Source organism: Parasaccharibacter sp. TMW2.1890 (genome assembly GCF_023337645.1).
GTDB classification, from domain to species: domain Bacteria; phylum Pseudomonadota; class Alphaproteobacteria; order Acetobacterales; family Acetobacteraceae; genus Bombella; species Bombella apis.
In genome coordinates this window covers 920,633-976,642 of the sequence record NZ_NWUV01000001.1, presented here as the reverse complement: position 1 = coordinate 976,642, position 56,010 = coordinate 920,633, and the positions used below count along the sequence as shown (strand labels likewise).

At 58.5% G+C, this 56,010-nt stretch carries 53 protein-coding genes and 5 tRNA genes (1 of these 58 running past the window's edge); 32 read left to right on the top strand and 26 right to left on the bottom strand.

Annotated features, from left to right (window positions below; genetic code table 11):
* Positions 1–93: 93 nt before the first annotated feature.
* The 4 genes from CPA54_RS04365 (at position 94) to CPA54_RS09250 (ending at position 2,737) form a co-directional block, all read left to right on the top strand.
* Positions 94–987 carry a PD-(D/E)XK nuclease-like domain-containing protein gene (locus CPA54_RS04365; RefSeq protein WP_249085579.1) on the top strand — a complete coding sequence of 298 codons (894 nt, stop codon included), beginning with the start codon at positions 94–96 and terminating at the stop codon, positions 985–987.
* Positions 984–2,015, top strand: coding sequence for an AAA family ATPase (locus CPA54_RS04360; RefSeq protein WP_249085578.1), 1,032 nt, complete (start codon positions 984–986; stop codon positions 2,013–2,015). Before CPA54_RS04365 ends, CPA54_RS04360 begins: the two co-directional genes overlap by 4 nt.
* Entirely contained in the window at positions 2,012–2,200 is a 189-nt protein-coding gene (locus tag CPA54_RS04355; protein ID WP_249085577.1) for a hypothetical protein, read from the top strand. Before CPA54_RS04360 ends, CPA54_RS04355 begins: the two co-directional genes overlap by 4 nt.
* Before the next feature lie 312 nt (positions 2,201–2,512).
* Positions 2,513–2,737, top strand: a complete 225-nt coding sequence (locus tag CPA54_RS09250) for a helix-turn-helix transcriptional regulator (RefSeq protein WP_408902140.1) — start codon at positions 2,513–2,515, stop codon at positions 2,735–2,737.
* Here the strand turns inward: CPA54_RS09250 and CPA54_RS04350 are convergent.
* The 3 genes from CPA54_RS04350 to CPA54_RS04340 all read right to left on the bottom strand — a co-directional run bounded on the left by CPA54_RS04350 (position 2,655) and on the right by CPA54_RS04340 (position 5,585).
* Positions 2,655–3,920, bottom strand: a complete 1,266-nt coding sequence (locus tag CPA54_RS04350) for a phage integrase central domain-containing protein (protein WP_283163725.1) — start codon at positions 3,918–3,920, stop codon at positions 2,655–2,657. The two genes, CPA54_RS09250 and CPA54_RS04350, sit on opposite strands and share 83 nt — an antisense overlap.
* 153 nt (positions 3,921–4,073) lie before the next feature.
* Positions 4,074–4,163, bottom strand: a tRNA-Ser gene (locus CPA54_RS04345).
* 105 nt (positions 4,164–4,268) lie between these two features.
* A complete protein-coding gene (locus tag CPA54_RS04340; RefSeq protein WP_249085575.1) occupies positions 4,269–5,585 on the bottom strand; it encodes a DUF2130 domain-containing protein in 1,317 nt (438 codons plus the stop codon).
* A gap of 448 nt (positions 5,586–6,033) precedes the next feature.
* Between CPA54_RS04340 and ffh the strand changes: the two genes are divergently transcribed.
* The 10 genes from ffh to CPA54_RS04290 all read left to right on the top strand — a co-directional run bounded on the left by ffh (position 6,034) and on the right by CPA54_RS04290 (position 15,269).
* Positions 6,034–7,455, top strand: coding sequence for a signal recognition particle protein (gene ffh, locus CPA54_RS04335; RefSeq protein ID WP_043559765.1), 1,422 nt, complete (start codon positions 6,034–6,036; stop codon positions 7,453–7,455).
* Between the two features lie 54 nt (positions 7,456–7,509).
* Positions 7,510–7,863: a 30S ribosomal protein S16 gene (gene rpsP / locus CPA54_RS04330; protein WP_043559767.1), complete on the top strand. Its 354-nt coding sequence runs from the start codon at positions 7,510–7,512 to the stop codon at positions 7,861–7,863.
* A gap of 25 nt (positions 7,864–7,888) precedes the next feature.
* Positions 7,889–8,431 (top strand): ribosome maturation factor RimM, encoded by a 543-nt coding sequence (rimM, locus tag CPA54_RS04325; RefSeq protein WP_043559769.1) that lies wholly within the window; start codon positions 7,889–7,891, stop codon positions 8,429–8,431.
* Positions 8,428–9,132, top strand: coding sequence for a tRNA (guanosine(37)-N1)-methyltransferase TrmD (gene trmD / locus CPA54_RS04320; RefSeq protein WP_043559772.1), 705 nt, complete (start codon positions 8,428–8,430; stop codon positions 9,130–9,132). Before rimM ends, trmD begins: the two co-directional genes overlap by 4 nt.
* Positions 9,133–9,155: 23 nt before the next feature.
* The gene (rplS, locus tag CPA54_RS04315) at positions 9,156–9,533 is read left to right on the top strand and encodes a 50S ribosomal protein L19 (RefSeq protein WP_043559775.1); all 378 of its coding nucleotides are present in this window, start codon (positions 9,156–9,158) and stop codon (positions 9,531–9,533) included.
* A gap of 30 nt (positions 9,534–9,563) precedes the next feature.
* Positions 9,564–11,006, top strand: a complete 1,443-nt coding sequence (leuC, locus tag CPA54_RS04310; protein ID WP_043559777.1) for a 3-isopropylmalate dehydratase large subunit — start codon at positions 9,564–9,566, stop codon at positions 11,004–11,006.
* 2 nt (positions 11,007–11,008) lie between these two features.
* A complete protein-coding gene (gene leuD / locus CPA54_RS04305) occupies positions 11,009–11,671 on the top strand; it encodes a 3-isopropylmalate dehydratase small subunit (protein ID WP_043559780.1) in 663 nt (220 codons plus the stop codon).
* Positions 11,668–12,777, top strand: a complete 1,110-nt coding sequence (gene leuB / locus CPA54_RS04300; RefSeq protein WP_043559783.1) for a 3-isopropylmalate dehydrogenase — start codon at positions 11,668–11,670, stop codon at positions 12,775–12,777. Before leuD ends, leuB begins: the two co-directional genes overlap by 4 nt.
* A gap of 84 nt (positions 12,778–12,861) precedes the next feature.
* Complete coding sequence (locus tag CPA54_RS04295) at positions 12,862–14,064, top strand: pyridoxal phosphate-dependent aminotransferase (RefSeq protein WP_103765162.1); 1,203 nt, start codon at positions 12,862–12,864, stop codon at positions 14,062–14,064.
* Positions 14,064–15,269 (top strand): pyridoxal phosphate-dependent aminotransferase, encoded by a 1,206-nt coding sequence (locus CPA54_RS04290; protein WP_248630550.1) that lies wholly within the window; start codon positions 14,064–14,066, stop codon positions 15,267–15,269. Before CPA54_RS04295 ends, CPA54_RS04290 begins: the two co-directional genes overlap by 1 nt.
* A gap of 51 nt (positions 15,270–15,320) precedes the next feature.
* Here CPA54_RS04290 and CPA54_RS04285 read toward each other — a convergent pair whose 3' ends face one another.
* Complete coding sequence (locus CPA54_RS04285; protein ID WP_043559792.1) at positions 15,321–15,854, bottom strand: thioredoxin family protein; 534 nt, start codon at positions 15,852–15,854, stop codon at positions 15,321–15,323.
* 167 nt (positions 15,855–16,021) lie between these two features.
* On the opposite strand from CPA54_RS04285, the gene CPA54_RS04280 reads away from it, so the two are divergent.
* Entirely contained in the window at positions 16,022–16,342 is a 321-nt protein-coding gene (locus CPA54_RS04280; protein WP_249085574.1) for a hypothetical protein, read from the top strand.
* Here CPA54_RS04280 and CPA54_RS04275 read toward each other — a convergent pair.
* Positions 16,339–16,767 (bottom strand): DUF423 domain-containing protein, encoded by a 429-nt coding sequence (locus CPA54_RS04275; protein ID WP_154980854.1) that lies wholly within the window; start codon positions 16,765–16,767, stop codon positions 16,339–16,341. The two genes, CPA54_RS04280 and CPA54_RS04275, sit on opposite strands and share 4 nt — an antisense overlap.
* A 77-nt stretch (positions 16,768–16,844) precedes the next feature.
* On the opposite strand from CPA54_RS04275, the gene CPA54_RS04270 reads away from it, so the two are divergent.
* From CPA54_RS04270 to CPA54_RS04260, 3 genes are all read left to right on the top strand, one after another.
* Positions 16,845–17,396, top strand: a complete 552-nt coding sequence (locus CPA54_RS04270; RefSeq protein WP_043559799.1) for a DUF4142 domain-containing protein — start codon at positions 16,845–16,847, stop codon at positions 17,394–17,396.
* Positions 17,397–17,661: 265 nt separating this feature from the next.
* Complete coding sequence (locus CPA54_RS04265; protein WP_249085573.1) at positions 17,662–18,225, top strand: Atg14 domain-containing protein; 564 nt, start codon at positions 17,662–17,664, stop codon at positions 18,223–18,225.
* Between the two features lie 11 nt (positions 18,226–18,236).
* The gene (locus tag CPA54_RS04260; protein WP_166651600.1) at positions 18,237–19,400 is read left to right on the top strand and encodes a glycosyltransferase; all 1,164 of its coding nucleotides are present in this window, start codon (positions 18,237–18,239) and stop codon (positions 19,398–19,400) included.
* A gap of 17 nt (positions 19,401–19,417) precedes the next feature.
* Here the strand turns inward: CPA54_RS04260 and CPA54_RS04255 are convergent, their stop codons facing one another.
* Entirely contained in the window at positions 19,418–20,854 is a 1,437-nt protein-coding gene (locus CPA54_RS04255) for a glycosyltransferase family 2 protein (RefSeq protein ID WP_249085572.1), read from the bottom strand.
* A gap of 68 nt (positions 20,855–20,922) precedes the next feature.
* A complete protein-coding gene (locus CPA54_RS04250; RefSeq protein WP_043559804.1) occupies positions 20,923–21,819 on the bottom strand; it encodes a glycosyltransferase in 897 nt (298 codons plus the stop codon).
* 63 nt (positions 21,820–21,882) lie between these two features.
* Between CPA54_RS04250 and CPA54_RS04245 the strand changes: the two genes are divergently transcribed.
* Positions 21,883–23,817: a glycosyltransferase family 2 protein gene (locus CPA54_RS04245; protein WP_249085571.1), complete on the top strand. Its 1,935-nt coding sequence runs from the start codon at positions 21,883–21,885 to the stop codon at positions 23,815–23,817.
* 74 nt (positions 23,818–23,891) lie between these two features.
* Here the strand turns inward: CPA54_RS04245 and CPA54_RS04240 are convergent, their stop codons facing one another.
* Positions 23,892–24,494 (bottom strand): hypothetical protein, encoded by a 603-nt coding sequence (locus CPA54_RS04240; protein ID WP_043559806.1) that lies wholly within the window; start codon positions 24,492–24,494, stop codon positions 23,892–23,894.
* Between the two features lie 165 nt (positions 24,495–24,659).
* Between CPA54_RS04240 and ispH the strand changes: the two genes are divergently transcribed.
* The 12 genes from ispH (at position 24,660) to CPA54_RS04180 (ending at position 32,727) form a co-directional block, all read left to right on the top strand.
* Positions 24,660–25,682 (top strand): 4-hydroxy-3-methylbut-2-enyl diphosphate reductase, encoded by a 1,023-nt coding sequence (ispH, locus tag CPA54_RS04235; protein WP_043559807.1) that lies wholly within the window; start codon positions 24,660–24,662, stop codon positions 25,680–25,682.
* Positions 25,683–25,688: 6 nt separating this feature from the next.
* Positions 25,689–26,639: a homoserine kinase gene (locus CPA54_RS04230; RefSeq protein WP_249085570.1), complete on the top strand. Its 951-nt coding sequence runs from the start codon at positions 25,689–25,691 to the stop codon at positions 26,637–26,639.
* A complete protein-coding gene (rnhA, locus tag CPA54_RS04225; protein WP_081563262.1) occupies positions 26,632–27,123 on the top strand; it encodes a ribonuclease HI in 492 nt (163 codons plus the stop codon). Before CPA54_RS04230 ends, rnhA begins: the two co-directional genes overlap by 8 nt.
* An 82-nt stretch (positions 27,124–27,205) precedes the next feature.
* Positions 27,206–27,281: transfer RNA gene (locus CPA54_RS04220), tRNA-Asn, on the top strand.
* Positions 27,282–27,419: 138 nt separating this feature from the next.
* Positions 27,420–27,495: transfer RNA gene (locus CPA54_RS04215), tRNA-Asn, on the top strand.
* Between the two features lie 147 nt (positions 27,496–27,642).
* A complete protein-coding gene (gpt, locus tag CPA54_RS04210; RefSeq protein ID WP_043561051.1) occupies positions 27,643–28,158 on the top strand; it encodes a xanthine phosphoribosyltransferase in 516 nt (171 codons plus the stop codon).
* Between the two features lie 80 nt (positions 28,159–28,238).
* Positions 28,239–28,315 (top strand) — tRNA-Pro (locus CPA54_RS04205).
* 20 nt (positions 28,316–28,335) lie between these two features.
* Positions 28,336–28,412 (top strand) — tRNA-Arg (locus CPA54_RS04200).
* Positions 28,413–28,802: 390 nt separating this feature from the next.
* Positions 28,803–29,432, top strand: a complete 630-nt coding sequence (locus CPA54_RS04195; RefSeq protein WP_043559812.1) for a hypothetical protein — start codon at positions 28,803–28,805, stop codon at positions 29,430–29,432.
* 129 nt (positions 29,433–29,561) lie between these two features.
* Positions 29,562–30,209: a hypothetical protein gene (locus tag CPA54_RS04190; protein ID WP_103765155.1), complete on the top strand. Its 648-nt coding sequence runs from the start codon at positions 29,562–29,564 to the stop codon at positions 30,207–30,209.
* 8 nt (positions 30,210–30,217) lie between these two features.
* Positions 30,218–31,267, top strand: coding sequence for a glycosyltransferase family 32 protein (locus CPA54_RS04185; RefSeq protein WP_052349026.1), 1,050 nt, complete (start codon positions 30,218–30,220; stop codon positions 31,265–31,267).
* 44 nt (positions 31,268–31,311) lie between these two features.
* A complete protein-coding gene (locus CPA54_RS04180) occupies positions 31,312–32,727 on the top strand; it encodes a glucoamylase family protein (protein WP_232086365.1) in 1,416 nt (471 codons plus the stop codon).
* A 9-nt stretch (positions 32,728–32,736) separates the two neighbouring features.
* Here CPA54_RS04180 and CPA54_RS04175 read toward each other — a convergent pair whose 3' ends face one another.
* Together CPA54_RS04175 and CPA54_RS04170 are read right to left on the bottom strand one after the other, a co-directional pair.
* On the bottom strand, positions 32,737–33,306 hold the full coding sequence (locus tag CPA54_RS04175; protein WP_249085569.1) for an isochorismatase family protein: 570 nt from the start codon (positions 33,304–33,306) through the stop codon (positions 32,737–32,739).
* Positions 33,303–34,667 (bottom strand): hemolysin family protein, encoded by a 1,365-nt coding sequence (locus tag CPA54_RS04170; RefSeq protein WP_043559816.1) that lies wholly within the window; start codon positions 34,665–34,667, stop codon positions 33,303–33,305. The genes CPA54_RS04175 and CPA54_RS04170 overlap by 4 nt, the downstream gene beginning before the upstream one ends.
* A gap of 241 nt (positions 34,668–34,908) precedes the next feature.
* Between CPA54_RS04170 and CPA54_RS04165 the strand changes: the two genes are divergently transcribed.
* Complete coding sequence (locus CPA54_RS04165) at positions 34,909–35,817, top strand: glycosyltransferase (protein ID WP_249085568.1); 909 nt, start codon at positions 34,909–34,911, stop codon at positions 35,815–35,817.
* Positions 35,818–35,920: 103 nt separating this feature from the next.
* On the opposite strand, the gene CPA54_RS04160 is transcribed toward CPA54_RS04165, so the two are convergent.
* The 16 genes from CPA54_RS04160 to murF all read right to left on the bottom strand — a co-directional run.
* A complete protein-coding gene (locus CPA54_RS04160) occupies positions 35,921–37,252 on the bottom strand; it encodes a hypothetical protein (RefSeq protein ID WP_043559820.1) in 1,332 nt (443 codons plus the stop codon).
* Positions 37,253–37,563: 311 nt separating this feature from the next.
* Positions 37,564–39,642, bottom strand: coding sequence for an NAD-dependent DNA ligase LigA (gene ligA, locus CPA54_RS04155; RefSeq protein ID WP_249085567.1), 2,079 nt, complete (start codon positions 39,640–39,642; stop codon positions 37,564–37,566).
* A complete protein-coding gene (gene recN / locus CPA54_RS04150; protein ID WP_043559825.1) occupies positions 39,639–41,375 on the bottom strand; it encodes a DNA repair protein RecN in 1,737 nt (578 codons plus the stop codon). The genes ligA and recN overlap by 4 nt, the downstream gene beginning before the upstream one ends.
* 215 nt (positions 41,376–41,590) lie before the next feature.
* Positions 41,591–42,613 carry an outer membrane protein assembly factor BamD gene (locus tag CPA54_RS04145; protein WP_227656569.1) on the bottom strand — a complete coding sequence of 341 codons (1,023 nt, stop codon included), beginning with the start codon at positions 42,611–42,613 and terminating at the stop codon, positions 41,591–41,593.
* 90 nt (positions 42,614–42,703) lie between these two features.
* Positions 42,704–43,666, bottom strand: coding sequence for a UDP-3-O-acyl-N-acetylglucosamine deacetylase (lpxC, locus tag CPA54_RS04140; protein ID WP_249085566.1), 963 nt, complete (start codon positions 43,664–43,666; stop codon positions 42,704–42,706).
* A 118-nt stretch (positions 43,667–43,784) separates the two neighbouring features.
* Positions 43,785–45,242, bottom strand: coding sequence for a cell division protein FtsZ (gene ftsZ, locus CPA54_RS04135; RefSeq protein WP_249085565.1), 1,458 nt, complete (start codon positions 45,240–45,242; stop codon positions 43,785–43,787).
* A 117-nt stretch (positions 45,243–45,359) separates the two neighbouring features.
* Complete coding sequence (gene ftsA / locus CPA54_RS04130) at positions 45,360–46,691, bottom strand: cell division protein FtsA (protein WP_052349029.1); 1,332 nt, start codon at positions 46,689–46,691, stop codon at positions 45,360–45,362.
* Positions 46,692–46,696: 5 nt separating this feature from the next.
* On the bottom strand, positions 46,697–47,584 hold the full coding sequence (locus CPA54_RS04125) for a cell division protein FtsQ/DivIB (RefSeq protein ID WP_052349030.1): 888 nt from the start codon (positions 47,582–47,584) through the stop codon (positions 46,697–46,699).
* Positions 47,581–48,585, bottom strand: a complete 1,005-nt coding sequence (locus tag CPA54_RS04120) for a D-alanine--D-alanine ligase (protein WP_249085564.1) — start codon at positions 48,583–48,585, stop codon at positions 47,581–47,583. The genes CPA54_RS04125 and CPA54_RS04120 overlap by 4 nt, the downstream gene beginning before the upstream one ends.
* 17 nt (positions 48,586–48,602) lie before the next feature.
* Positions 48,603–49,520 (bottom strand): UDP-N-acetylmuramate dehydrogenase, encoded by a 918-nt coding sequence (gene murB, locus CPA54_RS04115; protein WP_249085563.1) that lies wholly within the window; start codon positions 49,518–49,520, stop codon positions 48,603–48,605.
* The gene (murC, locus tag CPA54_RS04110; protein ID WP_043559835.1) at positions 49,517–50,935 is read right to left on the bottom strand and encodes a UDP-N-acetylmuramate--L-alanine ligase; all 1,419 of its coding nucleotides are present in this window, start codon (positions 50,933–50,935) and stop codon (positions 49,517–49,519) included. The genes murB and murC overlap by 4 nt, the downstream gene beginning before the upstream one ends.
* Positions 50,936–50,978: 43 nt before the next feature.
* The gene (gene murG / locus CPA54_RS04105) at positions 50,979–52,088 is read right to left on the bottom strand and encodes an undecaprenyldiphospho-muramoylpentapeptide beta-N-acetylglucosaminyltransferase (RefSeq protein WP_043559836.1); all 1,110 of its coding nucleotides are present in this window, start codon (positions 52,086–52,088) and stop codon (positions 50,979–50,981) included.
* Positions 52,088–53,290, bottom strand: coding sequence for an FtsW/RodA/SpoVE family cell cycle protein (locus CPA54_RS04100; protein ID WP_249085562.1), 1,203 nt, complete (start codon positions 53,288–53,290; stop codon positions 52,088–52,090). The genes murG and CPA54_RS04100 overlap by 1 nt, the downstream gene beginning before the upstream one ends.
* Positions 53,291–53,296: 6 nt before the next feature.
* On the bottom strand, positions 53,297–54,646 hold the full coding sequence (gene murD, locus CPA54_RS04095) for a UDP-N-acetylmuramoyl-L-alanine--D-glutamate ligase (RefSeq protein ID WP_249085561.1): 1,350 nt from the start codon (positions 54,644–54,646) through the stop codon (positions 53,297–53,299).
* Positions 54,646–55,737: a phospho-N-acetylmuramoyl-pentapeptide-transferase gene (gene mraY / locus CPA54_RS04090; RefSeq protein WP_043559842.1), complete on the bottom strand. Its 1,092-nt coding sequence runs from the start codon at positions 55,735–55,737 to the stop codon at positions 54,646–54,648. Before mraY ends, murD begins: the two co-directional genes overlap by 1 nt.
* Positions 55,737–56,010, bottom strand: the 3' portion of a protein-coding gene (gene murF / locus CPA54_RS04085) for a UDP-N-acetylmuramoyl-tripeptide--D-alanyl-D-alanine ligase (protein ID WP_248630536.1). The gene runs 1,142 nt beyond the window's last position; the window shows 274 of its 1,416 coding nt (coding positions 1,143–1,416); its start codon lies beyond the right edge, outside the window; its stop codon occupies positions 55,737–55,739. The genes mraY and murF overlap by 1 nt, the downstream gene beginning before the upstream one ends.

Sequence of the window (56,010 nt, the reverse complement as noted above, 5' to 3'; positions counted from 1 at the left end):
GTTCATTTTGACAGGGCGCCCAGACCTTGCAGAGGGGTGCAACAAGAGGGCTATGCGGGCTCTGGATGAATTGATCGAGATGGGGGCGTTGTGATGGAAACGATCACCCAGCCTGGAATCTACGATCTGACCAATGAGCAGTATCATGCGGATCCGTGCCCAGAACCCAGTCTGTCTAATTCTGTTGCCAAGGTACTGCTAAACCAGAGCCCACTTCATGCCCGGTTCAACCACCCACGGTTGAACAAGGAGCGCCCGACATTCGAGCCTACCCTAGCCATGCAGAAAGGGTCCGCCCTGCATCGTATGATACTGGGTAAAGGCGCAGATATTGCGGCACTGCCTTTCAATGATTATCGCAGCAATGCGGCCCGGGAGGCTCGGGATGAGGCTCAGCAGGCGGGGAAGATCGTGCTGTTGGAGGCTGATTATGTGGCAATCCGTGAATGCGCTGATGCGGCACGGAAACAGCTGAGGCAGCGTGAGGATTGTGCCGCTTTTTTTGGCCCAGGGCGGTCGGAGGCGGCAATCGTATGGCGGGAGCAGGATATCTGGTGCCGGGGGATGGTTGATTTCCTTCCAGATGATCGAAGGGCGCCATTGTTCGACCTGAAAGGCACCACGAAAAGCGCATCACCTCAGGAATGGAGCCGTTCCCTCGCAAGGGATTATCGGACACAGGATAGGTTTTATGCTCGTGGCGTAAAGGCAATTAGGGGCATTACTCCAGAGCCAATGAGGTTCATCGTAGTGGAAATGAATGCCCCTTACGCCGTGTCTGTTCTGACGCCGGCTCCAAGCCTTCGTCATGTCGCTGATGAAAATGTCACCCGTGCAATCCGTATCTGGGGGGAGTGCATGAAGAGTGGCGAATGGCCCGGATATCCTCACATGGCACACGTCGAGGCCCCAGCGTGGCTCATCAATGAGCAAGAAGAGCAAGAAATCAGGGATGACATTCTTGCAGAGTTTGGAGATCCAACATGAGTTTCACGATTAAACCAGCCGTTCGGGAAAAGATTGGCCTTCTCTTCGGCATTGCAGGGGCTTCTGGATCGGGAAAGACATTTTCAGCCCTGACGCTGGCTGAGGGGATCAAGGGCAAGGATGGGAAGATCGCCGTTATTGATACGGAAGCGGGTCGTGCCCTTCATTATGCGCCACGTCCTGGAGAGAGGGCTGATCCGACCAAAGGGACGTTTGATTTTCTTCATCTGGACTTTCAGCCCCCATTTGAACCCATGCGCTACATTGCGGCAATACGTGCGGCTGAGGAAGCCGGGGCAACGGTTATTGTGATCGACAGCATGAGCCATGAGTGGGATGGCGAAGGCGGTTGTTCTGATATGGCCGAGGCGGCCGCTCTAGCGGCGGCTACTGACCGCAATGGCCATATCCAGCAGTGGAAAGTAGAAGCCATGACGGCCCCAAGCTGGAAAAAGCCCAAACAACAGCACAAACGCATGATGGCACGGCTGATCCAGACCAGAACCCACCTTATTTTCTGCCTGCGGGCGCAAGAGAAAATCAAGTTTGAGAAGGTGATGAACCCTCAGACGGGTCGGGAACGTAATGAGATAAGGCAGATGGGATTCCAGCCTATCTGTGAAAAGTCTTTCATGTTCGAACTTTCTGGCTCCATGACCATGCACCCTGAAACTCCAGGGCAGCCCCGATATGACCTGCCTCGCAAGCTAAACCATGAGTTGCAGACCATATTCCCTGAGGGCAAGCGAATTATAGCAGAGCAGGGCGCTCGCCTGAAAAATTGGGCCGAAACAGGGGCTGATAGGCCTCCAGAAGACAAAAACATGATGACAGCCCGTGAGATGATCGAGGCCGTGCAGGACGCTACCACGGTAGAAGACCTCAAAAAACTTACCAGTGAGGATGAGTTCAAGAAAAGGCGTGAGTGGCTGAAAGCAAACCGCCAGCATGTATCCGAGAAAATAGAACGTGCTGTCTCCGAGGCTCTGGCTCGCTTCGAGGCAATGGATGAGGAGATGTCGGTGTGACGGCCCTCATCATCATCCTGCTAACCCTGTCTCACCTAGGTGTGGGCATCCTCTGGCGGATCAGCCTTCTGAGAACGAGCAACGGATACCGCCCCGGCCTGACCAGTGCCGTGGTGTGCTTGATACTCTGGCCTCTGATCGGGGCCGCTGAACTGAATGAATGGGTGAAGGAGAAAATAGCGTGAGCGAGACAGTCATAAACATAACCGAAGAGCTGATGCAGCGCTGCTCCCTATGGAGCATGGGCAGTAATCGCACCGTTTTATTTTATCCGTACAAGATGTCGGTCGTGTTCTGGAAGAAGTGGAGGCGGGGATGAGTATTTGGCCAGAAGGCTACGACGATATTATCGATGAATTGTCAGAGGAACCACCTAAAGAGTGCCCGTTTTGCGCAGGGGTCCCCCTCCCTAATTTCCAGAGTGACGAAATGTTTATGGAATGTTCATGTAAAGCGCAGGGACCGAGCAAACATTCCTTCAAAGAGGCGTTAGAGGCATGGAACACCAGAGCGGGGGAGAAGGAATGAGCAAAATGGCCCCTCTGATGACGAAAGAGGAAGTGGCTGAGTACCTTGGTATCAGCAAATCTACGCTGGAAAGGCATGTCCGTCAGGGGAAATTCCCTGACGGCTTCCGTCTCAAGAATGGCCATCTCCGCTGGACGCAGGAGGCAGTTCTGACGGAGGTGGAGAAAATGCGGGCCGGGACGGAATCTGTGTGAGTGCAGAGGCAGGAGCGCATTTTTCGAGAAGGAGGTCAGCCCATTCCTGGGCGATTTCCTTTCTTTTCTCCAGATGCAGGGACCGATTGTACGCCGCTTCGACTTTGTCTTTTGAGACATGGGCTAACATCAGGTCGATTACATAGCGATCTTCTGGCCGCCTTTCATTCATAATCGAAGAGAAAGACGAACGGAACCCGTGCGGGACGTGACGCCCGGCGTATCCGTTCCTCTTTAAGATCATCGACAGGGCCATGTCGCTCATCGGCTTTTTAGGTGAGCGGACAGCAGCGAACACATAAGGAGCATGGCCCGTGAATGGTCTCACGGCATCTAGAACATCCAAAGCCTGCCTACTGAGCGGCACGATGTGGGACCTCTTCATCTTCATTCGTTCGGCTGGTATCTCCCACACATCGCAATTCAGCTCTGACCAGAGCATGCCCCTGATTTCCCCCGAACGGGTCGCCGTGAGGGCCAGAAAGCGCAGGGCCAGCAGAGAGACGGGATATGCGGCCACGCCGTCAAGGTGAGCCATCATCTCCTGTAGTTCAGGCAGATTCGTGATGGCACTCTGGCGCCCTTTCGGTACCTTCTTGAGGATGGCCCTCAGTGGGGCCGCAGGGTCGGTCTGGGCCAGCCCGCAGGCAATCCCGTACAGAAACACGGCACTGATACGCTGGCAGACCCGATGCGCCGTTTCGATGGCCCGCTGAGCCTCCACTCGTTTCAGGAGAGCCAAAACCATCGGAGACGTAATCTCATTGAGAGGCACGTTGCCGATTGCCGGATAGACGTACCGTTCCAGGCTACTCACCACGTCAGAGTGGTGCTTGACGGATCTCCATGTCGGAGCCGTATGCTCGATCCATCGCTCTGCTACCCGGCGGAATGCGCCTTCATCGTTCGCAGCGGAGGCCTTCTTCTGTTTCTGTGTCAGGCCGGGGTCGATACCGGCTCGCAGCTCTGTACGGGCGGCCTCCTTTGCCTGCCGAGCCTCGGACAAGCTGACTTCCGGGTATGCTCCGAATGAGAGCTTGCGCTCTTTTCCCCCGATCCTGTATTTCAAGTGCCAGTGTTTCGAGCCGTTGGGCCGGACCAGAAGATAAAGCCCTTGGCTGTCCGCCATTTTGTAAGGTTTTTCCTTACCCTTGGCGTTTCTGATTTCCGTATTTGTCAGCATGGTGTCTCGCCGGAAAATGAGGCCCCCATATAGGCCCCCAAATTGATGCGCTGCGGTGCGTTATGATGCGCCGTAGTGAATAGGTATATCAGAAAGAAATGGCAGATTTCTGCGGGTTTTGGCAATGCTTGAATAGGTTTGAAATATGTCTTGTGGCGGATGGGGTGGGATTCGAACCCACGGTACGCTTCCACGCACGCTGGTTTTCAAGACCAGTTCCTTAAACCGCTCGGACACCCATCCGTTCTGCCTTCCCATGGAGAAGGCAGGCACGGCCCCTGATACTGATTCACCCGTTGGGCGTCAAGCTGTGAAGCTGCGCCCGTTTCAAAAGGATGGGGCCAGACATTACTCTCCATCTTCTCTCAGTGTTGCGAATTTCGCCTTCATGGTCGCATTCCCCCGTGTGAGCCGCTTGATCGTGACGTCCTGCGCCTTGTCGTTGGCCAGACGCAGGTTGTTGTCTGACTTCAGGAGATTGTCCTTGATCTTCTGAAGATGGGAGATGGATTTGTCTATCTCTTCAACGGCTGTGTTGAACTGTTTGTGTGCGAGGTCATAGTTGCGGGCGAAGCCGGTCTTGAACGTCTCCAGCTTCTCCTCAAAGTTGGTCACGTCGATATTCTGCTGGCGTGTCAGTTCCAGCTCCCGCTTGTAGGTCAGCGCATTGGTGGAGGCATTGCGGAGCAGGGAGATGATCTGAAGGAAGAACTGCGGGCGGATGACGTACATCTTCGGGTAGCGGTGGGACACGTCCACGATGCCCGTATTGTACAGTTCGCTCTCGGGTTCCAGCAGGGAGACAAGCACGGCATATTCGCATTTCTTCTCCGTGCGGTCCTTGTCCAGTTCTTTCAGGAAGTCTTCATTCTTCTTTTTGGTGGCGGTGCTGTCAGCCTCGTTCTTCATCTCGAACATGATGGAGATGATTTCCGTTCCGCCTTCATCCGCATCCCGGAAGATGTAGTCCCCCTTGCTGCCGGAGCGGGCGTCATTGTCCTTCTCGAAATAGGCCCGTGGGAAAGCCATCGCCCGTGCCCGGTTGAACTCCACCTCGCAATGCTGCTCCAGCGTCTCACCGACCATCTTGGTAGAGAGGCGGGCCTTCATGTCTTTCAGCCGTTCGATGTGGTCATCACGGTCCTTCAGCTGAAGTTCGTAATGCTCCTTCAGCTGGGAGGCGGCGAGAGTATTTTTCAGCTCCATCTCTTTCAGTGTGTTTTGCAGGGTGTCCCGCTCCTTCTGGACAGCCTCAACCGCTTTCGTGACGGCCAGTTCCTTTTCCGCCGTACCGGCAGCCAGTCGGGCCTGAAGCTGATGGATCTCCGTCTCCCTGGCCTGCACGGCTTCCTGCAGCTGGGCTTTCCTTTCAGCTTCAGCAAGACGGGTGGCCGTCTGCTGGTCCGTTTCGTGTCGTTCAATCTGACTTTTCAGGGCCTGTATTTCAGCATCACGGGCATGGAGGGCCTGGTGCATTTCCTGCTCATGGGCAAATTTTGCCCGTTCTGCGGCAAGCTGCTCTTCCCGTGCTGCCGCTTCCAGTTTTTCCTGTACCTGCCGGGCAAACTCCTTGTCCCGCACCTGTTTGACGATGTCGGCATAGCCTGCATTGTCGAGTGAAAATGATTTATGGCAGTGGGGGCAGGTGATGTCGTGTGTGGTCATGATGGAAACTCTTTCAGGATTGTGGAAGGTAGTTGGGAGACAGTTTTCTGATAGTTGGAGAGAAGGGAAGCAGGCCGGCTCATTACGGAGTGGCCTTGCTTGATCCCCGCAAGGGCGGGGAACACATTTTTAATGGAACCAATAAGGTGATCAGCTATCGGTTCATCCCCGCAAGGGCGAGGATTGGATTGTTTGTAATCTAATTTTGCTGGATGACAAGAGATTCCTTATAAACTGATCAGCTATCTTGTTATTTTATGGATAAAAGGAGGCAGATAGAAACGGTAGGGTAAAAAAGTGAGCTGAGGGCAGTTATCCTGCCTTCTGCCGAGACGGGAAAAGCTTGACGGAACTCCAGAGAGGCCGTAAAGGCGTAGGAAGTTTACGGACACGTCACTCCGCGAGGGTTCGCGCAGTGGCGCGTTTGTCATGGAATTAAGGATAGCCCGTGTTCGAGCAGCTCTCTGGCAGAATGTCGAAAGTTTTCGAAGGTCTTTCCCGCGGGGAGAGGCTTTCGGAGGGTGACGTCACCGAGGCCATGCGCGAGGTCCGTCTGGCCATGCTGGAGGCCGACGTGGCCCTGCCGGTGGTGCGTAGCTTCGTCAGCAAGGTGAAGGAACGTGCTGTCGGCGGTGAGGTGCTGGATGGCGTCTCGCCCGGTCAGGCCGTGGCGAAGATCGTCAATGATGCGCTGATCGAGGCTCTGGGTGGTGCTGGTGCGGTGCCGCTGAACCTGTCGGCTCCGGCTCCAATTCCTTATCTTCTGGTCGGCCTTCAGGGGGCGGGCAAGACCACGACTGCCGGCAAGCTGGCCCTCCGTCTCGCCAGCCGTGAGCGGAAGAAGGTGCTGCTCGCCAGTCTGGACGTGCAGCGTCCGGCGGCCCAGCTCCAGCTTCAGCAGATCGCCGAGCAGGTGGGCGGACGCACGAACGGGCTGGTCACCTCCCTGCCGATCGAACAGGGGCAGGGGCCTGTCGAGATCGCCCGCCGTGCGCTGGATGCAGGGCGCCGTGAAGGCTTCGACATCGTCATTCTCGACACCGCAGGGCGTCTGGCCATTGACGAGGCCCTGATGGATGAGGTCCGTCAGGTCCGTGACGTGGCGAAGCCTGTGGAGACGCTGCTGGTCGTCGATGCCATGACCGGGCAGGACGCCGTCAATACCGCACAGTCCTTCAAGGACCAGATCGGCCTGACCGGCGTCATCATGAGCCGCATGGATGGTGATGCCCGTGGTGGTGCCGCCCTCTCCATGAAGGCCGTGACAGGAGAGCCCATCAAGTTCACCGGGTCCGGTGAGAAGATGGAGGCTCTCGAAGAGTTTCATCCCGAGCGTGTTGCCGGGCGCATTCTGGGGCTGGGCGATGTCGCCGGGCTGGTGGAAAAGGCGTCCGAGCAGCTCGATCAGGAAGAAGGTGAGCGTGTTGCCAAGCGGATGCTCGCCGGCAAGTTTGATCTGAATGACTATGTCTCGCAGATCAATCAGATCAATCGCCTTGGCTCCATTTCCGGCATTCTTGGCATGCTGCCGGGCATGGGCAAGCTGAAGGATAAGCTGGCGGGGAAGGATCTGGACACGTCCATCTTCAACCGTCACAAGGCGATCATTTCCTCCATGACAGCGCAGGAGCGCAGCGCACCGGAGATCATCAAGGCGTCACGCAAGAAGCGTATCGCCCTTGGGTCCGGCACGAGCGTTCCGGAGGTCAACCGGCTGCTCAAGCAGTTCAGTGAGATGTCCACCATGATGAAGCGGCTCAACAAGATGGGCGGCCTGTCTGGTCTGATGCGTGGCATGGGGGGTGCCGGTGGTCTGGGCGATATGTTCAAGGGGATGGGAGGTCCGGGAGGCCGTCCACCTTTTGGCTGAGTGTCCTCTTGGCTGTCTGTCTTTTTGTAATGTTCTGATGATGCAGGAGTTGTTATGAGCCTGAAGATCCGTCTGTCCCGCGCAGGTGCGAAGAAGCGTCCGTACTACCACATCGTGGTTGCCGACAGCCGCAGCCCGCGTGATGGCCGCTTTGTTGAGAAGGTGGGTGCCTACAACCCGATGCTGCCGTCCGACCACGCCGACCGCGTGCGCCTGAATGACGAGCGCATCAAGCACTGGCTGGAGCAGGGTGCCCAGGCAACCGACCGTGTGGCCCGTTTCCTCGGCCATGCCGGTCTGGCACCGAAGCCGGCCTTCCGTGAGCAGCCCAAGAAGTCTGCTCCGAAGAAGAAGGCCCAGGAGCGTGCTGCCAAGGCTGCTGAAGCCGCCAAGGCAGCCGAGGCCTGATCAGGCCTGAGCGGGAGATTTCTTCTTGTCACACCGTCCTTCACATCAGGATGTTCTGGTCGCCACGATAGGGCGTCCGCATGGCGTGCGGGGGCTCGTGCGCCTGCACCCGGCAACGGAGCATCCCGAGACGCTCGAGGAACTCGGGCCTCTTCATGATGAGACGGGCAGCGTGTGGCAGATACGCTGGAAGGCACCGGGCATTGCTGCCGTCCTGGGACAGGACGGACAGCCCCTGCCGGACCGGACGGCGGCAGAAAAGCTGGTGAACCGTAAGCTCTATGTTGCCCGTGAGGCTCTGCCGGAGGTGGAAGAGGACGAGTTCTATCATATCGACCTGATCGGTATGGAAGCCGTCCTTGCTTCCGGGGAGACTGTGGGGCGTGTTGTCAGTGTCCATGACTATGGGGCTGGCACCAGTCTGGAGCTGGAAGCGGGGCAGCTGATTCCTTTCACCATGGCCTGCGTGCCGGAGGTGGACATGAAGGCGAAACGCCTCGTGGTCGTCCCGCCGGAAGCTGTGGAAGTGGAAGGGGATCTGGCTGGTGAGGTGGAAGTCCGCTCATGACATGGCAGGCTGACATCCTGACCCTCTTCCCGGAGATGTTCCCCGGTCCGCTGGGCTGCTCCCTTGCAGGGCGTGCCCTGGAGCGGAACCTGTGGGCCTGTAGAACGCATGACCTCCGTCCGTTCGGACGGGGGGTGCACAAGGCCCTGGATGATGCGCCATTTGGCGGGGGCGCAGGGATGGTCATGCGGCCGGACGTGCTGGATGACGCCCTGACCAGCGTGAGGCAGACAGATGATGGCCGCCCGGTGATCTATCCGACACCACGGGGCCATCGTCTGGAGCAGAAGGACATTGCACGGTACGTTCAGGGAGAGGGCGTCGTCATTCTCTGTGGACGGTTTGAAGGGGTTGATGAGCGGGTGCTGGAGAAACATGCGGTCGAACAGGTCTGCATGGGGGATTTTGTCCTCTCCGGGGGAGAAATACCGGCACTGGCACTCCTTGATGGCTGTGTGAGACTTCTGCCGGGTGTGATGGGGTCAGCCCTGAGCGGGGAGGAGGAAAGCTTCTCTGCCGGACTGCTGGAATACCCCCAGTACACGCGGCCTGCCACATGGGAGGGGAGGGATGTCCCGCCCGTCCTGCTTTCTGGCAATCATGGGGAGATCGCCCGCTGGCGAGATGAGAAATCCATCGCTGTGACCCGTACACGTCGCCCGGACCTCTGGGCCATGTATGAACAGCAGCAACAGAGTTGAGTTTTTTTTCGGGAGTTTGAAGCATGAACATCATTCAGCAGTACGAGGCGCGCGAAATGGAGCGTCTTTCCGCCATTCGCAGCGTTCCTGAATTCGCCGCCGGTGATACCGTGCGTGTTGGCGTGCGCGTTGTTGAAGGTACACGCGAACGTGTACAGGTCTTCGAGGGTGTGGTGATTGCCCGCTCAAACCGTGGCCTGGGCAGCAGCTTCACGGTGCGCAAGGTCTCCAACGGTGAGGGTGTGGAGCGTGTTTTCCCGCTTTTCTCCCCGACGATTGCTGATATTACGGTTGTTCGCCGTGGTAAGGTCCGTCGTGCGAAGCTATACTACCTCCGTGGCCGCTCCGGTAAGTCCGCCCGTATTGCCGAGCGTCCGCGTGATGTCAAAAAGGAGGGCTGATTTTCAGCTCTCATAAGGAGATGAGAGAGAATGCAGAATCCGGTTACCCCTAGAACTTTGTATGACAAGATCTGGGACGATCATGTGGTGAAAGCCCTTGAGGACGGAACGAGCCTTCTCTACATCGACCGCCACCTCCTCCATGAGGTGACCAGCCCGCAGGCCTTCGAGAGTCTGCGGGCCGCAGGGCGCCCGGTGCGGCGTCCTGATGCCACGATGGCCGTGGCAGACCACAACGTCCCGACCTCCGACCGCTCCCAGCCGGTGGAAGATCCGCAGAGCCGCCTCCAGATCGAAACGCTGGAAGCGAACGTCAAGGAGTTCGGCGTTCCCTATTTCCCATTGCGGTCCCGCCAGCAGGGCATCGTGCATGTTGTCGGACCGGAGCAGGGCGTCTCCCTGCCGGGCATGACGATCGTCTGTGGAGACAGTCATACTTCCACGCATGGGGCCTTTGGCTCGCTGGCGTTCGGCATTGGCACGTCCGAGGTGGAACATGTCCTGGCCACCCAGACCCTGCTCCAGAAGCGCAGCAAGAACATGCGCGTGCGAGTCGAGGGTGAGATTGCTCCCGGCGTGACAGCCAAGGACATCATGCTCAGCATCATCGGCCGTATCGGTACGGCAGGCGGCACCGGTCATGTGATCGAGTTTGCCGGCTCGGCCATTCGCAAGCTGGACATGGCCGGACGCATGACGCTCTGCAACATGTCCATCGAGGCTGGTGCCCGTGCCGGTATGGTGGCCCCTGATGAGACGACGTTTGAGTATGTCAGGGGGCGTCCTTTTGCGCCGCAGGGTGAGGCTTTCGAGCAGGCCGTGGCGTACTGGAAGACCCTCGCCACGGATGAAGGTGCCCACTTTGATGAGGAAGTGGTGCTGGATGCTGCCGAGATCAGCCCGTCCGTCACATGGGGCACCAGCCCCGAGGATGTCCTGCCCATTACCGGCACCGTGCCTCGTCCCGAAGATTTTGCCGACCCGGCCAAGGCCGAGCGCATCCGCCGCACACTGGCCTATATGGGGCTGGAAGCGGGTCAGAAGATTGCCGGTACGCCGGTGGATGTCGTTTTCATCGGGTCCTGCACGAACAGCCGCATTGAGGACCTCCGGGCTGCTGCGGCCGTGCTGAAAGGCCGCAAGGTGGCAGACGGCGTACGGGCTATGGTCGTGCCGGGTTCCGGTCTGGTCCGTCATGCGGCGGAGCAGGAAGGGCTGGACAGGATTTTCCGTGATGCCGGTTTTGAATGGCGTGAGGCGGGCTGCTCCATGTGTCTGGGCATGAATCCCGACAGGTTGAGTGCCGGGCAGCGTTCTGCTTCCACTTCCAACCGTAATTTTGAGGGGCGTCAGGGGCCGGATGGCCGCACCCATCTCTGTTCTCCGACAATGGCTGCTGCGGCTGCCGTGACGGGGACACTGTGCGATGCACGGGACCTGCTGGAGCCGACAATGGCAGAAGGAGCCGCCTGATCATGGAAAAATTCACCCGTCTGACAAGCGTTGCTGCCGCCCTGCCACAGGAGAACGTGGATACGGACCAGATCATCCCGGCCCGTTTCCTCAAGACCATCCGCCGAACAGGCCTGGGCGAGCATCTTTTTGCAGGCCAGCGTTACGATGCTGATGGCCGGGAAAATCCGGACTTCGTGCTCAACAAGCCGGCCTATCGCAAGGCCGGCATCCTGATCACGCTGGATAATCTTGGCTGCGGGTCATCCCGTGAGCACGCCCCCTGGGCCTTGCTGGATTTCGGCATACGCTGTGTGATCGCTCCCAGCTTTGCGGACATTTTTTACAACAACTGTTTCAAGAACGGCATCCTGCCGATCCGTCTTCCCCGTGAGCAGTGTCTTGCCCTGATGGAGGATGCCAGCCACGGCGAGAATGCCCGCCTGACGGTTGATCTGGAAAAGCAGGAAATCCATCGCCCGGATGGTGAGGTCGTGTCTTTCGAGATGGACCCGTTCCGTCGCCAGGTTCTTCTGGAAGGGCTGGATGATGTGGCCCAGACACTGAAGAACCATGAGCAGGCCATCCGTGAGTTCGAGGCCCGTCCATCCCGTGCCTGGGTGCCGTCCACGAAACAGCCGGGTCGCCCGCAGAGTGTCATTGGTAGCAAGGGAGAGCAGGCATGAGCGCAAGACAGAAAATCCTGCTGCTGCCGGGTGACGGCATCGGCCCGGAGATCATGGAGCAGGCCGTCAGGATCATCGACTGGCTGAAGGCCGAACGTGGCCTCGATGTTGACCTGTCGGAAGACCTCGTCGGTGGGGCCTCATTGGCGAAGCATGATGTGCCCATCCGGGATGAGGTGATCGCCAAGGCCAAGGCTGCTGATGCCGTACTGTTCGGCTCTGTCGGTGATCCTGCGTGGAAGGACGTGCCGTTTGACCGTCGGCCGGAGGTGGCCATCCTGCGCCTCCGCAAGGAGCTGAACCTGTACGCCAACCTGCGTCCGGCCAAGCTGTTCGACCCGCTGCTTTCCGCCTCTGCGCTGAAGCCGGACGTCGTGCGTGGGCTGGACCTGATGATCGTACGGGAGACGGTCGGTGGCGTCTATTTCGGGGAGCCTCGTGGAATCGAGACCCTGCCGGATGGCACGAAGCGTGGCGTGAATACGGAAGTCTATACGACCGCCGAGATCGAACGTGTGGCCCGTGTGGCTTTCGACCTCGCCCGTCTGCGCAGTGGCCGTGTCTGCTCCGTGGAGAAAGGCAACGTCATGGAGAGCGGCCTGCTCTGGCGTGAGGTGGTCACGGACCTGCACAAGCGTGAGTATTCCGATGTGACGCTGACGCACATGCTGGCGGATAACTGCGCCATGCAGCTCGTGCGTGATCCTCGCCAGTTTGACGTGATGGTCACGGGCAACCTCTTTGGCGATCTTCTGTCAGACCTCGCCTCCATGCTGACCGGGTCTCTGGGGATGCTGCCTTCTGCCACGCTGGGCACGCCGGAAGGGTCGGACAGGCAGGCTGCCCTGTATGAGCCGATTCATGGCAGTGCGCCGGATATTGCCGGGAAGGGCATTGCCAATCCGCTGGCGCAGATCCTGTCTCTGGCCATGATGCTGCGTTACTCGCTGGATCGTGGTGCGGATTCCGAGCTGATCGAGCAGGCCGTTTCCAACGTTCTGGCTTCCGGGCTGCGGACGGCGGACATCGCTGCTGCTGGTGAGAGCCGTGTCAGCACGGCGGAGATGGGAGAAGCCGTGCTGAAGGAACTTCAGAAACTCGCCTGATCTCCGGGTGATTGTGCTATGAACTGCCATGCGCCCGCCTGTGTCTCACGGGCGGGCGTTTTTTTGAGATGTAAGAGGAACGACATGTCACTCGCTGCCGAACGGATGGGGCGTATCCTGCCAAGCCAGACCATCGCCATCACGCAGAAGGCCAGAGCCCTGAAAGCAGAAGGGCGGGATGTCATCAGCCTGTCTGCTGGTGAGCCGGATTTTGATACGCCTGATTTCATCAAGAAGGCAGCGATCGAGGCCCTCCAGCGTGGCGAGACGAAATATACCGACGTTGCCGGCACGCCGGCTCTCCGCAAGGCCGTGGCAGAACGGCTGAATGCTGATTTCGGTCTGGATTACCGGCCGGAGGAAATCTGCGTGTCCACGGGTGGCAAGCAGGTCATCTATAATGCGATGGTGGCAACGCTGAATGCGGGGGACGAGGTTGTCATCCCCGCTCCGGCCTGGGTGTCCTACCCGGACATCGTGCAGCTGGCGGATGGCAAGCCGGTCATCGTGCCGACCACGCCCGAGACGGGCTTCCGCCTGACAGCCGAACAGCTCCGCAGGGCCATCACGCCCCGGACCCGCTGGCTGGTGCTGAATTCTCCCTGCAATCCGACAGGCAGTGCCTATTCCCGGGATGAGCTGAAGGCCCTGACGGATGTCCTGCTGGAGCATCCGCAGGTCTGGATTCTGACGGACGACATTTATGCGAAGTTGACCTATGAGGGGCGGGAAGCCTGCACGGTCGTGCAGGTGGAACCCCGCCTGCGGGAACGGACCCTGACGATGAATGGCGTCAGCAAGGCCTATGCCATGACGGGCTGGCGCATCGGCTTTTCTGCCGCCCCCGTATCCCTGACAAAGGAGCTGATCAAGCTGCAGGGGCAGAGTACAAGCAATGCCTGCTCCATCGCCCAGGCCGCCGCTCTGGCTGCCGTGTCCGGTCCGCAGGATTTCATTGGCGAGATGGTGGCTGTTTATCAGAAGCGGCGTGATCTCGTGGTGGATGCCCTTTCTGCGGTTCCGGGTCTCTCCTGTGCCCGGCCGGAAGGGGCTTTTTATGTGTTCGTGTCCGTACAGCAGCTTCTGGGCAGGCGCACGGCAGGCGGGCATGTGCTGGAAAGTGACGAAGATTTCGTCAAGGCCATGCTGGAGGAGGTCGGGGTGGCCGCCGTTCATGGCACGGCCTTCCTGCTGCCGGGTTATTTCCGGGTGTCCTACGCCACCAGCACGGAGCTTCTGGAAGAAGCCTGCCGCCGCATTGCCCGTTTCTGTGGAGGGCTGGCCTGATGTTCAGACCGTCCCGGCGTCTCGCCACATTGCCCACGCCAGCGACGATCGCCATGGCGGCCCGTGCCCGTGAACTGAAAGCGCAGGGCAAACCGGTCATTTCTCTGGCTCTGGGGCAGCCTGATTTTCCATCTCCTGCGGCGGCTCTTGATGGAGCCGTGGCGGAAGTGAAGGCTGGCCATACCGGCTATCCGCCCATTCCGGGGCAGAAGCCGCTGCTGGAGGCCGTTGCCGGGAAGTTCCGGCGGGATAACGGGCTGGACGTCTCGCTGGACCAGCTCATGGTCTGTAATGGTGGCAAGCAGGCCATTTTCAATGCGTTCATGGCCTCGCTTGATGATGGGGATGAGGTCATCGTTCCAGCACCATACTGGGTCAGCTATCCGCTCATTGCCCGGATGTTCGGTGGCGTGCCGGTGGAGATTGCCTGCCGGGAGGAAGACGGTTTCCGGCCCCAGGCCGAGGCCATCCGCAAGGCCATCACGCCTCGGACCCGCTGGCTCGTGCTGAATTTCCCCAACAATCCGACCGGTGCCATTCTGGAGCGGGACGATCTGGAGGCCATTGCCGCCGTCCTGCGGGAAGCTCCGCATGTCATGGTAATGAGCGACGAGATTTATGAGCACCTGACCTTTGATGGCAGGCATCATCTCTCCCTGCTCAATGTCGCTCCGGACCTTGCCGACCGTATCCTCATCATCAATGGCATGAGCAAGGCTTATGCCATGACAGGCTGGCGGGTCGGGTTTGCCTGCGGCCCGGTGCCTCTCATCAGGGCGATGATCAAGGTGCAGGGCAATACGACATCAGGCATCTGCACGCTGGCACAGGGTGGTTCCGTGGCAGCCCTGAAAGAGGATATTGCCGGGGTTCAGGCCATGCGTGAGACCTACGAACGGCGGCGTGGGCTTGTGATTGATGCCTTGCGGCGAATCGAGGGGCTGAGCTGTGCCCTGCCGCAGGGTGCTTTTTATGCCTATCCGGGGCTGTCTGCCCTGATCGGGCGGAAATCTGCCGGGGGGCGTCTGCTGAGTGATGACGTGGCCTTTGCGGAGGCCCTGCTGGAGGAGGCTCACGTGGCAACCGTGCCGGGTTCAGCCTTCGGCTATGGGCCGCATCTGCGCCTGTCCTTTGCGGCGTCTGACGAAGAACTGGAAGAAGCCTGCCGGCGGTTGGCAGGCTTCGTGCAGGGAATCACGGACTGACAGAGACGGGGGCCATGTCTGCTGCTGGCAAAGAATGGCCCCCCTCCGTTTTCAGGGACGCTGGTTCCACTCATTCAGCAGGGTGATGACGGATTGCGGAGCCATCTGGCGGGCCGAACCGAGGGCGAGGGTGCCGTCAGGGTTCAGCAGGCGGCCCTGGGGTGTGAGGATCAGGACCGTCGGGACGGCCTTGATGGTCACGCCATACTGCTGGGCCAGCTCCATGTTGGTATCAAGATGCCCGACATTGACGGGGACGATTACGAAGTGCTCGTCCAGCCACTGGCTGACGGAGGGAACGGCGAAGATGCCTGCAAGAATGCGGCAGTCCGGGCACCAGTTCCCTCCGAAATCCAGAAGGACACGCCGGTTGGTTCTGGCGGCGGTCAGGAAGGCTTCATGAACCTGTCTGGCGGCCAGGTCAGCTGGCGGGTAAGGCTCATGGGCGGGAGTGATGGTGGTCATTCTGCTGATGTCTGGCAGGGGAGCGGGTGCTGTTGGGGCTGGGCTGGCACCTTGCGCAACACCGGAGGAGAGGAGAAGGCCCATACCGGCAAGAGCCAGGGCGGAGTGGTAAAAACGCATGATCTCTCCTGAGACAGTGGGTTTGTGAAGAATTCGTTCCCTATTGTTAGCGGCAAGGTAACAACAGGACGTTAAACAGAGGGGGGACGCCGAGCTTTTCTTGATAAGCCATGAGGTCATGAATTAGGGTAGAACCTTGGGTTTGATAAGGCGATGGTGTGCTTGTGGTGAGACGGAAACGGCCAATTTTTTATACTGCTTCCCGCAAGGAGGTTTCAGTCCTTTCGACATTGGGGCGGATGGTCGTTCTGCTTGGGCTTACCTGTGGCCTGCTGCTGGTGGTCAGGTTCTACCAGCCTGCAACCCGTCTCATGCAACATGCTGTCAGCACGGCATTGTGGCAGCGGCTTTATGGTCTGTTTCATGTCGAAACGGCCTTGGGGCGTGAGCAGCTGATCCTGATCGGAATCGTCCTTTCCTGTTTCCTGCTTGCCCTGCTGATACAGCTTCTGGCCCTGTGGCTCATGAATCGGGTCCGCCGCCGTTAGGAGCCTTTCAGTGGAGAACGGATGAAGGCGGCCGAAGCGACGCAGAGCCACGAGAGGATAAGTAGCGTCCCCCCTGTCGGAGCCAGCCGTGCCGGGAACAGGATCCCGAAGGCATGCAGCGTGACAGGGATGCTGAACAGGCTGGTCCCCAGTGCCAGACCCGTGCAGCCGAAGGCGAGGCGTTGCGGGTGGAGGTAGCGGCTGGCCGGTGTCAGGGCACAGAGGGCGATGCCGTGCCAGAGGGCAATATCAGCAGCCATGTGCATCATGCTTCTGCCATTGGGGACAGGAAAGACCGTATCTGGCAGATGCGTGGCTGCGGCCTGACAGGCAACGGCCAGACTGGCATAGAGGGCTCCGAGACTGAACAGGCCTCTCAGCAGGAAGGCTGTTCGGGAAGAAATTGCCCTGTCATGATTCTGCATATTGATTATAACCCGGCTGAAAAGGAGATGCGGGCATTGTCTCAGCTGCCCGAGAGGATGAGAAGGGGGAACGTCGTATGAAATTTCGTTTTGTGGTTTGTGCAGGGCTGCTGTCTCTGGGGGGGTGTGGTCTCACGCCGCCTTCAGCTCCGCGGGTTCCGCCTTTGCCAAAGGGGCCTGTCACGCCCGTACCGAAGCTGGCTGCCGATGATGCCGTGCTGTTGCAGCAGATCAACCTGCGTGCTGCCTATATGAAGGCTGCGACCGATCTGGCTGCGTTGCATAGTGGTGATGAGCTCATCAAGGGGTTTGCGGCCCAACAGTCCAAGGATTACGACAAACTGCATGCTGATGCCCAGAAGGTAGCAACAGCCCATACGCTTTTATTGGTCGAGACGCAGTCTGGCATACAGCAGAAGCGTCTGGCCACGCTGGGCCGGTCATACGGGCGGCCTTTTGACAGGGCTCTGCTTTATGCGTTGACCCATGCTTCCACGGCACGGGAGAGGGCTGCGCTGGCACAGGCTAAAAAAAGTGGCAGCACGGCAGACATGAAAAGTCTGGCAGGAACAGCGCTGGACCTTCTAAACCGCAGCCAGGAACAGGGCCTGGGTCTGATTCGCCGGTGACGCACTTTGGCGTCATGGGGGCTGATGCGCCCTCCTGTAATATGGCAGAAATTTGTCATATTTTTGACGTTTTATTGATGGTGTGTTAAAGGGCTAGTATTGAGAGTAGAAGACCTATCCTGATATCTTTCTGTACAAATGCCGTACCGGTTCTTGTCTTCCTGAGAGCAGGTGATGCTCCTGATGTACAGGAAAAAGGAAGAGGTTTTTCTGTTGTGACATATCATCAGGATCGACGAACCAGGACATGCAGAACGATTCGCCTTTGACTGAGAATTCTCTTCGCAAGGCTCTGGAAAAAATGGGGGGCGGGCCAGCTGCCGTAGAGGCCGGAGATGGGGCACCGGGCCATGGTTACAGGGGCCATTCGGCGCCCCGTGGCCGATCTGCTCAGCAGGTGGGGCGCCGCCGTCGTTTTTCCGGGGATGATACGGTTGTTGTGGAGCATCAGTCACTGGGGCGCCCTACGCAGAAGAGGGCTGCGAATCGTGTGATGGCTGCCTCAGAGGCCGGGCAGGAGCAGGAAAGGCTGAAGCAGAGCCTGCAAAGGGAAAGGCGTCGGGTTCATGATGTAGAGGCTGAGCTTGCTACGTTGAACAAGCGGATTCAGGCCGTGAATACCCAGATGACACATCTGCGCCTCCAGGTGGAGGAAGGCAGGAAGGCTCTCCAGCAGCGTGATGAGAGCATCCTGCGCCTGCGGGCCGAGCTGCATCAGGCCCGGGAGCATCAGGCACGTCGTGCTGCCAGCCCGACCAGGGCAAAGTCAGCCGCCCCTGCGGAGGTGGATGACGAGGGCCAGAAACCTGTGCAATGGTGGGCGGACTGATCAACCATGCCATGATGACTGCACGTTCTTCTGCCATGGCTGGGTTTCCGGCAGCCGGAATGGGGGCAGCGATGGTCGACAGGATATGGCACGGGGGGGAATGGCAGACGGCACATCCCCTCAAGATCGTTCATGTTGGGGACTTTTTTTTCAGCCTGAAGAAAAAGGCGCCGACCCAGTTCAGTGTGGGGGGGAAACTCTCCAATGGCCTGATACGGAATGGCCATCACGTCATCAATTTTCCTTACAGGGATGTTGCACGCTCCGGTGGCTGGTTTGGCAGCCGCAAGATGGGCCGCCATCATCTTTTCCGGGCGCTGAAGGAATTCGTGGCGTTCAGTGCGCCTGACATTCTTCTGCTGGGGCATGGGTACATGATTCCCCCTTTCGTCATTGAGGAGCTGCGTCAGCAGCAGCCCGGCATGACAGTGGTGCAGTGGAATGTTGATGCCCTGTTCGTGGAGAGCAATGCCAAAGACTTTGCGGCCCGGCATCAGGTGGTGGATGCCAGTTTCATCTCCACGGCGGGGCCGGTTGTCCGGCAGGTGGTAGGGGAGAAGGGGCATGTTGGGTATCTTCCCAACCCGGTGGATCGCAGTGTCGAACGGGGACAGGCTTTTGCGCTGTCATATCCGGAAGCGGATGTTTTCTATTCCTGCGGGAATCCAGCCCGGTTGCGGACCATTTGTGGACGGGACTGGAATATGGAGGAATTTTGCGAGACGCTGGAGGAGCGTCTGCCTCCATCGGTGCGTTTTGCCTATGCGGGGGTCCGTCGGCAGCCTTATGTCAGTGGAGCTGCTTATTCCCTTTTGCTGGAGCAGACAGCGATGGGGCTGAATATCAGTCGCAGGGCAGATTATTATCTCTACAGTTCAGACCGTCTTGCACAGATGATCGGCAACGGCCAGCTTGTCTTCATGGAGCGGCAGACAGGTTTCGACCGTATCTTCTCTGATCAGGAGATGGCCTTCTTCAGCAGTCTTGATGAACTGGTGGAGCTTGTCAGCCAGTACCACAAGGCGCCGACCCTTCGTAAGGATGCCGCCCGGGCGGGATGGCAGCGCTATCATGCCCTTTTCAATGAGTGCGCCGTGGCCGATTATATCATCGGCCAGACGCTGGGCACCCTGCCGGAAGAAGCCCATGCGTGGCGTCATTTGACCAACCTGTGAGGGAGAGGATTCCGGTTTCAGGAATTTTGTGTGATCCTGAAATCGGAGAACAGGGCTGTCCATCCGGCCAGCTCTTCCTCTTTTGAGCAGGTGTCCGGTGTTTTTGTGTTGGCGAAGATCATGCGCTGATCGGCGGTGGTAGCATCACCGAAATTGACGAACATGACCTTGAAGTCCAGCGCAGGATAGCGGGCAGCCAAGGCCTCTACCAGAGCTGTGAAATTGGCAGTGGCTGTATGGGCAGGACGATGCTGTCCGCCATAAAGATGACCATCCCGCCAGCTGCGGATGAACAGCACACGCCGGGACTGCCGGCAGAGCGCGTCAATTTCCTGGATCATGCCATGGAAACGGTGCCGTAAAAGAGGCAGCTGCTCATGGAATTTTTCTACGCTGGCCGGTTCTTCTTCCGGCTTGTCCAAACAGTTGTGGTAGGTGATCAGCGTGTCCCGGCAGCGCAGGGCCTTGTGATGGCCATAGAGGCAGTTGGTGGAAAGCAGCCCGGCAAAACTGTTCTGGAAGAGTGAGACCAGAGTGTGGAATGGCACAAGAAACTGGTCGAAAAGACCAGGGCCAGGGCGGCCGAAGTATCTGTTGAGGGCCTGATTGACTGTCTCATCCCCACCCAGAGAGATGATGCTGTCAAACTGCAGGCTTTCTCCGCCCGGTTCGGGAGAGGGGCGTGAAAGAGCTGCGGCGATTTCTTCACGGAACTCGAACATCTGCTCGTCGGTCCGCCAAGGGTGGCGGTAGAGCGGTTCATGGCGGATGGCATCATGGATGGCCTGGTTCCTCATGGCCAGCTCATGATTGCCGTGGCTGTGGGAGGGAAGGGTGTTCAACCCGCCTCTCAGATAGAAGAGCTGGCCACGTTCCGGGCTGAGGTGCTGTGCCAGGCCACCATAGCCTGCCCGGAGAAAACGCTGGGTGTGTTCAACATGCTCTTCCCCGTATTTCTCGAACCGGACATCCAGATACCCAACGTGGGACAGGGCCTTTGCGTGATAGCCAACACAGAAGGCCTGATGCATGGGGGCAATGAAAGGATCCTCTGGCGTGCCGCTGCCGGAGGAAATGTCATTGTCGATCTCTATGGTGATTTCCGGCATGAAATTGATGTGGCCATAGCGTTCGATGGCCTCAATCCAGGGCAGCTCCCAGCCGAAGACGGTAGGGAAGCAGTCATCCTCCAGGATAAGGATCCAGTCGCACCGTTTTTCTTCCTTGAGGTACCAGAGGACACGGTTGCGGTTCCACGAGATGCCCTTGTTGCGCCCGGTGACACAGGGAACATTCAGCTCCTTCAGCATGTCGGGCGTACCATCGGTGGAGCCATCATCCGCAACGACAAATTCGAATGTCGTGCGGGTATGACGGCGGATGCTGGCGATGACCTCCTTCAGGATGTCCTTGCGGTTATAGGTAATGATGCCGATGCCCAGTTTCCCGGCCATGAAATGCCTCGCCAGTCTGTCATTGAGTGAAAGGGAAGATGAAACCTGCTGTACCGGGTACCGGGGCCCTAGGGAAAGGCCCTCAGCACATCCCCGAGCAGCCGCCGGAAATCTTCTGCGTATGGGCCATCCCATCCTGTCCATGGTTTGGGGAAGCCGGAGAAATGCACGGCAAAGGGATTGGCCAGCCCGTCATCGTAAATTTTCTTCCACTCTGCCGGGAGGGTCTCACTGGCCTCGACACAGCCCGGCCCCCAGCAGACATTCCAGTTCTGGTGGATGAAATGGACCTTGCCATAGAAGATGCGGTTGAGGATGTCCTGGTCGCTCATCCAGAACAGAGTGCTGCACAGGTGGCCACATTCCTCCGCCTGCGCCTGGCTGATCTCGGCAATGTTGAAGACAAGAACGCCATTCTGGAAGTAATTGTTCGAGTCCAGCACACCAAGGGCCCCGCAGTGATAGTCCACCAGCGGGGGCCCCCCAGCAATGGCCTGCGGCAGGCGGAAACCGTTGGTCTGGGCCGGGATGAGGAGCAGGTCCCGCGTTGCACCGATCTGCGCCGTGGCGGGGATGCTGTAATAAAGCAGGCTGGGGCAGGCCCGCAGCAGTATGTCATCGCTCAGATAGACAATGCGGGAAAAGTTGGCGAACAGGGTTGGCACAGCAAGGCTGTAGAATGTCGTGCGGTCTGTCGTGTCGAGATAGGCCGGGTTGTATGTCTGCATCCATTCGGAGACATCCACGAAGTGGATCTGGGAGCGTCTGCCATCAAAAAGACGCCGGCCTGCTGTCATGGTTTCCTCCGGCAGGCCCTCATGCAGCATGTAGAGGGCAAGCCTCACTCCTGGCAGAAGGTTGTTGATCCCGGAGAGGATGGTAGCATACGCATTGGGTGCACTGTGCTCTGTCAGAGGCAAAGCGACAGGAATGAATTCTGCAGGTGGTGGAAGAACGGTTTGCATAAACAGGCCAGATTATTTAACAGACTCCTGTAGATAATAGGAGCATCCTGAAGGGTAGGCAACATGATGCTGGAAGGGCATGGGGTGGTAAAGGTGGCTTTTCATTATCTGGAGACAGCACATCAGGGTTGGCTGGCTGTCCGGCGCAAGGATCATGGAATCTGCCATGTCCGTTCCGACGAGATGACACGCCGGGATGAGGATGGTGAACCTCTTTATGTTCCCCTGCTGGCGATGACGCTCTCCGACCAGCCAGATTACGTCTTTCTTGTCATGGGCCCGGAAGGTGGGGAGCCTCCGCTCCTCTGGATCAGGCATTTCTCTTACAGGGGGGCCGTGCTGCCCTTCCGCCGTGTCGATATCGTGGGGCATGAGGGGCGCATAGGACTGCGGAACCTCCTGCGGTCCAGCCTGTGCTGTACAGCCCAGCCCTGGAACAGCCAGGGAGGTGTCAATGAGTTTCTTGGGGACTGCAGCCATCTGATGGGCTGGGAGCAGTTCCAGCTGCATGAGGTTGCGGCAACAGAGGAACTGCAACGCCTGGGCGAGGACATGGCTGCCCATTTCAGGATGTTCCCTTCAGCGGATGATCTGGAGCAGCTGATAGACACATATGAGGGGAGCCATCTGATCTGGCTGCTGGATGCCATGATGCCGGTGGCGGCCTGGTCTGCTGTCCGTGAGGTGGGGCAGAGGCTGCTGGAGCGGCCTTCTCTGCGTGAGGCCCTGCTCCGTCAGGCGGGGAGCAGTCCGTGGAGGGATGGCTGGCAGTGTCTTGCCCGTTGGCTTGAGGACAGGGAGAGCTATCCTGCAGCCGAACGGGGCTGCCCGCTGGGGGATGACGTGCTGACATGGGGGCAGGCGGACGCACCGGCTGGCTTCATCCATGCGACCCTGCATGCGGCCCGGGCCAGCGTGAAGCCACGCAAGCGGGTCTGCATGATGTCCACGATCCGTAATGAAGGCATCTATGTTCTGGAATGGATCGCCTATCATCGGAGCATAGGGGTCGAGCATTTCTTCATTTACAGCAACGACAACAATGATCGCTCGGACCTGCTTCTGAAGGCCCTGCATGATGAGGGGGTCATCACCTTCATCGAGAATCCCGTCCAGCCAGGGATGTCCGCCCAGACGAAGGCTTACGGGCACGGGTTGAACGTGCTGCCGAACATTCTGGATTATGAGTGGTGCTTCATTCTGGATGGAGATGAGTTCATCACGCTGGCACCATCCTACCGGACGGTGGGTGAGTATCTTCAGGGCTTCTCCCGCTGGGAAAGTGATGCCATCGCCCTGAACTGGAAGTTCGTGGCTTCCGAGGTCAACCGGGATGGGCTGGCGGACCTGGTCCGGCCGTTGACACAGCGGAATCGTGACATTGTCTCCCGTGGTGGGATCGGTGAGGGCTGGCGGCTGGTCAAATCTGCCGTGCGGCCCGGTCGGGCCATACAGTCCCGGCCGCATCATCCGGTCTGGCTGCAGGCAGACAGATTCACATACAGACTGTCAGATGGGTCCATTCACAGTTACCGCAATCCGCCCCCCGGCATCGGGGCGGACCCTGCTTTTGCTGACGGCGGTCATTACGAAGATATTTACATCTCCCATTACTACTACAAGTCGATCATTGAATGGGTCTGGAAATATGCCCGGAACAGCGGGCTGGACGGTGCCATGTCCTTCGGTGTGGAGCGGTACGCCGACTATTGGGCCAATGCCTTCATCTGCCAGATGAATGACCCGCATGAGGGGCAGAATGAAAATGTCCTGAACCGTGCTGATGGACTGCTGGAAGAAATGGTGAAGCTGCGGAGCATCACCGCCATCGCACAGGCCGAGAACATCGTGCGCGAAACCTGGCAGGAGCGGCTCCTGGCCCTGCTGGACATGGTGGAGGAAGCTGACGTGGCCTCCCGCCTGAAGGAGGAGTGGCGTTATGTCCTTGATCCTCTGGCGGAGGAGCGGCTTGGCAGCATTCCGCTGCATCAGGTGTAACAGGGAAGGGCCCTCCAGGACTTGGAGGGCCCTTTGTTCATGGGGCGTGCAGGGGGCTGCCTGTCTGGCGCCAGTTACTGCACATGCTCGTGGAATTGCGCTGCACGCAGGTGGCTGCGGTTATAGTCCAGTTCGCTGTGATTCAGCTGAAGGCCGATCTCCATGGAGTAGGGGCTGATCTGCGGATTGTTGCCTGTCGGCACATCAATGAACCGCAGTGGCGTGCTGCTGTGGCTGACAGAGACGGTTGGAGGCAGCTTCACTGTTTCGGTAAAGACTTTTTTGTCCACGATGGCCCCATCCTGAAGGATGGCCACGAAATAGGGAACCGTCACACTGTCGCTGCTGGTGGCAGGGCCACGCTCCAGCTGGAGGTTCAGGCTGACACGAACACGGGTCATGGGCCGTTTCTGTGCATCCTGCGGGCCAGTACGGCAGTCTCCCTGAACACCCAGAATGTGGGTGGAGGTCAGGCGGTGGGCGGCATCAAGCCCTTTTCCATCATAAGTGATGCGGTCCGCCACCTGGCCGGGAACATCGAACCTGGGGCAGGCCGGAGCGAAGGTATGGGTGGTATCCGCCTCCTCGCACCCGCTGAGAAAACCAGCCAGCATGAGGGAGCCGAGGCCCGCTGCAAGGCGGGGAAAGATGCGGGATGAGGGGGAGAATGCAGGCATCGGACTCAGAAAACTCCACAAGAAAATGGCGCAGGACATTGCAGCAGACGGCAATACGGACGATATAGAGGCCCAGAATGGTGGTGCAGGATAGCCCATGACCTTGCATGGAGCACCACCGGACCGTTCAATATCGTATCGTTCATCGCCTGCCTGGGGAAGATTATGTCAGAACAGACGACGCCTGTAACCTCCAACTCTGCCGTCCCCGGAGCAGATTCGGCCACTGGCAAGCCGCCACTGAAGATTCTGCTGGCTGGACCACGCGGTTTCTGTGCCGGGGTGGATCGTGCCATTCGGGTGGTCGAGGAGGCTCTGCGCCGTTATGGGGCACCCGTCTATGTCCGCCATGAGATCGTGCATAATCGCACTGTCGTGGAAGGGCTGGAAGCCAAAGGTGCCATCTTTGTCGAGGAGCTGGATGAGGTGCCAGAGGATGGTCACGTCGTGTTTTCAGCCCACGGCGTGCCCAAATCCGTTCCGGCAGAGGCGCAGCGCCGCAATCTGCTGTACCTGGATGCGACATGCCCGCTTGTCTCCAAAGTGCATCGTGAGGCTGAGCGTCATTTCGCTGGGGGTGGCCCGGAGCAGCGCCATATCCTGATGATCGGTCATGCCGGGCATCCTGAGGTGGTCGGCACCATGGGGCAGCTGCCGCCAGGGGCTGTTACGCTGATCAATGATGCGAAAGAAGCGGCCGAGGTCCAGCCGAAGGACGTGGACCGTCTGGCCTTCATCACGCAGACGACCCTGTCCGTCGATGACACGGCAGAAATCGTGGACATCCTGCGGTCCCGTTTTCCCAACATCGTGGGGCCCCGCCGGGAGGACATCTGCTACGCCACGACAAACCGTCAGATGGCCGTGAAGGAACTGGCTGCGGAGTGTGATCTGGTCATCGTCATCGGCTCACCGAATTCTTCCAACTCGCAGCGTCTGCGGGAGGTGGCCGAGCGGTCTCTGGCCAAGCGGGCCCTGCTGGTACCAAAGGTTTCCGACATGGACTGGAATGAGCTGGAGGGTGTCAGGACGCTGGGCATGAGTGCCGGTGCGTCCGCTCCGGAGAGCCTTGTGCAGGAAATGATAGAGCAGCTTTCTGCCCGTTATGACGTGACAATCGAGGAGCGTATCGTGAAGGAGGAAAACATCAATTTCCGCCTTCCCCATCCGCTTTCGGATGCGGTCTGATCGCTCATGGCGGTTTATACGGACCTCCATGAAGGGGACTTGCGGGGCTTCCTGTCACTTTATGACATAGGGGAGCTTCGCTCTTTCACCGGGATTGCGGAAGGAATAGAGAACAGCAATTTTCTGGTGAAAACCACTCAGGGGCGCTTCATCCTGACGCTGTTTGAAAAACGCATGAAACCGGAGGAGCTCCCGTGGTTTCTTGGGCTGATGGCGCACCTGGCGGGAGAGGGGATAGCCTGTCCACAGCCTGTCGTGGCGAAAGACGGGGTGGCTCTGCGCCAGCTGGCAGGTCGGCCTGCCATTCTGGTCAGTTTTCTGGAGGGGCAGTCTCTGGAGGTGGTAACCCCGCAGGCCTGTGAGCAGGTCGGGCGGAGTCTGGCACGTCTGCATGAAGCCGGGCTGGGTTACAGGGCCGAGAGGGCCAATGCTCTGGCACCGGAAGGTTGGGTTGAGCTGTTCTCCCGGTGTACGGATGGTGGTGATGAGGCGGTGAAAGCCCTGATGGCGGAGGTCCGCACAGCTCTTTCAGCGCTTGTGGCAGCGTGGCCGGAGGCCGGGTCCCTGCCTCGTGGGCAGATTCATGCTGACCTGTTCATGGATAATGTCTTTTTCCAGAATGGTCATCTCTCTGGCATCATTGATTTCTATTTCGCCTGTACGGACTTTCTTGCTTATGACCTGGCCATCTGTCTGAATGCCTGGTGTTTTGAGGACGAACGTCATTACCGGGAGGACAGGGCTGAGGCACTTTTGCGCGGGTATGAACAGGTTCGCCCGCTGAATGCTGCCGAACATCAGGCCCTGCCGATTCTGTGCCAGGGAGCGGCCATGCGGTTTCTGCTTACACGTCTGTATGATTGGGTGCACACGCCAGAGGGGGCTTTGGTAACCAAAAAAGACCCTTGGGCCTATCAGAGACGGTTGCATCATTTCCGGAAGGCAGGCCATGTCTGACAGGGCGGAGAAAGGGGACGCAGCTCCCAGCACGCAGGTGGATATCTGGACGGATGGAGGCTGCAAGCCCAATCCTGGGCCAGGTGGCTGGGGTATCCTGTTCCGTTGTCAGGGTCATGAGCGCACCATGAAAGGCGGGGCGGCGGAAACGACCAACAACCGCATGGAGCTTACGGCGGCTGCCGTTGCTCTGGAAACGCTGACACGCCCCTGTGTGGTCAATCTTTACACGGACAGTGAGTACCTGCGGAATGGCATCACCCGGTGGCATACGGGCTGGGTACGGCGCAACTGGCGCAATGCATCGGGAGACCCTGTGGCCAACATGGATTTGTGGCGGCGTATCCTGGAGGCAGCCAAGCGGCATCAGGTGGACTGGCACTGGGTAAAAGGTCATTCCGGGCATGCAGAAAATGATCTGGTCGATCAGCTGGCGACTGAAGGGCGGGAAGAGCTGGAAGCCGGTTCTGCTGCCGGGGATTGACGGTATTCGGAAGATTCTTGCCGAGAAATCTTTTCTGGGGCTTTACCTGCCGGGGGAGATTGGCTAGACAGGCTCCAGCTGATCCCGAATAGCTCAGTTGGTAGAGCAAGCGACTGTTAATCGCTGGGTCGTAGGTTCGAGTCCTACTTCGGGAGCCAGCCTTTCATTCAGGTCCGGGCCATATGGCTGCGGGCCTTTTCTGTATCCGGAGCGGATACGGGTGAAATTATTTTCTAATTTGCTGAAAAAAGGGGCTTTACCTGCCGGAGGAGATTGGCTAGATAGGCTCCAGCTGATCCCGAATAGCTCAGTTGGTAGAGCAAGCGACTGTTAATCGCTGGGTCGTAGGTTCGAGTCCTACTTCGGGAGCCAGCCTTTCATTCAGGTCCGGGCCGTATGGCTGCGGGCCTTTTTCATGCTTCCCATAAAATAAAACAGCATGTTGTGGTTCTGCCAGTTTCTGTCTTATCGTATGATAGGGGCGTGGAATAATGCATGATTGAAGGGCACGAACAGAGCATGACAGGCACCGTACAGACGCAGGGTTCGCAGAGCATCAATTATGCGACGGTGACATGGGACCAGCTGCATCGGGATGCCCGCCTTCTGGCCACGGAGCTGATGCGCAAATATCGTCCGTTTCGTGGCATTGTGGCCATCACGAGGGGAGGGCTGATTCCAGCGGCCATTCTGGGGCGGGAGCTGGGATGCCGTCTGATCGAGAGCGTGTCTGTCGTCAGTTATGCAGGTGAGGAAGGAACCCAGCAGGAACCAAAGCTGCTGAAAGCCCCGGAAGCCGCAGGTGATGGGGAAGGGTTCCTGATCGTGGATGATCTTGTGGATTCGGGGGTGACGGCCCGTTATGTGCGGGAGATGCTGCCCAAAGCTGTTTTTGCCTGTTTGTATGCCAAGCCGGATGGGCGGCCCTGTACCGATCATTTCGTGACAGAAGTGCCGCAGGATACGTGGGTTCTCTTCCCATGGGACATGGCGCCGCAGTTTGTTGCGCCGCTGAACCGCAGTCACAAGGCGTAATTTTTTGAAAAAACACTTTTTTCATGCAAGAAAGTCCCTTGCCTGTACGGTGAAGTCCCTTTAAGAAGGCATCACGTCGTCGGGGCGTGGCGCAGCCTGGTAGCGCGCCTGTTTTGGGTACAGGAGGCCCCCGGTTCGAGTCCGGGCGCCCCGACCACGTCATGCAGCAAGGCAGGAGCGCCCTTAGCTCAGCTGGATAGAGCAACAGCCTTCTAAGCTGTGGGTCGCTGGTTCGAATCCAGCAGGGCGCACCATTATGCCGCCTTGTAGTGTCGCTCCGTTGCAGAGTAGTCTCCCTATAAAATATCCGTTGGGCTCATGTAGTTCTGGCCTGTCGCCTGCATGCAGGTGCGGGTGGTGGATGTGCGTTACATAGTAAAATCTGTCCATAATGTGCTTCTGGCTGCCCTGAAGAGGAAGCGGGACGTGATGGTGCGTAAGCATATTGTTATCTGGAGAAGAGATGGAGGTGCGAGGGAAGGTTGAAGCAGGGACGTGGTGGTCTATTATCATTATGTTTTTTTTATTTAGTACATTATTCTTTACTGTTTTTTGTTAACAAATTTCTTTCATGAAAGGGGATGTTTACATTTTTTCTGCCCTGTTATAACTTGCTTCATAACCTGATGTAATGAGGTGTTACCATGAGTGAGAATCGTTTGCAGCGTCTTTGGGTCATGGACTGGTTCGGTCATGTGATCGATCAGCCTTCAGAGGGTGGTCCACTGATCCGCGATTATCTTTCTCCGGGGGCTTATCCGGACACGTTTGTATTGTCTTCCTGGCCGCTGAAAACGCCGGCCCGTGTCATGTTCCGCCATACGTCGAGCGTTGCCCAGAACCTGCCGGATGCCCAGTTTGTGGCTGCAGGTGAGAATCTGGTCGCTCTTGAAGACCAGGATTCCGGCACGTTCTTCTCGATCAATCCGCGCAATAACGATACACACTGGAATTCTCCGGCTGTTTATGACTGGGAGCGCTTCATCCTTCTGACCAAGGAGATGCTGGATGGCTTTGCCGTCCTCCAGGATCGTTCTTATGGTGAGGTGCAGATGAGCGGGCATCCGGTTCCTGCTCTGGTATGGCCTTCCGTTGCTGAGAATATCGGCAATTTCGCCTGGCTGGGTGGGTTTGCATTCTCCATCACGCGCAATCTGGAGAATCTGGCCAAGATTGGTGCGACTGCGCCGGGTAAATCTGTGGATGTGACCCTGGTCAGCCCGCATGGTGATATTGCCAAGCTGTCCATTGTTCGTTCAGAGAAAGAACTGTAAGAAATTTCGTCCCATCCCTCCTGCGAGGGATGGGATTTTTACGTTAGACAGAACTGTCATTTGCGAGCCAGAGAGTTTCAGGCGAAGAAATTTCAAGTGGATTTGATGCTGTTTTTGGGGAAATGAGTGATGTCCGGGGACGTTTTGCCTTACTCATTTGATAAAGTCTGGTTCATGGACTGTTTCGGGCACGTTTTGTGCTATACGCCGTATCGTAAGGTGCTGGCGCGGGTTCCGTTACAGGGTTCTTTTCTGAGTGGGTTCGTGTCAGGTCCCTGTCCTTTTCCTAATAATTTCATACCGCAGTGGCGTAATATTTTTAACAGCCTAGTTGAGTTGCCTCCGTTCAGGATATGCCCACAGGATGGGGGGCTGGTAGCCTTACATAATGAAAAGACAGGTCACTACCTCAGCATAAATCCGTCGAACAACAAGACCGCTTTTTCTCCGGTTATCGCCGACTGGGAGCTGTTCTGCCCTCTTCAGTACGATGTTTATGTGGGGCTGCTCGTTGTTACGGACCCCGGCATGGCCGAGATTTTCTGTGAAAATGACGAACGGGAGGTTTCGGGGCTTTATTTTCTGGGGCCGGGTGACAATAAGCCGTTTGTTGCCAGTTTTGATAGAAAACGCATTGGTTTTCTGGAGAACCTTTCTACATTTGCGAGAATAGGTCGCCTGAAAAAGGGAGAGACTGCAAAGTTTCTTTTCAGGGGATTTATATCCGGGAAAGAGTACACCATGCGCATCACGCGCCTTAAAGAGATAGCGTTCTGAGGGGCATCATGTTTGTTTCCCGCTACAATACTTATCTGGCCGTTATCGATCGTGAGATCGTACAGAAATTTTTATGCACCTATTACGAGGATGATGCCCCACCGGCTGCAACAGAAGACGATATTGAGGCTGCGGGGTTTGAGGTTCATCGGCAGGTTGTTACGCGCGTTGGATTTTACAGGAAGGGGCAGGGCTACCTTTCTGCCAGACCGGATCTGTCCAACGGGTACAGCAATGTCATGCAGGATCGTGAGACGTTTCGTCTGATTGATCCTTCAATCCTGCCACCTCCTGTGCCGGAAATGCCAGAAGAAGCCCACATTGCTCACAAAATCCACCAGATTGGCATTTTCCCCAAAGAACCGGGCGTCTATCCGGAAGCATTCATAGAGAACAGAAATAACATTGTCGCCCTGAATCAGAATTATACATTCTATTTCTGGTCGGAAGGTGGCTATTATGACATCGAGGAATTCATACAGAAGCACTATGGTGAGGAAATACTGAAATATTACAGGGCTATAAGTCCTGATTATCTGGCTGCCAGAGCTGACTTTTTCCGCTACCTGTGCCTGTACGCCATCGGTGGCGTGTATCTCGATCTAAAAACCGCCATGTCATATCCTTTGGACTTGGTCGTGAGGCCGGAAGACCGGTTTCTGCTGTCATTCTGGTGCCATGGTGCCCGTCCGCATACGGAAATCGAGCACATCCCGTATGGCGAGTACGAACAGTATTACATCATCTGTGCCGCAGGTCATCCGCTGATGCGCCGTATCATACAGCAGGTCCTGTGCAGTATTGCCCTCTACAAACGTCCCATTCATGGGACAGGGGCTTATGGCATCCTGCGGGTTACAGGGCCTCTGCTTTATTCAATGATCGTGCATGAATACCGTGACCGGTATGAAGATATTGTGAGGCAGATTCACAGTTTCTCCAACGGGATCGAATATACCATCTTTGATGATAACATGGCCCATCATGAACATGTGGGGAAGGATACGCATTACAGCCGGAGGGAGTCGAACATCATCAACTCCGAGATGCTGATCTGATCCCTGTGTGACGATGTGATGTAGAGGAGATGGTGCCCGTGACGATGATTCAACCTGTGCGCCGTATTTCCAGAGGCCTGCGGATGCTGCTGGCCGGGATTGGCCTTTCTCTTTCATTTTGCGGTGGCGTGACGGGCGCCAGAGCCGATGATTACTCCCTGTCATCTCAGGACAGCATTTTCTTGAGTGATCTGGAGCATCGAACCTTCAACTGGTTCTGGGAGACGGCCAATCCTAGGAATGGTCTGGTGCCGGACCGTGCTCCCCTGCCACATGGGGCTGCCAGTATTGCCAGTGTAGGATTTGGTCTGACAGCTTATGGTATTGGGGTAGAGCGGGGTTATATCACACGGCAGCAGGCCGTGGAGCGGACCCTCCTGACCTTGCGGTTTCTGGCGGCGTTGCCACAGGGTGATGAGGCCAGCGGTACGGCAGGAACCCACGGCTTCTTCTATCATTTTCTGGACCCGGAGACGGGGCTGCGGGTGGCAGACTGGTCGGAGCTATCCAGCATAGATACGGCACTGCTGATGGGCGGTGTTCTGTTTGCACAGTCCTATTATGACAGGTCCGACAGGCAGGAAGCTGAAATCCGGACACTGGCCGAGACATTATACGGTCGGGTGGACTGGCAGTGGATGACCGGTGGCAAAAGCCCTTGGCTGAGCATGGGGTGGATGCCGCCGGGTCATTTCCTGTCTTCACAGTGGACAGGATATAATGAAGGGCTGATGCTGTACCTGCTGGCTCTTGGGTCTCCGACACATGCCCTGCCTGCTGAAACATGGGACCGCTGGACGGAAACTCACAAGGGGCAGCAGGGGAGTTTTTATGGGCGTGACCTGCTCAATTTTGCTCCCCTGTTCGGGCATCAGTATAGTGAATGTTGGGTAGATTTCCGCGATATTCTGGATAAGGCAAGTCGGCAGCGTGGTTATAACTACTTCCAGAACAGCCAGAGAGCGGTCTACGCACAGCGGGAGTATGCCCGCCAGAATCCGGGACATTGGAAGGATTATGGTTCAGACATCTGGGGGTTGACGGCTTCGGATGGGCCGGGGGATGCCTACAGGGATGTTGATGGTCAGCGGCGTCATTTTCTGGCGTACAGCGCCCGTGGGGCCGGACGGGATTATGTGTTGGATGACGGCACGATTGCGCCTACGGCAGCAGGTGGGTCTGTAGCTTTTGCGCCAGAAATTGCCTTGCCGGCACTTCAGGCCATGAAGGCCCGATACGGCAGTCGGGTTTATAACCAGTACGGTTTTCTTGATGCATTCAATCCCAGTTTTTCTGATGGGAAGGACGGTTTCTGGGTTGATGGTCAGCAGCTGGGGATTGACCAGGGGCCCATCCTGCTGATGACCGAAAACCTTCGTAGCGGGCTGGTCTGGAATGTCATGAAGAAGAACCCGTTCCTGCAAAGGGGACTTCAGCAGGCAGGATTTGAAAAACGTTAGTCCGCCCTGTCAGACGAGTTTTATGGACTCTTCCAGCAGGGAGGAGGCTGATAGTAGCCTGATCCCTGCTGAGGCCTGCTGTATGATGAAGGTTTCAAATCCAGCCCGTACAGCATGACGGGCTGAGGCCAGAACGCAGACATCCAGTGCTACGCCGCACAGAAAAACCCGTGTGACGCCAAGGCCGTTCAGCAGGTCTGTCAGGCCAGTGCTGCGTCCGCTATCGTCATGAAAAGCAGAGTTTGAGTCCGCATCGGTTGCTGTTCCTTTGCGGATGATATGGGTAATGCGTCGCTGGTCCAGCCCCCCTACCAGAGCAGCGCCGTCTGTCCCGGCAATGCAATGGGCAGGCCATGGGCCGTTCTGCTCTTTGAAGGAACAATGGCCCATGGGGTGCCAATCCTGGGAAGCGACGACGGCCCTGAAATTCAGATGGCTGAGGCCATTGATGGCGTGCAGAAGGTCATGCCCGCCGGGAACGGGGAGGGCGCCGCCGGGCATGAAGTCATTCTGCATGTCGATGATCAGCAGTGCATCTTGGGCGCTTATGCCATGAGGCAGCAGGATGTGGCTGTTCATGCTTTGCCAGAGGGTTTCATACGGGTGACCAGAAGCTGGTTGATGCGGAAACGTTCGACATCCACCACCTCAAAACGGAAACCGGCCACCTCGACACGGTCTGCCTTGCGGGCCATACGGCGCAGACGATGGGTGATGAAACCGGCAATGGTGTCAAACTCGGAATTGTCATGGAAGAGGGGGATATCCAGCTCCCGGATAACATCCAGAATGGGAGCGGCTCCGTCGATGAGCCATGAATCAGCATCACGGCGGACGATGGCCTGCTCTTCAAAAGGATTGGCCAGTCCATCCATCAGGGCACCCATGATGTCTTTGTACGTGATCAGTCCGACAACCAGCCCATATTCATTGAAGATGAGCGCGAAACCGGCGCCATGCGTATCAAATTGGGCCAGTGTCTCCCACAGGTTCAGCGTATCGGGCAGGGAGAGGACATCCCGGCGCATGTTGAATATCTGTTTGGGAGGGGCCTTCTGCGGGTCGGTCAGTGTGGTGGGTTCATCAACAACAGCGACCAACACATCTTCCGCACGGATGGAGCCGACAACCCTGTCCAGCGATCCATCGCAGAACGGGTAACGGGAATAGGGGCGGACCCGCACCTTGTCGCGCTGGCTCTCCAGACTTTCATTGACATCCAGATAAACGATTTCGTCCCGAGGTGTCATTGCAGATGTCACGGAACGGTTTTGCAGGGCCATGACATTCTGGATCATCTGATGTTCCTGCTCCAGAAGAACGCCGGAGGCCGTGCCTGCGGCAAGAATGGCCCGGAGATCTTCTGGCGTGACGGCCTCTACCGTGGCCGTGGCCGGGATGCGCAGCAACCTCAGTATCAGGTCGGCAATATGGGAGAAAAGCCATACGGCTGGATAGAGGAGCTTGAGGATGAGGGCAGGGAACCAGCCTACGGCCAGAGCAATCCTGTCCGGTGCGTTCATGGCCGTGCGCTTTGGCAGAAGGTCAGCAAAGAGAACGAACAGCCCGGTGACAAGGATGAAGGAGCTGAAAGAGCCGACCTTGTCTGCCAGAGGTGCCGACAGGCCCAGATGGTGCAGGCCCTCGGCGAAAGGTTCACTCAGCAGGGCATCTCCCACCACACCGCCCAGAATACCGACGGCATTGAGGCAGATCTGTATGGCTGTCATGACCTGCCCGCTATTGCGTCGGAGGCGCAGAAAAGCGCGGGCCCTTTTGTCGCCTTCTTCAGCCAGGGCACGCATGCGGGTTTCCCGTGCTGCGGCGAATGAGATTTCAGACAGGGAGATGAGAATGGAGACACCGATGAGTACGACCGTAACGAGGAGGCCGACAATCAGCATGATGAAGGGATGATGACTGGATGATGTGGTGGGCATGCGTTCTCTCTATGGCCACCCCGCCAGGGCCAAGGCGGCAATTATCGGCGGCATGATAATGCAGTTGGGGCAGGTTTCAATTGCTTTGTGTGAGGAGGATGGAAAATAAATTTATCATGCCGGGTTAGTAACGTTCAAAAATCCTGTCTCTTCTGCAGGGGGCAGACCATTTTGAGGAAGCATCTTGGAAATTATTACGAAACCCTTTATAAGATCGAAGGTTTGATTCAATGAGGTTGTGATGAGTACCTTTCCAATAGTTGTTTCATTTGACAAAAAATATTTGATACCGGCTCTTGTCACAATCAAGTCCATACTTGACCATTGCTCAGATACCAGCAGGATCGAGTTTTTTGTTTTATATCGGAATCTCGATACGACACTCATACGGCTCACAGAACAGGTTGTTGCCTCTTTTGGAAGCGTCATATCATTCATTGACTGTTCGTCTTTCATGGAAAGCCTGAATTTTGCCAATAATGAAAATCGGCCACTGGAGACTTATGTTCCTTTATTCATCCCGACGATTTTCAAGGGATATGAGAAGGTTCTGAGCATTGATGTTGACATGCTGGTGCGGGATGATGTGTTGAAAATCATCAACGAGATCCCTCAGAATAAAAAATTGGGAGGGGTTCGCTGTCTGATCCGTAATCATAGAAAATATGAAGATTTTGGAGATTTCAATAAATTCAGCCGTAACATGCTGGGAATAAACAACCCTTATTTTTATGTGAATAGCGGTCTCATTCTCTTCAATATGGACGCCATAACAGATGCAGATGCAGCCTACTGCATAGAGTGCATCAAGAAGAAATGGCTTTTTTATGATGAGTCAATACTCAATCATGTCTTTAAAGATTCTCTTCATCATTTCAGCCAGAGCTGGAACCTTTATGCAGAATATCTTCATACAAATTATCTTGAGTTTGAATATAGTATGCAGGAGCAGGTGAAGAAGGCGCAGGAGGATGCGTCAATTATCCATTATGTCGCTGATACCAAGCCCTGGGATCATCCGGCTCCTGACACGACTGATAAATACAGGCTGGAATATCGTGCCCTGGTGGCGGTGGTGAAGGATGAAATCAGGAATATCTTGCCCAGGACCATCTGTGGCGTCATGTGGAACAGGGTCGACAGAGCCTGACGGATGAATCCGGGGCTTATGTGAAGGGGAAAATTGGGGCGGTCCGGTCCGCAGGTATCTGTCAGTGTCCCGCCCCTCAGGGGGGGGCGGGACACTGTTTTATTCAGGGCTGGCAGCCCAGCGTATCCATGTATTCTTTCATCCGTTCTACTTTCTCTTCTGAAGAGAAGCCCCAGAAATGAACGAGGCCCAGACGCCTGTTATGTGCAGGGCCCTGATAGGCGGTGAATGACGTCAGGGCATTGGAATTGACCCCGTTCGTCTTGATGGCCAGATAGTTATAGGCCTCCTGGTCGGCCCAGCCATTGAATGAGCGCCCGAATTTGAAGACCAGATTGGTAACCAGATGGCGGATCTCATTGATGAAACGGCGGATTGTATCACTTTCCGTATTGGGGAAAAGGATTGTTCCCCCGTTGATGCCTGGTGTGAAGCGCCCCGGAATATCATCCATCGAGAACAGGGAGGATCCCACTGGAATGTGGGATTGTATCGGATGGAATTCTTCAGCCGGCGAACATATCTTGCCGCTTGAAAGACCACGGATCAGCAGGGGTTCCAGAGGATTGTCTATGATGATGTCCGGGTCCAGATACAGGAGCGGCTGATAACCTGCAAAAGTTTCCTTGTCCGTTATTTCGTATTTGGAGCAGACAAAGGAAAGGAAGTCCTGTGGGTACAGGTTGTGAATGATGAGGTTATCCGTATATTCTTTTTTCCCTTCAAAAAGATTGTCTATGTAGGCTTGGTCCTTGTCTGTCATGAGGATGATCGGCCCGGTGAATTTCCCCATTTTCCGCAGTGAGACAACGCACATCTTGCATTGCTGCATGACGGATTCTTTATTGTAAGCCGTGATATAGACGGCAGGATTGTAGAAATAGAGCGTTTCACGCTTCCATCCGTCAAAATAGAGCGTGATGTTGTATTTGTTCCAGTATCTGAAAAGCTGATACCGCATGTCGACATCAAAATGGTTGATCTTCAGTTTGAAGACGTCAACAGCCTCGATGTCTTTCCCATCAATGATTGTCTGTGTTTTGGGAATGACCCACCTGTTGGTGAGGAGGTGCCTCAGTATGTCAATTTCTCTCTGCGAAAGCAGCAGGAAGCCTTCCCAGAAGGAGGGATGTTCCCTGGAAAAAGAAAGTGTATGACAGTCAAAGCACAGGAAAAGCCCGTTCTTGTCCCGCAGGTTCCAGACACGGACGTCAGAATTGAAGGTTATTTCGATATCATCGACATGATAGGGGGCAATCTCTTCGCCCTGTGGGATGAATGTATAATTTGCGCCGACATCATCTTCGTGAAGTTCAAGAGCGAAAGCGTCGGTAGGGAAGTGGTCCTCCAGTTTGGAGCAATAAAGGGCTTTACTTGTGGCATCCTGTCGAACGATCTGGAAATCCCATGTTAGAAAATACCTTTTTTCACCCACTGTGTTAACCTCCGGAAACTCTTGGCGAAATTCCATATAGAAGGGACCTGTAGGAAAGTCTATCCATTTGATGTTATTTTAAATAAGTATTAGGCATAAATCATAAATAAGAAAATAACTTTTTCTTGAGTAAATAAAATACAAGAAATTTTCATGTAAGGCATTTTTCGCAATTTGATAAAAATGAAATAGATTTATAATAAAATAATTAATAGTTTAATCAAAATTTTAACTTTTTTCACTTCATATTTCACCGTTGTAGCAGGCTTTATTTTTATTGTACTTTGCAAGCCTGCCACTTGATGTCTGCTTCAGTCTGTCTCGGCCAGCCCGACCATGCCGCGCCACCCCATTTCATCAAGCGTGCGAATGTTCAGCTCGTGGGCTTTTTTGGCTTTGGAGCCAGCTTTTTCTCCCAGTACGACCAGTGTCGTGCGACGGGAGACGCTGTCTGTCACCTGTGCGCCCAGACGTTCGGCAATGGCCTTGGCTTCGGCTCGGGACATGGTGGTGAGAGACCCCGTGAACACCATGACCTGACCAGCCAGAGGCGCTGGACCCTCATCATCAGCATCAGGACCGGTCTCCTCGCTGATGGTCAGGGAGGGGGTGAGATCATCCAGCGCAGCTCGGTTATGTTCCTCATCGAAGAAGGCGGCAACTTCTTCAGCAATGGCAGGGCCGATGCCCATGATGGCACTCAGGGCGGTCCGTTCTTCGCTTTCGGGCCTGATGGCTGCCAGCATCGCCGCATGCCAGACGGGAAAGCTCTGGTAGTGGCGGGCCAGAAGCTGGGCATTGCGCTCGCCAATGCGCCGGATGCCGAGCGCGTAGATGAAGCGGGGGAGGCTGATGGTCCGGCGGTCCTCAATGGCCTGAAGCAGGTTGTCGACCGACTGTGTCCCCCAGCCTTCCAGTTTCTGGAGGCGGTCCCGATGCTCGTGCAGGCGGAAAATGTCTCCCGGCCGCTGGACAAGCCCGAGGTCATGAAAACTGCGGATGCTGCGCTCTCCCAGCCCGTCAATGTCAAACGCTTTGCGGGAGACGAAATGGATGAGCCTCTCGACCGTCTGGGCCGGGCAGGTCAGGCCCCCGGAGCAGCGGCGGACCGCTTCATCGCCGATGCGTTCGGCATGGGCGTGGCAGACGGGGCAGTGATCGGGAAAATGGAAGGGGGCGGCCCTGTCCTGCCGGTCTGCATCCACGACGCCCAGTACCTGCGGGATGACATCCCCGGCCCGCTGGATGCGCACGAGGTCGCCGGGGCGGACATCCAGACGGCGGATTTCATCTTCATTATGCAGGGTGGCCCGGGATACGATGACACCGCCGACATTGATGGGTTCCAGATGCGCCACGGGGGTGAGGGCACCAGTCCGCCCCACCTGAATTTCAATCTCATTCAGTCGGGTGATGGCCTGTTCCGCCGGGAACTTCCATGCAATGGCCCAACGAGGGGCACGGCCTACAAAACCAAGGCGTGTCTGAAGGTCTATGGCGTCAATCTTGAAGACGATGCCATCAATGTCATAATCAAGGTCAGGCCGTTCCCTGGCCAGGGTCTCCACATAGGCAGGCACGTCACTGGCATGGTTTATGGCCCGGGAGAGTGGATTGACAGTGAATCCCCATGTTTTCAGCTGGTCCAGCCAGTCCGAATGGGTCTTGACGGTTATGCCGGTATTGTAACCCAGCCCGTAGGCGAACAGCCCCAGAGGGCGGCGGGCTGTGACAGAGGCGTCCAGCTGGCGGAGCGACCCGGCTGCGGCATTGCGTGGATTGGCAAAGGGCTTTTCGCCCCGCTCTTCCTGCTGTCTGTTGAGAGCCAGGAAGTCGGCCCGGCTCATGAAGATTTCGCCCCGGATTTCCAGCAGGTCAGGAAAAGGAGCGGGCAGGGTCTGGGGAATGGAGCTGATGGTCCGCACGTTGGCGGTGACATCCTCACCCGTCGTGCCATCGCCCCGGGTCGTGGCAACCGTCAGCTGGCCTTTTTCGTAGGTCAGGCTGATGGAAAGGCCGTCAATCTTGGGTTCGGCCACAAATTTCAGCCCGTCCGTCTGGGCCTCGTCAAGCCCGAGAAACCGGCCGATCCGGCTGACGAACTGGGTGAACTCCTCCTCGCTGAAGACGTTGTCCAGCGAGAGCATGGGGGCACGGTGCTTCACCTTGCCAAAGGCCGGATTGGGAGCAGCTCCGACCTGTGAGGAGACACCATCCCTGCGCTTCAGTTCCGGATGGCGGGCCTCCAGCATGATCAGCTCCAGCCGGGCATTGTCATACTCGGCATCGGAGACTTCGGGGTTGTCCTGTCCATGATAGGCCTCGTTCCAGCGGGCGATCTTTTCTTCCAGTTCGGCATGACGCTGGGCGGGGGTGGGGGTTCCGGTCATTTTTCTGCAGGTCCAAGAAGGCTGTCTGCCGCAGCACGGGCGGCATCGGTTACGGTGTCGCCAGCGAGCATGCGGGCCAGCTCCTCACGGCGTTCCTCATCTGTCAGCGGGGTGGCACTGGTCTGTGTCTGGTTGTTGACGACCTGCTTGGCAATGCGGAGCTGATGGTCTCCATAGGCCGCCACCTGCGGGCTGTGGGTGATGGCCAGCACCTGGACATCCCGTGCCACACGGTTCAGGCGTTCGCCAATGGCCGAGGCCGTGGCTCCGCCGACACCGGAATCCACTTCGTCGAAGACCAGCGTCGTGAGGGAAGAGCGGCCCGCCAGCACGACCTTGAGGGCCAGCATGAGGCGGGAGAGTTCCCCGCCGGATGCCACCTTGCCGAGCGGTCCCGGTGGCTGGCCGGGATTGGCGGCGATGAGGAAGGCCACTTGTTCCATGCCATGGCGGTTCCACTGCTCGGCAGGCAGAGGGGCCAGCTCGACGATGAAACGTGCCCGCTCCAGCTTGAGGGGGACCAGCTCGGCCATGACCCGTTTCTCGATCTGACGGGCGGCCTTGCTGCGGGCCGCACCCAGTTCCTGCGCAGCGGCTTCATAGGCGGCCCGGCTCTCACGGACCTGATCTTCCAGCCGGGCCAGGGCCTCTGCGCTGGAATCAATGCTGGCCAGCCGCTGGTTCAGCGTCTCGAGGAAGGAGGGCAGTTCACTGACGCTGATCTTGTGCTTGCGGGCTTCGGCCCTCAGGGTGAAAAGCCGTTCTTCCGTCTCTTCCAGCAGGCGGAAATCTACCGTGGTATCGACGGCCAGACGGGAGAGCAGGGTTTCGGCCTCGGCCAGATATTCCTCGGCCTTTTCCAGGGCCGTAAGGGCTTCCTGTGCCTGTTCCTGCTGGGCGGAGGGTGTTTCCTGCTCCTCGCTCTGTGCCCGGTCCAGTGGGGAGGGAAGCAGCCGGGAAAGGGCACGGTTGGCCGAACGGAGGGCATTGGCCGGTGTGGACGTCCGGCGGTCCCGGGGGGTCAGTTCGGCAAGGGCGGCAGCAACGGCCTCGCCCCGGCGTTCATCCTGCTGGAGCCGGACCCGCAGGGCGGCAAGCTCGTCCTCCTCGCCTTCTCGGGGAGCAAGGGCAGTAAGGTCTTCCGTGATCTGCCGCAGCCAGTCTTCTTCCTTGCTGGCCTCTTCAACATCCTTCCGGGCCTTGTTCAGGCTGCGCAGGGCGTTCTGCCAGTCATCCCAGCAGCGGGCGACCTGCTGGCGGAGCTGCTGTGGCACACCAAAAGCATCCAGAAGGGTCTGGTGGGCACTCTGGTTTGCCAGTCCCATCTGCTCATGCTGGCCCTGTATCTCCACGAGCAGCGAGGCCACTTCCCGCAGGACACTGATGCCGATGGGCTGGTCGCAGATATAGGCACGGGAGCGCCCCTCTTTCGTGACGATCCGCCGCAATACCAGAGGTTCGCCTTCTTCGATGGAGGCGATGTCCTTGTTGTGAAGCAGGCCATAGACGGGATGCCCCTTGTGCAGCTCGAAAACGGCCGTCACGCTGCTCTGGGTCGCTCCAGCACGGATGATGCGGCTGCTGGTCCGCTCCCCCAGGGCGAGGCCGAGACTGTCCAGCAGGATGGACTTGCCAGCCCCGGTTTCTCCCGTCAGGGCTGTCAGACCACCATGGAAGGGGAGGTCCAGTTTTTCTATCAGAACGACATCACGGATGGAGAGATGTGTCAGCATGGGTGCAGCCTCCAGAACCGGCAGAAGCAGTCGGATTGGGCTTCTGTTGTGGTTTGCAGAAAATGCGGTGTCCGATAGTCAGAAAGAAACAGGCCCAGTGCAAGAGGCTGCACGGGCCGGACAAGGGCAAACGATGTGAAGTCGGAAGATTCCGGCTCCACATGCTGCTTTTCAGTAATGGTTACGGCATGCAGGTCACAATATCCCAGAGGGGGCTACCGTGTTTTCTTTCCGCCAGCCTGCTGGTTGGCGCCTGGGGCTGCCGTTGATGGTACCGGGGGAATCTCGACGGAGGCCACCGGCGCCGACTGTGTTGTGGACACAGGCTGCACGATGACGGAATCCGGGGAGACAGGTGCCTTGGCCTGCACAGGCGGTGCCGCACCGTCACGGTGTTTTCTTGAGCGCCTCTCATGCTTTTTCTGGGCATGGGACGGCTTGGGCAGCTGCGGCGTGAGCTGATGGTTGTATTTCAGCTTGTTGTAGGCGAGGCGGTACCAGCGGCTGTCAGGCGCATTATAGCCGAGGACAGCTGCTGCCTGACGGGCTTCATCAGGCAATCCCAGGGCCAGATTGACCTCAACCAGACGTTCCAGCGCTTCCGGCACATGGTTGGTGGTCTGGAAGTCCTGGATGACCCGCTGGTAACGGCCATAAGCTGCCTGATAGTCTTTTTCCCGCTGATAGTAACGGCCCACATACATTTCCTTGCCGGCCAGATGGTCACGGCAGAGGTCGATCTTCAGCTGGGCATCCCGGGCGTAAGAGGTCTGGGGGAAGCGGGTGATGACTTCCTGAAGAGCATCCATGGCTTCCAGCGTGCCGAGCTGGTCACGGGACACATCACCGATCTGCTCATAATAGCACAGGCCCCGCAGATAGTAGGCGTAGGCAGCATCCGGGCTTGTAGGGTGGAGCTGGAGATAGCGCTCCAGCTGCTGGACGGACAGCGCATACTCACCCTGAAGGTAGTAAGCGTAGCCTTCCATCAGTTCGGCACTGCCCGTATAGCCGGAATAGGGGAAATTCTGCTGGAGAAGCTCGAATTCACTGCTGGCCAGCTTGTAATGCCCGCCATGAAGAGCGTCGATCCCGTAGTTGTAGAGGGTCTCGGCATCCGCCGTGCGTGGCAGCTTTGCCTGTATGTCGGCGTCGGAGCTGGAGCAGCCCGAAAGAAGGGCAAGTCCGAGCAATGCCGGGGCCCCAAGGGCGGGGAGACGGAAACGGGATGGGATCATGTGGAATTTCAGGATGCTGCTGACCATGATTTTCTTATAGCATGGGAGTGTTCAGGGGAAAGGGGGTTCTTGCTCTCTGGTCTGATATTCTCAGCCGGGAGAGGGCATGACAGGCGGGCTGCCATCGGAGAACCGCCAGTTTTCGGTGGACGCAAAAAGAGCATGCAGAAGCTGGCTGTTCAGCGCATGGCCTGTCCTGTGTCCCTCAAAACGGGCTGAAAGCCGGAACCCGGTACAGTACAGGTCGCCTACCGTGTCCAGCATCTTGTGGCGGACACATTCATTATCGAACCGTAGTCCGCCGGGGTTCAGGACACGATCATGCTGGATGACCAGCGCATTGTCGAGTGATCCGCCTAATGCCAGTCCCTGCGCCTGGAGGGCGTCAATATCCTGATGGTTTACGAAGGTCCGGCAGGGAGCGATTTCTTGGGCGAATGTCTCTTGGGACAAGACCATCTGGAACGACTGCTGCCCGATGGCAGGGGCGGGGAAGTCGATGTCGACGGAGAGGTCGAGTGTGTCGGCCTGATGGGCGGGGAGAAGGCTGGCATGAGCACCGTGTCGCCCTTCCACATGAACTGGGCGAAGCACTTCAATGCTGCGGCGGGGGGCCGCCTGGCCGCTGCGGCCAGCTTCCTCAAGAAGAGACATGAATCTTCTGGAGCATCCATCCAGAATGGGTAGTTCCGGCCCATCCAGCTGGATCAGAAGGTTGTCCACTTCGCAGGCATGAAGAGCAGCCATGAGATGCTCTATGGTAGCGACTGTCAGCCCCGGTGTAAGGGGAGAAGCGGCCACCGTGGCCAGAGGGCTGGAAATGATGCAGTCATGCGTCAGGCGGAAGGCGGGGGTGTCTGCCATATCCAGCCGCTGGAGCCTGATGCCTGTCTCCGGCGCTGCCGGGACAAGGCGGACCGTGGCAGGCCTGCCACTGTGGAGGCCCCACCCCTGGCAATGGACGGCCTGCTCCAGTGTGGTCTGTGCCTGCTGTAGGTGGGCTGTATTCTGGAGGGGCGGCTGATGAGGCCGACAGCATGTGGTCTCTGGCATGAGGGCAGGTGCTCGGGCATGGGCGACCTTACCCGGTGAGGCAGGACGCTTTCCCCCATGGGGGAGGTGGATGAAGCCCCCTGCCCGCAGGGGAACCGGGGGCTTTAATCAGACCCGGTTACTTCGGGCCACGGCGCAGATAGGTGGGAATGCTCAGCTCGTCATCCTCGGCAGGTGGGGTGACGCTGTCATGCTGCGGTTTCCGCTCATCAGTCGCAGCGTGTGTATCCCGGCGCTCCTGTTCTGGCGAAGGACGGGTACGGAAGAAGCGGCTGAACAGCCCACCGCCCGTTTGCCCGGTCTCCTCCCGTGGGCGGATCGGCTCCGATACCGTGGGGGCAGAAGCCTGCTGGTTCGGGCCGAGATGAGGGTCGTAATTGGGAAGAGGCGATGCCTCCTCGGCTGGCTGGCCTGCTCCTTCGGGGGCAGGGTCGTGTTCCGGGGCTTCTTCGTTTTGCCCGGTGTCTCCCGCGGAGGCAGTTGGATGCTCTGCTGCCTGGCCCGTGTCCGGTGTGTGAGCCACGGTTTCAGCGGGGGCATGAGGCTGGACTTCGACCGGTTCCTCCTCGGAGGCTTCATGGCGTCTCCGGCCATTCAGCCCCGTGGCGATCACGGAAACCTGCACCTTGCCTTTCATGTTCTCATTGACGACGAAACCGCTGTTGATTTCTTCGTCTTCGCAGTTTGCCGTCTCACGGATGAGATTCATGATCTGGTTATAGGCCAGCAGGCTCATGTCCGGACCGAGCGTGACGTTGACAAGAAGCGCCCGTGCCCCGGCAATGGTGGTTTCCTCCAGCAGCGGGTTGGAAATGGCCCGCTCGGCGGCGGTGATGGCCCAGTCTTCACCATCTTCCTCGGCCGATGCCATGCCAATGCCCATCATGGCCTTGCCCATGCCACTCATGACGGTACGGACATCGGCAAAGTCAAGATTCTGATACCCGGCTTCCACCATCAGGTCCGTCACGCTGCGGACACCACTGTACAGGACGTCATCCGCCATGGCGAAGGCTTCGACCAGCGAGGTTGTCAGCGAGGCGCTGCCGAAGAGGTTCTGGTTGGGGATGACCAGCAGCGTGTCCACGTATTTTTCCAGCTCGGCAATACCGGCTGCGGCAGCCCGGCTACGGCGGGAGCCTTCAAAATCGAAGGGTTTGGAGACGACGCCGATTGTCAGGGCACCGACTTCATGGGCGATCCGTGCCACGACGGGGGCTGCTCCCGTGCCGGTGCCGCCACCCATTCCGGCCGTGACGAATACGAGATCAACCCCTTCCAGATGCTGGCGGATTTCATCTTCTACTTCTTCGGCTGACTGGCGGCCGACTTCCGGCTTGGCTCCGGCCCCCAGACCACGCGTGAGGGTCGGGCCGAGCTGGAGGCGCGTTTCAGCCTTGGAGAGAGCCAGCTGCTGGGCATCGGTGTTGGCGGCGATGAAAGTCACGCCTCGCAGCTTGCCGTCGATCATGTTGTTGACGGCGTTGACCCCGCCACCACCAACCCCGATGACAGTGATGCGCGGGGGACTGACAGCACTAACACCAGGGGTCGTTGGGGTCAGGTTCAGTGACATAACGGTCTCGCTTCGGCCAGGGTGGACATTATAGATTGGTCTTTGGAAGACAGATTTACGGGCAGGGTAGCATCTGGAGAGAAATATGTAATGCTAAATATCGGGTATTGTGCCTGTTTATGACTTCCGGCGCAGGAAATTGGCAAAGCGCCAGGCAATGCCCCGTGGGGCTGCTTCATGTTCCGCAAGGCAGAAGCGGTCTCTGGCCCCGGCTGCCCAGGCGAGAAGACCGGCGGCGGTGGAGAATCCCGCCCATATGGAGGGATGATCCGATTCCGGCAGTCCCCGTATGGTGGCTGGAGACCGGACCTGCACAGGCCGGTTCAGGATCTCGGCAGCCACGGCATCAATGCCGTTCAGCAGGGCGCCACCGCCCGTCAGGATGACACGTCCCTCCGCCGGGCGCCCGAGGCCGGCACCGTCCAGCTCGTAGCGGAGCATTTCTAGCGTTTCCTCGACACGGGGAGCGATGGCCCGGACCAGATCGGCCCGGGTGATCTGCCGGACAATGTTGCGATGTGAGACAGGCAGGGCGATGGGAATGGATGTGTCATCAGCCGAGGCATAGGCGACCCCGTAAAGGGTTTTGAGCCGTTCTGCTGTTTCAAGCTGGATGGACAGGGATTGAGCAATGTCCCGGGTGATGTGATCGCCGCCAACCCTGATATGCCGTGTATAGAGCACCCGCCCACGGGCGAAGACGGCAAGGGTTGTCGTGCCCGCTCCCATGTCAACGACGGTCACCCCGAGGTCACGCTCATCATGGTCCAGCACAGCAAGGCCGGAGGCAATGGGGTTGGACAGCAGGTCCACGGCCCGCAGCTCGGCCTTGCGCAGGACAGCATCCAGCGTGTGGAGGGCACTCGTCTGGGCATCCACGATGTGGAACTTGCCCACCAGTCTCTCGCAGCGCTGCCCGCAGGGGTTGAGGACCGTGAGGGTCTCATCGATATTGAAACCCAGCGGCATGGCCTGGACGATCCTGCGGTCATGCTCGGTTGCCTCGTGGCGGGCCTGCCCGTAGAGGTGGAGAATGTCGTCCTCGGTCACCTCACGCCCGTTGGAGGCCAGAAAGGTATCCACGTGATAGCTGCGGGGGGTTCCGCAGGCGAGATTGACGGTCACATCCCTGATGCGGCGGCTGATTTTCCGTTCGGCATCGCCCACTGTCGCCCGGATGACACGCTCCAGCTGGATGGTGTCCACGATGGCCCCGGAATTCACTCCTTCGGAGCGTCGCCAGCCCCAGCTCAGGACACGCAGACCACCATTTTTCAGTCCCTGGCCAATCAGGCAGGTGGTTTTGGTGGAGCCAATGTCCAGAACGGCTTTGAGCCCCGGCGTCCAGACAAAGCCCTGCTGTTCTTCTGACGGGAGAATGGGAAGAACGGCCCGCTTCTGCTGGGGAGCGGGCGGATAATGCCGGGACGGTGAAACGGAACGGGACATAGGGATCAGTTTTCAGATGGCGGCGTTGCAGGCGGAGCCTCCTGATCGGCTCCCTGAGGCGTGGCAGGGTGAATGACCATACGGTCGGATAGCCGCATGTCAATGGTTTTCAGGGGGCGGTCCAGGAGCTGGTAATCGTTCTGGTAATCATGCAGACGGGAGAGAGCGGCGCTTTCTGCTCCCTCCGGGAGCATGAGGGTCGTACCGTTCTGCATGAGGATGTTCCAGCGCCGCTGCCCGATGCGGATGAGGGCCAGCGTATGGCTGTTGATATCGGGAAACTGGTCGAGCAGGGTGATGATGGCATTTGCCTCCAGGTTGGCACCTGCGCCGACAACAAGGGGAAGCTTGCGGAAGACCGAACTGTTTTTGGCTGTCAGTTCCTGACGTGAGACAGTGTCTCCTTTCTGGTTGATAAGGACGAAATGGCCTTCCATCTGCCAGATGGCGATGGGATTCTTTTCCTCCACGGTGATGTTGATCGTGTCCGGCAGGTGGCGCTCGACCGTGGAATGCTCGATGAAAGGCAGCTCATCAATGCGCTGGCGTGCCGCCTCTACGGAAAAGCTGAAAAGCGAGTGGTTCAGGCCTGTCCCCAGCGCCTCCATGATGTCGCTCTCATCCGTCAGGCGCCGCCCCGTGATGACGATGTGCTGGATCTTCAGCGGGTCCAGCGCAGACAGGCGGGTGCGCAGGCTGTCTGCCAGCCTGTGTCCCCCCTGGCTGCTCCAGGCCAGCCAGCCAGCTCCAGCCATCAGGAAACAGACGAGCCCCAGAATGCTGAGCCGCCGCAGGATGGCCTTCTGCCGCTGCCAGAAGAGGGACATGCTGGAGGGGCGGTCCCCGTAAGGGTCCACGGGGGCCTGGGGGCGTTTCCTGAAGAAGGACATCATGGGCCGTCAGCGGGCTCAGGCTGGGGCACTGGATGGAGGGAGAGGGACTCTGCCCGCCCCAGGGCATCCATCACCAGCCAGTGGCAGAGCAGGGGATAGCTCACCCCACGGGCGGCGGCCTGTTCTGGCAGCAGGGATGTGGCCGTCATGCCCGGCTGGGTGTTGACCTCCAGAATGACGAGTTCGCCCTTATCACCATCATAGCGGTAGTCGGTCCGGCTGGCGCCCCGGCATCCCAGTGCCTGATGGGCCCTCCGGGCCAGTGTGAGGGCCTGGTCCGTGATGTCTGCTGGCAGGGGAGCGGGGATGACATGGCGGGAGCCATTGGCCTGATATTTGGCCGCAAAATCGTAGAAACCACCGCTCTCTGGCGTGAGGATTTCCGTAACGGCGAGGGCCTCGTCGCCCAGTACCGCAACGGTCAGCTCACGCCCGGGGATGAAACGCTCGGCCAGAATCTGGGGGCCGAAGGTCCATGACCCGGCAATGGCATGGCGTTTTGCGGCATCATCTTCATGGAGAATATGGACACCGACGGATGAGCCTTCCGCCACGGGCTTCAGAACGTAGGGGGCCGGCAGGGGGGCCCGTTCCTTCAGTTCGTCTGGCGTGATGAGGCAGCCTTCTGCAACGGGGAGACCGGCGGCCTGAAGGGCCATGCGGGTGCTGGCCTTGTTCATGGCGATGGCAGAAGCCAGAATCCCGGAATGGGTATAGGGCAGGCCCAGCCATTCCAGAACGCCCTGAATGGCCCCGTCTTCCCCGCCAGGACCGTGCAGGGCATTGAAGACGGCATCCGGTTTGCAGGCTTTCAGGGCCTCGATGGTGGCGGTGATGTCCGGCCCGGCATCAATGGCATGGACATGGTGCCCGGCCTGCTTCAGGGCCTCCATGACGGCCCTGCCGCTGGACAGGCTGACGCTGCGCTCGCTGGAGGTTCCTCCCATCAGAACGGCGATGGAAAGAGGTGTGGGTGTGGGAAGAATGGTCTTGTCTGTCATGCCCGGATGTTTCCTTGTCAGGAAGGGGAGGCGGGAGAAAGGGGACGGCCCAGCCGTCTGATCTCCCAGTGCAGGGTGATGCCGCTGCTGTCCAGCACACGGGCACGGACCATCTCGCCCAGCTCTTCCAGCTCCGTGCTGGTGGCGTCGCCCGTATTGAGCATGAAATTGCAGTGCTTCTCGCTGATCTGTGCGCCACCGTGCCGCAGCCCCCGGCATCCGGCGGCATCGATCAGCTCCCAGGCCCTGTGCCCTTCGGGGTTGCGGAAGGTGGAGCCGCCTGTCCGGGCCCGCAGGGGCTGGCTGGCCTCACGGCTGGCCCGCATTTCCTGCATTGTCTGCTGGATGGTGGCGGGGTCTTCCGCACCGTGGGCTTTCAGGCGGGCACGCAGCACGATGCTGCCTTCCGGCAGGGAGCTGTGACGGTACCGCATCTCCAGTGCCGGGGCGGGCAGACGCTGGATGGTGCCCTCACGGGTGAGGATTTCCACCCAGTCGAGCAGGGTGGAGAGGTCACCCCCATAGGCTCCGGCATTCATGCAGACAGCCCCACCAATGGAGCCGGGAATGGTGGAGAGGAAGGCGAAACCGGCCATGCCTGCCTGCGCTGCCGTTTCCGCCACGCTGCTGTCTAGTGCGGCGGCTCCAGCGATCAGCCCGTCTCCATCCGTTTCAATGTTGGCAAAGCCACCGGCCAGACGGATGGTCAGCCCGGGCAGCCCTCCATCACGGATGATGACGTTTGAGCAGGCTCCAAGGACCGTCACGGGCAGGTCGGGCGGGCACTGGCGCAGGGCCGTGGCGAGGTCTTCGGCATCCTGCGGCACGAAGAGCCAGTCGGCGGCCCCGCCCGTGCGGAACCAGCTGCGGGCGGCCAGCGGGGCCTGTTCCTTCAGCCGTCCCCGTGCCTGCTGGAAAGGTGCAGCCGTGGTCATGGTGCGTCCTTTCTGAGGCTGTCCAGCTGCTCGGGGAGAGCCTGTGCCCAGTGGGTGATGGACCCCGCCCCCAGACAGAGGACATAGTCACCCGGCACGGCCACGTCGGCGATGACGCTGGCCAGATCATCCGGCGAGGCGAGGGACAGGACATGGCGGTGCCCACGGTCCCGCAGCCCTTCGACGAGCTGATCCCGTCCGATGCCCTCGATCGGGTTTTCTCCGGCGGCATAAACGTCCGCCACGATGACGGTGTCCGCATCATTCATGCAGGTGCAGAAATCATTGAACAGCGCACTGAGGCGGGAATAACGGTGCGGCTGGATGACGGCAATGACATGCCCGGCACCGGCCTGCCGGGCCGCTTTCAGCACGGCGGCGATCTCGACGGGATGATGGCCGTAATCATCAATGATCTTCACGTCATTCCATGTGCCGGTCAGGGTGAAGCGACGCTGCACGCCCCGGAAGCCGCCAAGCGCATCGGCGATGACATGATCGGGGATTTCCATTTCCTGCGCCACGGCGATGGCCGCCACGGCATTGAGGACATTGTGGTGCCCGAACATGGGCAGATGGAACGGGCCGGCCAGACGCTGGCTGCTGGTCGTCCGGTCCGTGATGGTGACGTTGAAGGTCACGCCCTGGCTGTCCGTGCCGGTGATTTCCGCCCGGACATCCGCCTGCGGGCTGAAACCATAGGTGACGACGCGGTGATCGGAGAGCTGGGGGATCATCTGCTGCACCCGGGGATGATCCACGCAAAGGACGGCGAAGCCGTAGAAGGGAATGTTGGAGACGAACTGCCGGTATCCGGCCTCCATCGCCTCATCGGAGCCCCAGTGATCCAGATGCTCGGGGTCCATGTTGGTGACAACGGCAATGATGGCAGGGAGACGGAGGAAGGAGCCATCGCTCTCATCCGCTTCCACGACCATCCAGTCGCCGGACCCCATGCGGGTATTCGTGCCGTAGGCCTCGATGATGCCACCATTGATGACGGTCGGGTCCAGCTTGGCCTGTTCCAGCACGCAGGCCACGAGGCTGGTCGTGGTGGTCTTGCCGTGTGTCCCCCCGATGGCCACGGCCCAGCGCAGGCGCATCAGCTCTGCCAGCATCTCCGCCCGCCGGACGACGGGGATGAGCCGGGCACGGGCGGCCATGACCTCCGGATTGTCCCGTTTTACGGCGGTGGAGATGACGACGACCCGTGCTTCCCCCAGATTGGCCTCATCATGGCCGATATGAACGTGGATGCCTGATTTCCGCAGACGCTTCACGTTGGCATTCTCGGCAATGTCGGACCCCTGAACCTTGTAGCCGAGCATGTGCAGCACCTCGGCAATGCCGGACATGCCGATGCCGCCAATGCCAACGAAGTGGATCAGACCAAGGTTGAGAGGTAATGCACGCATCAGGGGAACTCCGGCGGGGGTGGGATGAAGGGAGGGCAGATAATCAGGCTTTGATGGTCGTTTCAACCAGATCAGCCAGTTTTTCGGCAGCACGGCGCTGCTGGAGATTGCGGGCGCCTTCCGCAGCCCGTGCCAGCTCGTCAGGATGGCTGAAGAGGTGGGTCAGATGCGTGCAGAGTGCTGATGAGGAGAAGTCACGCTGCCGGACCATCCAGCCACCACCGGCCCGTTCCATTGCCTGTGCGTTGACACCCTGCTCATCAGAGGCGGCAATGGGCAGCGGGACAAGGATGGAAGGGCGGCCTGCCATGGCCAGCTCCGCAATGGATGAACCACCGGCCCGCCCGATGACGAGATGGGCTTTCTTCAGTTCAGCTGCCACATCCTCGATGAAAGGCGTGACCGTGGCCTTTATGCCGACCTGCGCATAGATGCCGGACAGGGCAGGGACCATCTCCTCATGGGCCTGCTGGGTCACATGCAGCCGGGTCCGCAGCCCAGGGGGCAGGTTGCACAGGGCCTGCGGCACGATGGAGCTGAAAATCTGCGCCCCCAGTGATCCACCCCAGACAAGCAGATGGATCGGCTCCTCGCTGAACAGGCTTGGGCTGACATAGGGTTCATCAGCCAGAGCTTCGATGGCAGGGCGGACTGGCATCCCTGTCTGCATGACCTTCCGGCCTGCGGGCAGACGGGCCACCCGGGGGTAGGATGTGGCAATGGCATCGCTGAACCGGGCGAGGAGGGCATTGGCCTGCCCGAGGATGGCATTGCCTTCATGGATGATGAGGGCAGGGCGTTTACCCAGACGCAGGCGACTGCCGAGAAGGGGAGGAATGGAAGGATAGCCGCCAAAGCCGACTACGGCGGCGGGCCGGTATCTGGCAACAATCTGACGCCCGCCAAGGCAGCTCCAGAGAAGCTGGCCGATCCCCCTGAGTTTGTCGATGGGCTTTTTACCAGCCACGCCACTGCTTTTGAGGACATGGCGGGGGCTGTCCGCAAATACGCTCAGTCCGGCCCTGCTGTTGCGGGCATCCGTTACGAGGATGGTCTGGTGACCACGGCGCTGGAGTTCTGCCCCCAGTGCCTCAGCCGGGAAGAAGTGCCCCCCGGTACCGCCGGCGGCAATGAGAATTGGTGCTTGTTTCATCAGATGTGATCCTTCCGGGATGACATGGTCAGACGTGGGGCTGTTTCAGCAGGGGATGGCGGCGGCGTAAAGGGGCCTTCCTCTACACGGTGGCGGGTCAGTGCCAGGGCCATGCCGATGGTCAGGGCAACGGAAAGGGCCGAGCTGCCCCCGTAGGAGATGAAAGGCAGTGTCATGCCCTTTGTGGGGATCAGATGCAGGGAGGAGCCCATGTTGACAAAGGCCTGAAGGCCGAAGCCGGTGATCAGGCCGCTGGCAGAGAGAATGATGTAGGGTTTCTTTTCTTCCAGCAGGCGGTTGAGAGTGGAAAAAACCAGCATGGTGAAAACGGCAATGATGAACAGGCACATCACGAAGCCATATTCCTCTCCGGCAACGGAGAAGACGAAGTCGGCATGGGCATCGGGCAGCAGGTCCTTCACCCGGCCTTCACCCGGTCCCCGGCCCAGCAGTCCCCCATTGCCAAAAGCCCGCATGGAGGTATCGATCTGGTAATGGTCCCCCACATCAGGATGCAGGAAGCGCTGCACGCGGGAATGGACGTGCTCGAACACCATATAGGCTATCCCGAACGCTCCAAGCGCTGCCGAGACCAGTATGCCGAATACGATGATGGGCAGGCCGTCGATGAAGAGCTGGGTGATGAAGACCATGCTGATGACCGAGAGCATCCCGATATCCGGCTGGGCCTGAAGCAGGGCTGCAATGACGAGATAGACCCCGCATGCCACCAGTCGCCCCGGGAACCGCCAGCCATTGGAAAGTCTCAGCGTGTGACGGAGGCTCAGCAGCAGGCCGGTCACGACGGCAAAGCAGGGTTTCAGGAATTCAGAAGGCTGGACGGACATGAGGGGCAGGGCGATCCAGCGTCTGGCCCCCTTGATCTCCATGCCGTGAACAAGCGTCATGAATGTGGCGCCCAGCGCCACGATCCCCCCCATGACGGCAATCCGCCCGATCGTGCGGGGGGTCAGCCGGGATGTCACGACGACGACGGCACTGGCAAGGGCCAGAAAGACCACCTGCTTGAGGATGAACATGTTCCGGGAGGCCCCGATGCGGTGAGCCACGGCGGGGCTGGCAGCCAGCATGAGGATGTACCCCAGGGCGACCAGTATTCCGACGCAGCTCAGGCTGACATGATCAAGGCTACGCCACCACTGGGCCTTCCGGGAGCTGTCTGACCTGTCGGAGAGTGCCATGATGTTTCAGTCCTCCCCGCAGAGGCTGCGGGCCAGTGTGGCAAAGGCCGTTCCCCGTTCCTCGAAATTGCGGAACTGGTCAAAACTGGCACAGGCCGGGGACAGGAGTATGGGCATGGCCTCGTGTGTCCGGGCATGGTCCCAGGCGGCCCGTGTTGCCTGCTCCAGCGTTTCGCTGATCTCGAAAGGAACATCATGGGCTGTCAGGGTTCTGGCCAGCAATGGGGCATCCTGCCCGATGAGGAAGGCACGGCGCACATGGCCGAACAGTGGTGCCAGACTTTCGATTCCTCCTTCTTTGGCCATGCCTCCGGCAATCCAGAGGCTTTTGGGGAAGGCTTTTAGTGCATGGTAGCTGGCTTCCGCATTTGTGGCCTTGCTGTCGTTGATGAAGCTGATTCCATCAGCCTGCGCCACGAGCTGGAGGCGATGGTCCAGCCCGGTGAAGCTTCTGATGCCCTCGGCAATCTGTTCCTCGGAGAGGCCAAGATGGCGGGCGATGGCCCGGCAGGTCTCTATGTTCTGGGCATTGTGCTGTCCAGGCAGAAAGGGGGCGTCTGTTTCTGGAACAGGCTGGGTGATCGAGAGTGTCCGTACCGTCACGCCCTGCCGCTCAAGCTGCTGGTGCAGTCCGTCCGCCCAGGAGGCCTTTTCGCCCAGAATGGCAAGGTCGCCTGCGGTCATGTTGTCAAAGACATGCGCCTTGGCATCCAGATAGCCCTGCATGGAGCCGTGCCTGTCCAGATGGTCCGGTGTCAGGTTGAGCAGGGCAGCGGCACAGGCGTGATAGTCCTTCAGCCGTTCCAGCATGTAGGACGACATTTCAATGACATAGACGCCGTCATCCCCCAGAGCGGGCAGGGCGAGAGAGGCCGTGCCAAAATTGCCGCCACAGCAGGCCGGGATGCCGGCCTGTGTGAGAATGTGGGTCAGCAGGGCCGTGGTCGTGGATTTGCCATTTGTACCCGTGATGGAGACGAACCGCGCGCGTGATCCTGCCTTGCGAGCTACCTGCCAGAGCAGTTCTGCATCGGAGAGGATCGGCACATGCTGCTCCCGTGCCAGCAGGGCAGCAGGGTGTGGCCGGGGCAGATGGTGCGGGATGCCCGGCGAGAGGATCAGGGCATCCATGCCGGTGAGGTCAGTCAGGGGCGCCAGGGTCAGGCGGGGATGTGAGGACAGGGGAGCTGGGAGCTCCGGCCTGCTGTCATCCCAGGCCTGTACGGTTGCTCCCATATCCAGCAGGGCCTGCACGACGGCAGCACCGTTGCGGCCCAGCCCGCAGACAGCATGATGCTGCCCGGTCAGGAGTGTTGCAGGCCATTTCTGGGGGGGAGGAAAGGGCAGGACAGTCATCAGCGCAGCTTCAGTGTGGCCAGACCACACAGCCCCAGAATGATGGCAATGATCCAGAAACGGACGACAATTTTCGGCTCCTGCCAGCCTTTCTTCTCAAAATGATGGTGCAGCGGTGCCATGAGGAAGATGCGCTTCCCCGTGCGGCGGAACCAGAAGACCTGGATGATGACGGAGATCGTTTCCACCACGAACAGGCCCCCCACGAGGCAGAGCACCAGCTCATGCTTCACAGCCACGGCCACGGCCCCCAGGGCACCGCCCAGTGCCAGAGACCCGGTGTCTCCCATGAAGACCTCTGCCGGTGGAGCATTGAACCAGAGAAAACCCAGTCCGGCTCCGATCAGGGCGGCGCAGAAGATGCTCAGCTCCCCCGTGCCGGGAACATGATGGAGCTGGAGATAGTCGGCAAAGACATGGTTGCCGACCAGATAGGCGATCAGGGCGAAGACGAGGGCGGCGATGATGGAGGGCACCGTGGCCAGCCCGTCCAGCCCGTCCGTCAGGTTCACGGCATTGCCGAAACCCGTGATCGTCACCATGGCGAAGAGCGGGAAAATGTAGCCCAGATGCAGCACGAAGGTCTTGGCGAAAGGAAAGGCCACGGCATTGCGCAGGTCCGGTGGTGTCAGGGCTTCCATGGCAATCCCGGCAAGGCATGAGATCAGGAATTCCCCGCCCAGCCGTATTTTTTTGGAGACCCCTTTGCTGTTGCCCTTGGCCAGTTTGAGATAGTCATCCGCAAAGCCTATGGCGCCAAACCCCAAGGTCGTGAGGAGAACAGCCCAGACAAACCCGTCAAACAGGTCCGCCCAGAGCAGGGTGGAGCAGGTCAGGGAAAACAGGATGAGACCACCGCCCATGGTGGGGGTACCGGCTTTCTCCAGTATATGCCGTTCCGGCCCGAGGGTCCGTATGGGCTGCCCTTGCCGCTGGATGCGTTTGAGCTGGGCAATGAAGGGCTTGCCGAGCAGCAGGGAGATCACCAGTGCTGTCAGGCAGGCGCATCCGGCCCGGAAGGTCATGTAATGCAGCAGGTTGAGAAGGCCGCCATGGGAGGAAGAAGGTGCAGCAAGAAGGTTGAAGAGCATCAGGCGGACTCTGGGGCGTGTGTGGTGGTGGACATGGGCTGCTCCAGCAGCGCAATGAGGGCACGCATGTTACTGCCCAGGCTTCCCTTCACGAGCAGCACATCCCCTTTTTGCAGGGCAGGGTGCAGCAGGGAGGCAAGCTGGACTGAATTTTCAGCATATCCTCCCTGTAGGGAAGGAGGAAGGGCCTCGTAAAGGGATTTCATGTGCGGGCCGCAACAGAATGTCAGAATGTCATGCTTCATTAATGGTTCAGCCAGAGCCCGGTGTTCG

Coding starts and splice junctions, on each gene's coding strand:
- CPA54_RS04365 (WP_249085579.1), top strand. CDS start 94: ATGGAAACGATCACCCAGCCTGGAATCTACGATCTGACCAATGAGCAG.
- CPA54_RS04360 (WP_249085578.1), top strand. CDS start 984: ATGAGTTTCACGATTAAACCAGCCGTTCGGGAAAAGATTGGCCTTCTC.
- CPA54_RS09250 (WP_408902140.1), top strand. CDS start 2,513: ATGGAACACCAGAGCGGGGGAGAAGGAATGAGCAAAATGGCCCCTCTG.
- CPA54_RS04350 (WP_283163725.1), bottom strand. CDS start 3,920: ATGCTGACAAATACGGAAATCAGAAACGCCAAGGGTAAGGAAAAACCT.
- CPA54_RS04340 (WP_249085575.1), bottom strand. CDS start 5,585: ATGACCACACACGACATCACCTGCCCCCACTGCCATAAATCATTTTCA.
- rpsP (WP_043559767.1), top strand. CDS start 7,510: ATGAGCCTGAAGATCCGTCTGTCCCGCGCAGGTGCGAAGAAGCGTCCG.
- trmD (WP_043559772.1), top strand. CDS start 8,428: ATGACATGGCAGGCTGACATCCTGACCCTCTTCCCGGAGATGTTCCCC.
- rplS (WP_043559775.1), top strand. CDS start 9,156: ATGAACATCATTCAGCAGTACGAGGCGCGCGAAATGGAGCGTCTTTCC.
- leuC (WP_043559777.1), top strand. CDS start 9,564: ATGCAGAATCCGGTTACCCCTAGAACTTTGTATGACAAGATCTGGGAC.
- leuD (WP_043559780.1), top strand. CDS start 11,009: ATGGAAAAATTCACCCGTCTGACAAGCGTTGCTGCCGCCCTGCCACAG.
- leuB (WP_043559783.1), top strand. CDS start 11,668: ATGAGCGCAAGACAGAAAATCCTGCTGCTGCCGGGTGACGGCATCGGC.
- CPA54_RS04295 (WP_103765162.1), top strand. CDS start 12,862: ATGTCACTCGCTGCCGAACGGATGGGGCGTATCCTGCCAAGCCAGACC.
- CPA54_RS04290 (WP_248630550.1), top strand. CDS start 14,064: ATGTTCAGACCGTCCCGGCGTCTCGCCACATTGCCCACGCCAGCGACG.
- CPA54_RS04285 (WP_043559792.1), bottom strand. CDS start 15,854: ATGCGTTTTTACCACTCCGCCCTGGCTCTTGCCGGTATGGGCCTTCTC.
- CPA54_RS04275 (WP_154980854.1), bottom strand. CDS start 16,767: ATGCAGAATCATGACAGGGCAATTTCTTCCCGAACAGCCTTCCTGCTG.
- CPA54_RS04270 (WP_043559799.1), top strand. CDS start 16,845: ATGAAATTTCGTTTTGTGGTTTGTGCAGGGCTGCTGTCTCTGGGGGGG.
- CPA54_RS04260 (WP_166651600.1), top strand. CDS start 18,237: ATGATGACTGCACGTTCTTCTGCCATGGCTGGGTTTCCGGCAGCCGGA.
- CPA54_RS04255 (WP_249085572.1), bottom strand. CDS start 20,854: ATGGCCGGGAAACTGGGCATCGGCATCATTACCTATAACCGCAAGGAC.
- CPA54_RS04250 (WP_043559804.1), bottom strand. CDS start 21,819: ATGCAAACCGTTCTTCCACCACCTGCAGAATTCATTCCTGTCGCTTTG.
- CPA54_RS04245 (WP_249085571.1), top strand. CDS start 21,883: ATGATGCTGGAAGGGCATGGGGTGGTAAAGGTGGCTTTTCATTATCTG.
- CPA54_RS04240 (WP_043559806.1), bottom strand. CDS start 24,494: ATGCCTGCATTCTCCCCCTCATCCCGCATCTTTCCCCGCCTTGCAGCG.
- ispH (WP_043559807.1), top strand. CDS start 24,660: ATGTCAGAACAGACGACGCCTGTAACCTCCAACTCTGCCGTCCCCGGA.
- CPA54_RS04230 (WP_249085570.1), top strand. CDS start 25,689: ATGGCGGTTTATACGGACCTCCATGAAGGGGACTTGCGGGGCTTCCTG.
- rnhA (WP_081563262.1), top strand. CDS start 26,632: ATGTCTGACAGGGCGGAGAAAGGGGACGCAGCTCCCAGCACGCAGGTG.
- gpt (WP_043561051.1), top strand. CDS start 27,643: ATGACAGGCACCGTACAGACGCAGGGTTCGCAGAGCATCAATTATGCG.
- CPA54_RS04195 (WP_043559812.1), top strand. CDS start 28,803: ATGAGTGAGAATCGTTTGCAGCGTCTTTGGGTCATGGACTGGTTCGGT.
- CPA54_RS04190 (WP_103765155.1), top strand. CDS start 29,562: ATGTCCGGGGACGTTTTGCCTTACTCATTTGATAAAGTCTGGTTCATG.
- CPA54_RS04185 (WP_052349026.1), top strand. CDS start 30,218: ATGTTTGTTTCCCGCTACAATACTTATCTGGCCGTTATCGATCGTGAG.
- CPA54_RS04180 (WP_232086365.1), top strand. CDS start 31,312: ATGATTCAACCTGTGCGCCGTATTTCCAGAGGCCTGCGGATGCTGCTG.
- CPA54_RS04175 (WP_249085569.1), bottom strand. CDS start 33,306: ATGAACAGCCACATCCTGCTGCCTCATGGCATAAGCGCCCAAGATGCA.
- CPA54_RS04170 (WP_043559816.1), bottom strand. CDS start 34,667: ATGCCCACCACATCATCCAGTCATCATCCCTTCATCATGCTGATTGTC.
- CPA54_RS04165 (WP_249085568.1), top strand. CDS start 34,909: ATGAGTACCTTTCCAATAGTTGTTTCATTTGACAAAAAATATTTGATA.
- ligA (WP_249085567.1), bottom strand. CDS start 39,642: ATGACCGGAACCCCCACCCCCGCCCAGCGTCATGCCGAACTGGAAGAA.
- recN (WP_043559825.1), bottom strand. CDS start 41,375: ATGCTGACACATCTCTCCATCCGTGATGTCGTTCTGATAGAAAAACTG.
- CPA54_RS04145 (WP_227656569.1), bottom strand. CDS start 42,613: ATGATCCCATCCCGTTTCCGTCTCCCCGCCCTTGGGGCCCCGGCATTG.
- lpxC (WP_249085566.1), bottom strand. CDS start 43,666: ATGCCAGAGACCACATGCTGTCGGCCTCATCAGCCGCCCCTCCAGAAT.
- ftsZ (WP_249085565.1), bottom strand. CDS start 45,242: ATGTCACTGAACCTGACCCCAACGACCCCTGGTGTTAGTGCTGTCAGT.
- ftsA (WP_052349029.1), bottom strand. CDS start 46,691: ATGTCCCGTTCCGTTTCACCGTCCCGGCATTATCCGCCCGCTCCCCAG.
- CPA54_RS04125 (WP_052349030.1), bottom strand. CDS start 47,584: ATGATGTCCTTCTTCAGGAAACGCCCCCAGGCCCCCGTGGACCCTTAC.
- CPA54_RS04120 (WP_249085564.1), bottom strand. CDS start 48,585: ATGACAGACAAGACCATTCTTCCCACACCCACACCTCTTTCCATCGCC.
- murB (WP_249085563.1), bottom strand. CDS start 49,520: ATGACCACGGCTGCACCTTTCCAGCAGGCACGGGGACGGCTGAAGGAA.
- murC (WP_043559835.1), bottom strand. CDS start 50,935: ATGCGTGCATTACCTCTCAACCTTGGTCTGATCCACTTCGTTGGCATT.
- murG (WP_043559836.1), bottom strand. CDS start 52,088: ATGAAACAAGCACCAATTCTCATTGCCGCCGGCGGTACCGGGGGGCAC.
- CPA54_RS04100 (WP_249085562.1), bottom strand. CDS start 53,290: ATGGCACTCTCCGACAGGTCAGACAGCTCCCGGAAGGCCCAGTGGTGG.
- murD (WP_249085561.1), bottom strand. CDS start 54,646: ATGACTGTCCTGCCCTTTCCTCCCCCCCAGAAATGGCCTGCAACACTC.
- mraY (WP_043559842.1), bottom strand. CDS start 55,737: ATGCTCTTCAACCTTCTTGCTGCACCTTCTTCCTCCCATGGCGGCCTT.